We start from the raw sequence: 55,734 nt of genomic DNA, 5'->3' as shown, positions 1-55,734 counted from the left end.
GGCGGAACCACCGACCCCGCCGAGATGCCTGCAGCGGACTACTGGTGGGCGCATGCGCCGTCGACCACAGGCCTGGTCCGCTGGGCCACGGCGCTGGGTTTTGGAGAACCCGGCGGCGGCAGCTTCACGGCAGCTGAACGCCAACAAATGCGTCAGATAACGAGCTGGAACTTCGGCAACCCGGCAGTCACTGACGAAACACTCCGAATGGGCGAGAATGCCGCCAAGCTCCAGGATCTCCGCTACCCCGACGCACTTCCGGTGCTCTACTTCCTGTCACAGGACACGATGAACCAGCAGCCGGACTGGTACGGCGCGCACGAACGGCAGCTGGCCAACGTAAGGCGCCACCAGCTGGTGGTCCTTGGGGGCGAGCACTACCTGCACTGGACGCAGTCCAAGGCCATGGCAACGAGGATCACCGAGTTCCTGCGCCACGGCGGCACCAAGTAGGTCTAGTGCAGAAACTTATCGGTCGGCGTGTCTGGCGGGACCAGGAGGGCCCGGATCGTTGACGGAAGGATCTTTGCCGCCGCGACCTCATCCAGTCGTTGCGCCCGGATTTCGGCCGCCGCGCTGTGGAGGATGGCGTAGAAGCAGGCGGCCTGCCACGCGACGGAATGATCGGTACGGAAGATCCCCTCACTCCTGCCCTTTTCAAGCACCGACATCACCCGGGCCAGCGGCTTGTCGTGGTGAGCCCTGATTTGGTCGGCTGAGAGATACGGTTCGGCCGCCGCCAAAAGCGCACTGAATTGGTGGAGGACCCGCCAGGATGACTGGACGAGCTCCTGCAGGGAGTTCCAGGTGTCTTGCTCGATGTCGACAGCGGCGAGTTCGGCCTCGGCGCGGTCCATGGCCCTCTCGAACACGGCGCCAACCAGGTCCTTCCGGTCTGCGAAGTGGCCGTAGAGGGTCACCCTGCCCACCCCCGCAACCCGGGCAATCTCAGCCATGCTTGCCCCGGGATTATCACTGAGGCGTGTCAACGCGGCGTCAATGATGGCATCTTTGTTCCGGACGGCGTCCGCCCGCTTGGCGCGTTCTTTCTGCACTTCCGGCACCGGCCCTCCCAGCCCATTCAACTACTCAAACAATGATGTTCAGGTTACCAGCGAGGACAGTTCTGCGACCCCGGACCATCCGGTTCGGGTGAGGTGCCGGCCGGCAAAGCGGCCCTATGGTCGGGACATGGGACTATTACGGCACCGCCATGACGAGTCCGCGGTCCAGCGGTTTCAGATGCGCGAGAAACTGCTGTCCATCGGGGATGATTACTGGATCGAAGACGATCAGGGCAGACCCGCCTACAAGGTCAACGGCAAGGCGGTCCGGCTCCGGGACACTTTCGTTCTGGAGGACACCTCTGCAAACGAGGTGGCGCGCATCCAGGAGCGCAAGCTTTCGATCCGGGACAAAGTCGACGTCGAGCGCGGCGGCGACACCGCCGCGACGGTCCACAAGGCGCTGGTCGGGCTCCGGGATCGCTTCGCCATCGATGTGAAGGGCGGCGCCGATATGAAGGCGCACGGGAACATCGTCGACCACGAGTACCAGATCGAGCGCGACGGCCGCACGGTGGCCACGATCTCCAAGAAATGGTTCCGCGTGCGTGAGTCCTACGGCGTTGAAATCGCGGAAGGCGAGGACGTCCCGCTCCTCCTGGCGATCACCGTCGCCATCGACTCGTTGACCTAGCCTGTTCAGGCACCATGGCGCCCAGGAAACGCACCCGATCCCTAATAGCCTCGACCCTTTGGCGGCTATTCTGGTTCTTGACCGCGAGCGCGGTCTGCGGCGTCCTGGCCGCCAGCCTCCTGGTCCCCACCGTGGCCGCGACGGGCGTTGCCGTCAGCGACTCGATTAAATTGTTTAACAGCCTCCCGTCGGAACTGACGGTGGATCCGCCGTCGGAGTCCACCAAGGTGCTCAGCGCTGACGGGAAGGCGATCGCCACCTTCTACGCGGAAAACCGCGTGAAGGTCAGGCTCGACCAGATGTCCCCGTACATCAAGGACGCGATCGTCGCGATCGAGGACCGCCGCTTCTACGAACATGCCGGCATCGACCCCCAGGGGATTCTCCGGGCGCTGGTGTCCAACCTGACCGGCGGCGGCAGGCAGGGCGCCTCCACCCTGACCCAGCAGTACGTCACCAACGTGCTCAATGAATCCCTGGTGTCGGCAGACAGAGGCGATCAAATTGTCCTCAACGGGCAGAAGAGCATGGCCGACAAGATTCGCGAGATGAGGCTCGCAGTCGAATTGGAGAAGAAATACACCAAGGACCAAATCCTCGAGGGGTACCTGAACATCGTGTTCTTCGCCCGGGACGCCTACGGCATTGAAGCCGCGTCCCGCTACTTCTTCAACACCACCGCCAAGGACCTCACCCTGCCGCAAGCTGCCCTACTGGCCGGCCTCGTGAACAGCCCCAGCTACTACAATCCTGACGTCCATCCGGAAAACGCCGTCCATCGACGCAACCAGGTTCTCGCCAGCATGCTCAGCCACGGCGTCATCACGCAAGCGCAGCACGATGCGGCCGTCGCCGCCGCGGTGGATCTCAAGATCACTCCCGGAAGGCAGGGATGCGCCGGCGCGGAAATGGCAACGTACTTCTGCGACTACGTTTCCCACCTCATCCTCAACAACCCGGCCTACGGCGCCGATATTGCCGAGCGTGAGCGGAAGCTGTACCGCGGCGGCCTGACCATCAGCACCACCCTGGACAGCCGGCTCCAACTGGCCGCCCAGGCGCAGGTCGATGCCACGGCCGGGGCCAATCCGGACAAATGGGGCGCCGCGATGGTCTCCATCGCACCCGGCACGGGCAAGATCCTGGCGATGGCGCAAAACACTGTCTTCCTCCCGGCGCCCGGGAAATTCGATACGCAACTGAACTTCAACGTCGATTCCAGGGATGCCAACGGCAACGATCTCAACGGCGCCGGTGGGTTCCAGCCGGGCTCCACCATGAAGCCGTTCACGTTTGCCGAATGGCTCAACGAGGGCAAATCCCTCGCCGCCATGGTGGACGCCTCCCGGCGGTCCTATCCCCTCGGGTTTCCGTGGAGATCCAGCTGCGGCAGGGTGCTTGGCGCCTTCAGCACCAGCCAGAAGCACCTCGGCGCGGCGGACGATCTCCAGAACAACGATCTCGGATACTACCGCCGCATGCGCGTGGATTACGGGCTGTACAACTCCATCAACACCGCCACCTTCGCCGAGGCCGCCCAACTCGACTTCTGCGGCATCCAGAAAATGGTGGACGCCGCAGGGATCCACAGTGGCGTGGACAACGCTCAGGTGAACATGCACCAGCTGGGCAACCTGCTGGGTGCTATTGGCGTGGCGCCGCTCCATCTGGCCAATGCGTTTGCCACCTTCGCCAACGACGGCACATACTGCGCGCCGATTGCCATTTCAGCAGTAACCGACGCGGCCGGACAGAAGCTGCCGGCCGAGACCAGCGCCTGTCACAGGGCGATCAAGCCCGAGGTCGCCCGCGGCGTGAACGCCGTGCTGCAGGACGTGTTGAAACGCGGATCCGGCGTTTACATCAAGCCCAAGGTCCAAGAGCGGTTTCCGGCCGCGGCCAAGACGGGCACTTCCAACACCAACGGCGCCACATGGGTGGTGGGCTACACGAGCGGCCTCGCGACGGCTTCCTTCTTCGGCGACGCCCTGGAAGGCCAGAAGCGGCCCGGGCAGAACATCACCGTGAACGGCAAGTTCTACAAGGCCATTGACGGATACATGCTCGCGGGCCCGCAGTGGGCGAACTACATGCTGGAGGTCGCTCGGTACTACCCCACGGCTACCTTCCCGAAGCCGCCGGAGTCCATGACCCGGACGCCCTCCACGAGCGGCACGCCCACTACGACCCGCCCGCCGTGTTTCCCAGGTTTTGATAGGGCGTTGTGCCGCTGATACTGGCCCGAAATCCTCTGGATCCAAAGCCGCACTCTATGCCTCCGGGCCCGGAGCCTCTATCCTCTTGCCATGGGAGACGGGGTCAAAATCCGGCGAGAGGAATCGCGCCAGCGCGCGCGAGTGGCTCGTGAATCCCGATAGCACCCAGCCCCACGACAATTACGACGCCTTCCTGTCGAGGCTGGACGACGCCACCACCAGCCTGAGCACCCGGGCCGCGTCGCTGGACAAAGCACTGGCAGCCGTTTCGCTCCTCTTGGGACCATCTGAGTCCGCGGTCCGGAAATGGGAACGACGGCGCCATTACGTCAGTGCGCAGCTCGCCGCGCACTCCGGGTCGCCGCAGTCCTACACCGCGCTGTGCGAACTCCACGTCGTGGCAGGAAAGATGGAATCGATGCTCCGCGGCCGTGTCCAGCGTGTCACCGAAAAGCTGGCGGTCATGGAAGGCCGTCGTGAGGCCATCGACAAGTCACTGCTGGAGCTTGAGCTGAGCAAAATTAAGCTGACGTCGTCCCGGATGCTGTCACAGGACCGCGAAAAGTTGAGCGGCATCTTTTCCGAACTCGCCGGCTCCACAGTGGCCACCGGAGCCATTCCCGATATGGGGTTGCTGAGCGATCTCAAGGAAGCACGCGAGGCAATCATCCTGGCCGAAGCGCTCATGGAAGTGAAGGGGTACTAATCATGGAAATTTCACGGCGCGATCAGCCCCGAAAGGACATCGTCGCCCTTGTTCGCTGGTCAAAGAAACCGGGCGAAAGCCCCGTTATCAAGTTCATCATGTCGAGTATTTTGGGATTGATCCTGTGCCTGTTCCTGATGATCTTTCTGTCCATCCTCAGAAGTTTCGGTGCCCTGGTTTTGTTCACTCTCTTGTTCGCCGCGCTTCTCACGGTGCGCACGGTCATGGCCCAGCGGCGCTTCATGCGGGGGCTGACCAAGAGGATCAATGACACCCTCGCCGAGGTCACGAGCAGCCCTGGCGACCAACTGTCGGTAAGGCAATTCCGGCACATGGCCAAGAGCGGCGAACAGGTTCCGCTCCTTGTCAGCGGCGTACCGGGATTGAACCTGCATGTGGCCCGGGCTTCAACGCTGGAGAAACATGCCGCCGGGAAGTGGGTGGCGGTGGTCACGGTTGTCCCTCCGGAGAACGGGACCGCGAGTTTCGACCGTCTGGTGGCGGCGGCAATCAACGCCGGCCCCGGCACCACCAGCGCTAAAGCCTCCTAGCGGCGGGAGCCGGCAGTCGTCGTCACTCCCAGCCGCCGTCGTCACTCCCAGCCCAAGGCGGGGCGGAGGTCGCGCGAAACCGCCTCGAGCAGCCGGAGGTTGAAGTCCACACCGAGCTGGTTGGGGACGGTGACCAGCACGGTGTCCGCCGCGGCCACGGCCGCATCCCGGGCGAGCTCCTCAACGAGGCGGCCGGGTTCACCGATGTAGCTGCGCCCGAAGCGGGCCAGCCCGCCGTCGAGGTAGCCCACCTGGTCCCGGGCGTCTGCCTGCGCGCGCAGCCCGAAATATCGCCGCGATTCATCATCGATCAGCGGAATGATGCTGCGCGATACGGACACCCGCGGCGTGTGCGCATGCCCTGCCGCTGCCCAGGCCTCCCGGAACCCGGCGATCTGCTCGGCCTGCAGCTGGTCGAAGGGAACTCCGGTGTCCTCCGTCAACAGGGTCGAGGACATGAGGTTCATGCCCTGCTCCCCCGCCCACCGGGCGCTGGCACGGTTGCCCGCACCCCACCAGATCCGCTCCGGGAGCGTTGCTGACAGCGGCTGAACCGGGACCAGCCCGCTGTGCCCGCTGACCTGCGGATTGGCCACGGCAATGCCTGCTCCGGCGATGGCATCCCGGAAACGCTCCGTGTACCGGCGGGCCATGTCGGCGGCGGACTCGCCCTCCGCCGGAAGATGCCCGAAGGCCTCGTAGCCGGCCAGGACCGACTCGGGCGAACCCCGGCTGACCCCCAGCTGCAGGCGCCCTCCGCTGATGAGGTCGACGGCGGCGGCCTCCTCTGCCATGTAGAGCGGATTCTCGTACCGCATGTCAATGACGCCGGTGCCCATCTCGATGCGGGACGTACCGGCGGCAATCGCGGCGAGCAGCGGGAATGGCGAGGCCTGCTGCTCGGCGAAGTGGTGGACCCGGAAGAACGCGCCGTCGACGCCGATTTCCTCCGCGGCCACCGCCAACTCGATCGCCTGCAGGAGGGCGTCCCGGGCGGAACGCACACGGGAACCGGGGACGTCGCCCCAGTGGCCGAAGGACAGAAACCCGATCTTTTTCATAAGAATTCACACCCTCTCATGGGAAGCCGGACTTTGGAATGGGGGCCGTGGCTTGGCGGCCGCGCTCCGCCAGAGTGGTGGCACCTTCCATGGCGGGATCTGTCGCGCGGAAGCGAACGGGCCGGACCCCGCATAGGGCGTCCGACCCGTCCGCTCCTGGTTTGAGCGGCCGGCAGTAGCCGGCTAGGAGAGGGCTCCGTCCGCCTTCACGGCAAGGACAGGCCGGTCCGCCTGCATGAGGATGCGCTGGGCGTGGCTGCCCAGGATGAATTTGCCGACCTGTGAGCGGTGCCGCAGGCCAATGACAATCAGGGATGCGTTGACCTCGCGGGCGACGTCAAGGAATTCATCGGCGAGGTCGTCACGGTACGGCGGCTGGATCACTGTTGCCCGGATGCCGGCCTCCGTAGCCCGGCGGCCGGCCTGCTCCAGGACGGCGGAGGCTGCAACGGACTTGTCTACCAGCGCGCCTTCGCGTGCTGAGTTGACGATAATCAAGTCTTCATTCCTGAGCATGGCCTCGGCAATCCCGGCGGTCAGAGCGGCCTCCCCTGCCGGTGTGGGGACGAAACCGACGATGATGCTCATACCTTCTCCTTGATTTTCGTGGTGATGGGCTGTTCGTTTGGCGCCCGCTTCCACTTCGCCAGCATGGACCGGATGCCTGGGAGCACCGCTACGAGGACGAGCACGATGAGCAGGGTCGCGGAGATGGGGCGGGTGAAGAAGCCCGTGGRATCGCCGCCGAACACGAGCAGTGAACGGCGCAGTGAGCTCTCCAGCAGGGATCCGAGGACGAAGGCCAGGACCAGTGGACCGGGTTCAAAGCCGAACTTCTTCATCAGGTATCCGACGATCCCGAACACTACGACGAGCGTTACATCGAACATGCTGTTGTTAATGGTGTAGGCGCCGAGCAGTGTAATGAGAGCGGTGACCGGGGCCAGGATCGCGGCCCGGACGCGGAGGATTTTTACGAAGATTCCGACGAGGGGCAGGCTCATGATCAGCAGCAGGATGTTGCCGATGTACATGGAGTTGACCACGCCCCAGAACAGCTCGGGGTCCTGCTCCACCAGTTGCGGGCCCGGCGTCACCCCCTGGATCAGCAGGGCACCGAACATCAGGGCCATGGTGGCGTTGGCCGGGATTCCGAGGGTCAGCAGCGGGATGAATGACGACGTTGCTGCGGCGTTGTTGGCGGTTTCCGGTCCAGCGACGCCCTCGGGCGCCCCCTTGCCGAATCGCTCCGGCTGCTTGGCGCGCTTCTTCTCCATCGCATAGGAGGCCATCGATGCGATGGTGGCGCCGCCGCCGGGCAGAATGCCGAGGAAGAACCCGAGGACCGAACCGCGGGCTATCGCGCCGGAGGCCTGCTTGAGATCCGTCCGCGATGGCCAGACGTTCGTGACCTTGGACGGTGCCTTGGCGGCGCGGTGCCGCTCTTCGAGGTTGTAGAGAATTTCGCCCAGGCCGAAGATGCCCATGGCGATCGGCACGAAGTCGATTCCGTCGGCCAGCTCCAGGTTGCCGAAGGTGAAGCGGCTTTCGCCGGTGAAGATGTCCCGGCCGACCGTTGCCAGCAGCAAGCCGACTGCGGCGGCGATGAGTGCCTTGGTCTTGGCACCGTTGCTGATGGTGGCCACCAACAGGATCCCGAGCAGTGCGAGTGCCGAGTATTCTGCCGGGCCGAAGTCGAGCGCAAAGCTCGCCACGACGGGGGCCAGGAAGGTCAGGCCGATGATCGAGGCGGTTCCGCCGATGAACGAGCCAATGGAAGCCAGACCGAGTGCGGTGCCGGCCTTCCCCTGTTTGGCCATCTGGTAGCCGTCGAAGACGGTGACCACAGACGATGCTTCGCCGGGAAGCCGGAGGAGCACCGAGGTGATGGTGCCGCCGTACTGTGCGCCGTAGAAGATTCCCGCGAGCATGATGATGGCGGTGACGGGTTCGACGTTGTAGGTCAGCGGCAACAGGATGGCGATGGTTGCCGCGGGCCCCAGACCGGGCAGGACACCGATCAACATGCCGATGACGACGCCGATCAGGCAGTACAGGAGGTTGCTCGGCTCCAGGACAACGGCGAATCCGTTGATCACGGGATTTAGAAAATCCACGGGGTTCTCCTAGAAGAGGTGGGGAATGGAGGTGTTGAGCGCAAGGACGAAGATTCCGTAGAACGCCGTCACGACGATCGCGCTTACGAGCAGGGTGGAGCGCCACGTTTCGCCGCCGAGGAAGCGCATCCAGATGACGCACAGGACGAGGGCGGGCAGTTCAAAACCGATGGCCGGCATCAGCGCGACCATGGCGGCGAGGGTGACGAGCCCTGTGAGGGGCGCGGAGGACATCCGGGTGAACTTCTCCGCGTCCCGGTTGTGCCGCCCGCTGATCAACTGGAAGAGTCCCAGGACCACCATGACGCAGCTGATCATGAACGGCCACAGCCCAGGTTCCGGCGCCGCCGGGGTGCCGAGGCCCATCGCAACCGACAGGACCAGTGCGCCGGTACCGACGCCGAGAACCACCAAGGAGGATGCCGCATTTGCCAGCGCTCCAGCGGCAGGAGGCTTCTCGTCCTCCCACTGCGCGGCGAGTTGCTCCGGCGTGAGGTCCTCCAGAAGGTCGTCGTCAGGAGCTTCGGGGGCGTCCCCGCCGGAGGGGGCGGCCAGGCGGCTTCCCCCTCCGGCGGGCACTGAAGGTGTTGCCGTCACTGGGATCACTTCGTTCCGCTGAGGCTGATGTCGTACTTCTCCACCAGCGACTTGTACTTGGCGGCGTAGTCCTTCCACTGGGTGACGACTTCCTCGCCGGAGATTTCCTTCGGGGTCAGCATGTTCTTCTTGTTGAATTCCTTGTAGGAATCGGACTTGAAGGTCTCCTGGATGGCGGCGAGCAGCTTGTCCTTCACGTCCTTGGGGGTTCCCTTGGGAGCGGCGACGGCACGGTACTGCGCCACGGGAACGTCGTAACCGGATTCCTTGGCCGTAGGCACATCCGGGAGGAAGGAGTTCCGCTCCTCCGAGAAGACGAGCAGCGGTGCGACCTTTCCGGCTTTGATCTGCGGCATGGCTTCGCCGAGCTGGATGGTGGACACTTCGACCTGGTTGCCGAGGACCGCGGTGAGGGCAGGTTTGCCGCTGTCGAACGGAACATCGGTGCCCTTGACGCCGGCCTGCTTGAAGAGGACGGTCTGTGCCAGCTGGCTGCCGGTACCCACGCCGGTGGTGCCGAAGGTGATATTGCGTCCGGCTCCGGTCAGGTCCTTGATGCTGTTGAAGCCGGAGGCCTTGCTGGCCACCAGCACGTAGTCGTCCTGGGACAGGCCGGCGATGATGTCCAGGTCGTCGATGTTGACGGCCTCATCCGCAGTGACCGCCAACGGGGTGATCGTGATCAGGGACGCGGTGACCAGCAGGAGGTTCTGGCCGTCGGCGGGCTTGCCGGCAACTTCCTTCGTGGCCAGGGCGCCGTTCGCGCCCGGCTTGTTTACCACAGGCATCGGGGCGCCTAGGGTCTTGGACGCACCCTCGGAGATGGCGCGGGCGATCAAGTCGGTGCTGCCGCCTGCGGCCTGGCCCACGGTGAGGCTTATGGGCCCGCTCGGATACTTGGAAGAATCGCTACTGCCGCCGGCAACATTGCCGCAAGCCGTCAGCGCCAAGAGCGTGACGGCGGATGCCGCTCCAATTACGGTGCGGCGCGAAGGGAAGTGCATCATTGAAACTCCTCATGGATGGTCAGGGCCCAAGTGCCCCGGAAGCATGTGAACCGCGTCACCGCCGGTTCGCTGTGTCGAGTGTAGGGAGCCGCTATGATGCATGTCTAAGCCCAAATATGCATCGAGTGATACCGGGAAGGCATCATGTTCACTTTTGACCAGCTGGCCGGATTCATCGCGGTGGCAGAAGAGCTTCACTTCGGCCGCGCGGCGGAACGCCGGAATATGACCCAGCCTCCGCTGAGCCGGCAGATCCAAAAGCTGGAGAAGGCCGTTGGCGCCGAGCTGCTTGAACGGGACAACCGAAAGGTCCAGCTCACCCCGGCCGGAACCGCCTTCCTGGAGGAAGCCAGGCGGTTATTGGCCCTCGCGGAACGCGCCCCTGTCACCGCCCGCCGCATCGCGTCGGGCCGCTCCGGTCTCCTGCGAATCGGTTTCACCGCCGCCAGCGGGTTCAGTATCCTGGGGCCGCTCCTCGAGGAGATTTCGGCAATTCTCCCCGACGTCGACGTCGACCTGCAGGAACTGGTGACCGGTGAACAGATCCAGGCCCTTGAAACGGGAGAACTGGATCTGGGGCTGGCACGCCCGCCCTTCGATAAGGAAGTCTTCGACTCACGGCTTCTGTACCGCGAATCCATGATGGTGGCGGTTCCGGCCGGTCACCCACTGGCCCGCCGCGGCGGCATTGTCGGGGACGAGGACCTCAAGGACGAGGCCCTCATCATGCATTCGCCGCTGCAGGCCCGGTACTTCTACGACCTCGTGATCCGCACGCTGCCGGTGCAGCACGGCAACGTGGTCCACACCGTAAGCCAGATCCTCACCATGGTCTCGCTGGTGGCGGCCAAACGCGGAGTCGCCTTTGTGCCCCGGTCCGCCACAGTGCTGGGCATCCAAGGGGTCGAATTCCTCCCGCTGGCCAGCAGCCACGGCGAACCCGTGGAGCTCCATGCCATCTGGAGCCGGAAAGTGAGTAATCCCGCCCTGTCGCGGCTTCTCGGCAGCTTGGATTTCCAGCTGGACTAAGGCCGTGGCAATGCACTGAAGGTATCAATGCATTCAATAATGCACTTGGACAGGCATGAGGCGCCAAACCTAGTCTGAAGGGGAACCGCACTTCCCCGCCGACTCGGCGCATACCCGGAGGACCACACCGTGGCAAAATACACACCCCAGGAACTGGCGAACGTCCTGAAGGACGGCCTGCTCTCCTTCCCCGTCACCTCGTTCGACGCACAGCTGCAGTTCGACGAAGAGAACTACCGCAAGCACCTCGCCTGGCAGGCCAGCTTTCCGGTGGCCGGACTCTTCGCGGCCGGCGGAACCGGAGAAGGCTTCTCGCTGACCCCGGCCGAGTCTGAGCGCGTTGTCCGCGCCGCCGTCGAGGAAGTCGGCGGCATCGTCCCCGTTCTGGCCTCCGCCGGCGGCTCCACCGCCCAGGCCATCGAAAACGCGCGCGCCGCGGAAGCCGCCGGCGCCGAAGGCATCCTGCTGCTGCCGCCCTACCTCACCGAAGCAGACCAGGGCGGCCTGATCGAACACGTCAGCGCCATCTGCCGGTCCACCTCCCTCGGCGTCATCATCTACAACCGTGCGAACGCGATCTACAAGGACACCACGGTTGCCACCCTGGCGGACCGCCACGAGAACCTGATCGGCTTCAAGGACGGCGTCGGCGATCTCGAACACGACGCCCGCGTCTATGCCAAGCTCGGCGACCGCCTGTTCTACCTCGGCGGCCTCCCCACCGCCGAGACGTTCGCCCTCCCGCTGCTGCAGCTGGGCATGAGCACCTACTCCAGCGCCATGTACAACTTCGTGCCCCAGTTTGCCCTGGACTTCTACCAGGATGTCCGCAATCAAGACCGGGTCGCCGTCAACAAGAAGCTCAACGAGTTCGTGATCCCTTACCTCGACATCCGTGACCGGGTAAAGGGCTACTCCGTCTCGATCGTCAAAGGCGGCCTCGACGCGATCGGCCGCTCCGCCGGCGGAGTCCGTCCGCCGCTGCAGAACCTGGCGCCCCAGGACCTCGCAGACCTCAAGTCTCTCATCGCCACCGTTTCCTAGGAGAACGCACCGTGACACTCACCGGACGCTCACTCATTGCAGGCCAGGCCGTCGCCGGCCATGGCAACACGGCCTACGCCTTCAATCCCGCCACCAATCTCCAGCTCGAGCCCGGCTACACGCTGCTCACCGAGGAGCAGCTGAAGGACGCCACCGCAGCGGCCGCGGCGGCCTACCCCTCCTTCAGTACGCTCGACCCGGAAACCCACGCCCGGTTCCTCGAGGCCATTGCCGAGAACATCGAGTCCATCGGTGAGGAACTCGTCACCCGCGCGGGCATCGAGACCGGGCTGCCGGCCGCGAGGCTCCAGGGCGAGCGGGCGCGCACCACCGGCCAGCTCCGGCTCTTCGCCGGCGTCGTCCGCCAGGGTGACTTCCGCGGCGTCCGGATCGATCCGGCGTTGCCGGACCGTGCTCCCCTGCCGCGTGCGGACATCCGCCAGCGGCAGATCCCGTTGGGTCCCGTCGCCGTTTTTGGTGCCAGTAACTTCCCGCTGGCCTTCTCGACGGCTGGCGGTGACACCGCCTCCGCCCTCGCCGCCGGCTGCCCCGTGGTCTTCAAGGCCCACAATGCGCACCCGGGCACCGGTGAACTCGTCGGCCAGGCCATCGCCAAGGCTGTCCGCGACACGGGGCTGCACCCCGGCGTGTTCTCGCTGATCTACGGTCCGGGCAGCAGCATCGGCCAGGCCCTCGTCGCCGATCCGGCCATCAAGGCAGTCGGCTTCACGGGTTCGCAGTCCGCCGGCATCGCTCTGATGCGCACCGCAGCCGCCCGGCCGGAGCCCATTCCGGTCTATGCGGAAATGTCTTCGCTCAACCCGGTCTTCGTCTTCCCCGGCGCCATTGTCGGCAACGCCGAAGAAATCGACGCCCTGGCCCAGCAGTACGTCACCGCCGTCACCGGAAGCTCCGGGCAGCTCTGCACCTCCCCCGGCCTGCTGTTCGCCCCCGCCGGTGAGGCAGGCGACAAACTGGCCGCCGCCGTCGGCCGCGCCGTTTCCGCGTGTGCCGGCCAGACCATGCTGACCGAAGGCATTGCCGCCTCCTGGAACTCTGGAGCAGCGGCGCTCGGCGGCGCCAACAACGTCAGCGTCGTCGGGCAAGGCACCGAAGGGGCGACGAGGAACGCCCCGGCTCCCGCCATCTTCGGCACCAGCGTCGCAGAGTTCGTGTCCAACGCCGTGCTCCACCAGGAAATCTTCGGCGCCGCCAGCCTGGTGATCCGTTACTCCACCACCGAGGAACTCCTTGACGTCGCCAACCGGCTCGAAGGCCAGCTCACGGCATCCCTGCAACTGACCGAGGCGGACTACCTGGCGGCGGCACCGCTCATCCCCGTACTGGAGCAGAAAGTCGGTCGGATTATTGTCAACGGCTGGCCGACCGGCGTCGAAGTAGGCCACGCCATGGTGCATGGCGGCCCGTTCCCCGCCACATCGGACACTCGGACCACCTCCGTGGGCACGTTGGCGATCAACCGGTTCCTGCGGCCCGTCGCCTACCAGAACCTGCCCCAGGAACTGCTCCCGGTACCGCTGCAGGATCCGAACCCCTGGCGGCTGAACCGCCGGATCGACGGCGTCGTTCAAGCCGCCGCAGCAGCAGAGGCAACAACAGAGAAAGCAGAGGTCAACGCGTGAGCACGCAGCCCACCATTGCCCACGTTGACGTAGTCCCGGTCGCCGGGCACGACAGCATGCTGATGAACCTCAGCGGCGCCCACGGCCCGTTCTTCACCCGCAACATCGTGATCATCACCGATTCGGACGGCCGCACCGGCCTCGGCGAAGTGCCGGGCGGGGAAAAGATCCGCGCCACCATCGAGGAGGCCGGCACTTTCCTGGCCGGCCAGCCGGTGGCCCGCTACCGCTCCCTGCTCCGCGACGTCGCGGCGAAGTTCGCCGATCGTGACGCCGGCGGCCGCGGCCTGCAGACCTTTGACCTGCGCACCACCGTCCATGCCGTCACCGCCGTCGAATCCGCCCTCCTTGACCTGCACGGACAGTTCCTCGGAGTTCCGGTCGCGGAATTGCTCGGCGACGGCCAGCAGCGCAGCTCGGTGCCCATGCTCGGCTATCTGTTCTTCATCGGCGACCCCGGCCGGACGGACTTGCCCTACCTGGTGGAGGACGCACCGGCGGACCGGTGGGAAAAGCTCCGCCGGCAGGAAGCCATGACGCCCGAAGCCGTGGTTGCGCTGGCCGAAGCGGCCCAGGATCGGTACGGATTCAGCGACTTCAAGCTTAAGGGCGGCGTGCTCTCCGGCGACGCCGAGGTGGACGTGGTGACCGCCCTGGCCAAGCGATTCCCGGGGGCCCGGATCACCCTGGATCCCAACGGCGCCTGGCTCCTGGACGAAGCCATCCGCCTGGGCAAACGCATGCAGGGCGTTGTGGCCTATGCCGAAGACCCCTGCGGCGCGGAAGGCCGCTTCTCCGGACGCGAGGTGATGGCAGAATTCCGCCGTGCCACCGGGCTGAAGACCGCCACGAACATGATCGCCACGGACTGGCGCGAAATGTCCCATGCCATCCGCAGCAACGCCGTCGACATTCCTTTGGCGGACCCGCATTTCTGGACCATGCACGGCTCCGTCCGGGTGGCGCAGATGTGCGCCGAATTCGGCCTGACCTGGGGATCGCACTCGAACAACCACTTCGACATCTCGCTCGCCATGTTCACCCACACCGGGGCAGCGGCCCCGGGCAAGATCACGGCGCTGGACACGCACTGGATCTGGCAGGACGGCCAGGGACTCACCAAGGACCCGCTGCAGATCAAGGACGGTGCGATCAAGGTTCCGGACGCGCCCGGCCTCGGAATCGAGCTGGACCGCGCCGCCCTGGACAAGGCACACCAGCTGTATCTGGAACACGGCCTCGACGCCCGCGACGACAGCATCGGCATGCAGTACTACGTTGACGGCTGGTCCTTTGACCCCAAGCGGCCCTGCCTCGTTCGCTAGGGGTTGTTCGATAGTGATTGTTCGCTAGCAGCTTCCGCACGGCCGGCTCCCCTGGCGCAACGAGGAGACGGCCGTGCGGACTCCCGCCGCCGGCTCCCCTGGCGGCGGGCACATGACACGAAGGACCACACTTGGGCGGCGTTCTCACCGGCATACTGATTGTCGCCTCCGTCATCGCCGTCGGATATCTCGCGGCCCGGCTGCGGATCCTCGGACCGGAAGTCCAGGGCGCCCTGACCCGCACCGCCTATTACGTCACCAACCCGGCACTGCTGTTCACGGTGGTGGCCGGAAGCGATATCCGGGCCGCGCTCGGAACTGATGCCCCGCTGGCGCTGCTCTCCGCGGCGGCAGTGGGGCTGCTCTATTCGCTGCTGAGTTTCCTGTTCTTCCGCCGGCCGGTGGCCGAGACAGCCGTGGGCGCGATGGCCAGCAGCTACGCGAACGCCAACAACATCGGGATCCCCGTCTCCCTCTACGCCGTGGGAACGGCCCAGCACGTGGCCCCCGTCCTGTTGGCGCAGATCCTCGTCCTGGCACCGGTCTATTTGACCGTGCTGGGCCTCGCCTCAGGATCCAAGATCTCCTGGCAAAAACTGCTGCTCCAGCCGTTCGCCAACCCCATGATCATCGCCTCCGGCCTGGGCGCAGCCATCGCAGTGACCGACTTGAATGTTCCAGAGCTGCTGCTGAAACCCATCGACATGCTCGCCGGCGGCGCCGTCCCCATGGTCCTGCTGGCCTTCGGACTGTCCCTGGCAGGCAAAGCCCCGCTACAAAAGGGCGACGGGCGCACAGAATCGCTCGTCGCCACCTTCCTGAAAATCGCCGGCATGCCCGTGATCGTCTGGGCCCTGGGCCGCTTCGTCTTCGGCCTCGAGGGGCAGCATCTGCTGGCTATCGTCATCATGGGGGCGCTGCCCACAGCCCAGAATGTTTTCCTCTTCGCGTCCCCATACCGCCGTGGCGTGATCGTGGCCCGGGACGTCATCCTGTGCACCACCCTGCTCTGCGCCGGCTCCTTGCTGGTCATCGCCTGGCTGCTTGGCTGATTGCGGCGAACCGCGATGCAGACACTTGTTATACAAGTAAGTAACTTGTAACCTAAGTTGAGCGGGGCGGAGTTGCCTCGCAGGAACTTCAGGGAGACCCATGACCAGCGTTGATCTCATCCGCCACGTAAAGCTGTCTACGGCCAGGCTTCCACTCGCCGTTCCGATCAGCGACGCGAAAGTGTTCACCGGACGCCAGAAGCCCATGACCGAGGTCGTTTTCCTTTTCGCCGAAATCACCACCGAGCAGGGACACAGCGGAATCGGCTTCAGCTACTCCAAGCGCGCCGGCGGCCCGGCCCAGTACGCGCACGCCAAGGAAGTCGCCGAAGGCATCATCGGCGAGGACCCCAACGACATCGGCAAGCTCTACACCAAGCTGCTGTGGGCCGGCGCCTCAGTCGGCCGCTCCGGAGTGGCCACCCAGGCGCTGGCCGCCATCGACATCGCGCTCTACGACCTCAAGGCCAAGCGTGCCGGCCTCCCGCTGGCCAAGTTCCTGGGCTCCTACAGGGACTCCGTCCAGACGTACAACACCTCGGGCGGATTCCTGAACGCCTCCCTGGACGAGGTCAAGGCCCGCGCGACCGTCCTCCTGGACGAAGGCATCGGCGGCATCAAGATCAAGGTCGGCCTGCCGGACACCGCCGAGGACCTGCGTCGCGTCGCCGGCATCCGCGAGCACATCGGCTGGGACGTTCCCCTGATGGTCGACGCCAACCAGCAGTGGGACCGCGCCACCGCCCTGCGGATGGGCCGCCGGCTGGAGGAATTCAACCTCGTCTGGATCGAGGAACCGCTCGACGCCTACGACTTCGAAGGCCACGCGGACCTCGCCCGCGCCCTGGACACCCCCATCGCGACGGGCGAAATGCTGGCCTCGGTCGCGGAGCACAAGGGACTGATCAACGCCAACGGCTGTGACATCATCCAGCCCGATGCGCCGCGCGTCGGAGGCATCACCCAGTTCCTGCGCCTCGCCGCCCTGGCCGACGAGCGCGGCCTCGGACTTGCCCCGCACTTCGCCATGGAAATCCACCTCCACCTCGCCGCCGCCTACCCGCGCGAACCATGGGTGGAGCACTTCGACTGGCTCGATCCGCTCTTCAACGAGCGCCTCGAGACCAAGAACGGCCGCATGCTGGTCCCGGACCGCCCAGGGCTCGGCATCTCCCTCAGCGAGCAGGCACGGGCCTGGACCGCCGAGTCTGTGGAATTCGGCAAGTAACCTTGAAGCCATGAGCCGGAACCTGACCGCGGACCTCGCCAGCGATCTTCGCCGCCGCATCGTCGACGGCGTCATTCAGCCGGGTGCGAAGCTGCCCAGCGAAAACACCTTGATCAGCGAATTCGGCGTCAGCCGGACCGTGGTCCGCTCCGCCCTGACCCGGCTGCAGGCGGAGGGTCTGGTGGAAACCGAACGTGGGCGGGGCAGCTTTGCGCTGACCCCGCCTCCGGACGGGCAGCAGCAGTCTGCCGGGAACCGCCCCGTGGCCAGCCTGGAGGACCGCCTGTGGCAGCTGGAGTTCCGCATCGCGGTGGAGTCCGAGGCCGCCGCCCTCGCCGCCCGGAATCATACGGACCGACAGCTGAAGGCTGTGCAGAAGGCTTTTGAAGACTTCATGGACAGCGCCGCGCACCCGGCACACGCCATGAAAGCCGACTACGAGTTCCACCGGGCCATTGCCGCAGCCTCCGGAAACCCCTTCTACTCCGACTGCCTCGCATCCCTGGGGCAGACCATGATCGCGATGCCCCGCGCCAGGCTCGTGGGCAGCGGCGAGCACTATGCGCGCGACCATTTCGATCAGGTGGTGCAGGAACACCAATCAATCGTCTCCGCCATCGCGGAGGGCGACGGACCGTCGTCGGCGGCGGCAATGCGGAGCCACTTGGCAAACTCCCGACGCCGGCTGCGCGCCGCCGCACCGGACAACGGCTGATGTCTTGGCTCTGTCCTCTGGGCTCTGGCCTCCAACGGAGGTCCAGTCCCTCAAGGTATCCAGCGATGCAAATTATGTGTTGGACGGGCATTACCGCCGCCGAATAAAGTGAAGAATCGCTGTGGCGAGGGCCACATTCAATTGCCCGCCCGGCCAGCCAGCTTCGCCAATTCAAAGGAAATCTCCATGCAGTCTGTAGACAACGCTGTCACGGACGTGGTCTTTGCCACGAAAAAGTTCTTCAAGCGGGTACTGCCCATCATGCTCGTCATGTTGGTGTGCAACCAGCTCAACCGGTCCAACATCGGCTACGCCCAGGAGCATCTGCAGGCGGATGTCGGCATCGGCGCTGCCGCGTATGGGTTCGGGGCCGGGCTGTTCTTCATCGCGTACGCAATCTTCGAACTGCCCAGCAACGTGATGATGGAGAAGTACGGCGCCAAGGTCTGGCTGGCCCGGATCATGGTCAGCTGGGGCATCGTCTCCTTCCTGATGGTGTTCGTGCAGAACGAGACAATGTTCTATGCCCTGCGGTTCCTGCTGGGCGCCGCGGAAGCCGGGTTCTTCCCTGCCGTCATCTTCTACTTCGCCCGCTGGGTGCCAGCGGGGCAGCGGGGCAAGGCAACAGCGATCTTCATCGCCGGCTCCTCGGTTGCCGCCGCGCTCTCCGGCCCGATCGCCGGAATGCTGCTCAGCCTCCACGACGTCCTCGGGCTCCGCGGCTGGCAGTGGCTCTTCGGCTTCGAAGGTTTGCTCTCCGTGGTCGTCGGCGTCGCCGTGTTCTTCGTCCTTGACGCCAAAATCGAGGACGCCAAATGGCTGACCACGGGCGAAAAGTTGGCCCTCACCGCAGCGATTGCGGCGGAGGACGCCCAGCACGCCACCGCCACGAACGGGAAGATCAACCGCTGGAAGATGCTCCTGAACCCGCAGATTCTCCTTCTCTGCGGCATCTACTTCTCGGTGCAGCTCTCCATCTACGCCAACACCTTCTGGCTGCCCAGCATCGTCAAGCAGATCCCCGGGACCACGGACCTGAGCGTCGGGTTCCTCTCCGCCATCCCCTGGGTCTGCGCCGTGATCGCCATGTACTTCGCCGCCAAGTGGCAGGACAACGCCAAATCCAAGCGGCCCCTGCTCGTGGTTGCGCTCCTGGTCGCCGCCGTCGGCACCCTGGCAGCCGCCGTAGCCACCCCTGTACTGGCCCTCGTGTTCCTGGCCATCGCCGCCATGGGATTCAAGAGCGCGTCACCGTTGTTCTGGACCATCCCCCAAGCGGGCCTGCACCCCATCATCCTCGCGCCCGCCATCGCCATCATCAACTCCCTGGGCAACCTGGGTGGCTTCGTGGCCCCGTTTGGATTCGGGATAATCAAGGAGCAGACCGGCAGCGTCATATCCGGGCTCTTCGCCCTCGCCGCGGCATCAACAATCGCCGCCGCTCTCGTCTACTTCCTCAAGGAGCACAAGGCAGAAGTCCCGGCGGAGCCCGTGGCTGCGCCTGAGGAGGCGTCGCCGCACCTCGTGGCCGCCAAATAGTTCCGGACGCGCAAAGGAAAGGCAGGCACCCAAAGGGCGCCTGCCTTTCCGTCGCCCATGCCGCGCTCAGTGGTTCTTGCGTACGTCCTGAAGGTGCCGGTCGAGCTTTTCTTCGGCTTCGCGGCGCCGCTGACCGATAATGCGCAGCTGTTGCGTGATCGGATTTCCATAGCCATCAACGTCGCGGTGATGCGTGCCCTTCAGTCGCTCGGGGCTGGAGGGCAAGGTCGCCCGCGGTTCAGTATTTTCGCCCATACCGGGATGATCCCACAGTGCGCGCCGGCTGAAAAGGACTGCTTTTCCCTCGAAAAACTGGCAATCACGCCGGGATTATTCCGGGCTCGTGTCCCGGTGCAGGTCGGTGTCGAGGGCGTGGGCGCTGGCCAAGGTGGCCAGCAGGCTCCCCAGCTGCGCAGACTGTTCGCTTGTGAGTGGAGCCAGGAGTTCCGCTTCATGCCGTTCGGCGATTCCCCGCAGTGTCCCCAGCACCTTCGTGCCCTCCACCGTCAGCCGGAGCTCGTAGTTCCGCCGGTCGGCGCTGCTGCGCTCGCGCGCCACCAGGCCTCGCGTTTCCAGCGAGTCGATGAGTGGAACAACTCGGCTCGGCACCGCCCCCAGGCGGTCGGCCAGGGAACGCTGGCTGAGACCGGGGCTGCGGCCCAGCAGGCGGAGGACGCCCGCGTCGCTGGGGGTCAGGCCGAGCTCGCGTGTGCGCTCGGCGAAGCGGGCCGATGCCAGCGCCCCGAGTTGGGACAGCAGGAAAACGGTTCGCTTCGACCGCGAGGGATCCGGTGAGTCCATGCCCCAATATTACGCTATTGACAGAATCATTCAAGAGATGAATCATTTTAGGTGTGACGTAATTATCGGAAAGAAGCGATCATGACTGACCTGTCCTCCCACCACACCGCTCCAACGACGCGATCCGGCGGCCCCAACCCGGGCATCCTGGCGGCCGTGAGTCTGGGCCTCACGATCGGCGCCCTGCTCAGCAGCGCGATCCTCACCGGCGGCCAGACGTACGTCTCGCCGTTCTCCGCCGCACCCCAGGTCGCGGCATATTTTCACGGGAACCCCGACGCCGTGCGGCTCGCCAGCTTGTTCCAATTCGGTTCAGCCGTACCGCTGGGGATCTTTGCGGCCACCGTTTACGCCCGGCAGCTCCGGCTTGGCGTGCGCGTCCCCGGGCCCGCTATCGGATTCTTTGGCGGCATCACCGCCTCGGTGTTCCTCATGCTCTCGGCCGCCGTGGGGTGGGTCCTGAGCCGCCCGGAAGTCACCACCGACGTGACGCTGACCCACGCACTGTCGTTTCTCGCGTTCATCACCGGCGGCGTCGCCTATGTCGTCGGCTTGGGGCTCCTCGTCGCCGGAATCGCCGTCCCGGCCCTCATCCTGCGCTTCGTGCCGCGCTGGCTGGCCTGGTCCGGCCTCGTGATCGCCGCCCTGTCCGAGCTGAGCTTTCTCTCCATGGTGATCGAGCCGCTCCAGTTCCTGCTGCCCATCGGGCGGTTCGGCGGACTTCTCTGGCTTGTCGCGGTCGGATTCCTGCTGCCGCGGAGCCGGGCTGCCGCGAATCGACGGGAACCCTGAGCCTCACGCGTGCCGGACGTGCGGCCGGCAGTAAGCGGCAGACAGCCAGCTTGTTCGTTCTGCAGTTCAGAAAAGTATTAGGCCCGTGAGTTCGGCGAGTTTCTCGGTGAGCCTGTCCTGAAAGTCCGTGTCGAGGACTTTCGGGTCAGGTCGCCGCTGCCGGCGGTGGTGCCAGTACTTTCCTGAAGCCAGGGCGTCCGGGTCGTTGCTGACGGCAAGCCAGCTCTGGGTGTCATGGCCCATGGCCAGGTCATCCGGGGCGCCGGCGCCGCCCATCCTGGTGGGAACCCAGCCGGGGTCAACGGAGTTGCTGAGCACGTCGGGCCAGTGCCGGGCGATCGAGGCGGAGAGCGCGGAAACGTGGAGCTTGCTCTCGGAGTAGGCGGCGCTGGCATTCCAGCGCCGTCCGGTCCAATCGATGTCCTGGAGGTTGCCGCCGGCCCCATGGTGCATGCCGCTGCTGACGTAGATCAGCCGGCCGGGCCGTTCGATCAGCCCAGTGAGGATATAGGGAGCAAGAACGTTGACGGCCAGGGTGCGGGAGTGACCCTCCGCAGTCGCGACGCGCCCCGGCGCGAGGTAGACGCCGGCGTTATGGATGACGGCGTCCATCCGCCCCAGCGCGTTAACCTGTTCGGCGAGGTCCCGGGTTTCGGCGGCGCTGCCGAGGTCACCAACGACGACGCCGGCCGCCTGAGGAGCAAGGTCATCGAGGGCGGCCACGCGTGCCCTGGTGCGGGCGTGCAGCAGAACCTCGTGGCCTTGGTTCAACAGCGTCCGGGCGGCGGCCAGGCCGAGTCCGTCGGTCGAGCCGGTGATGAAAATGCGAGCCAATCGTCACACGGTCCCTTGAATGGATTCGCTATTTCCGTCCCCGGAGAGGCCGCCGGGCCCGCCTCCGTCCGCGCGGCCATAGCGCACGCGTTCAGTGGGGCGGTGATGCAGGAGGGGTTGGCGGGCACCTGGGCGGTGCCCGGGCGGCCGTCCGGCGCCTGGTTTCGAGGGCTGTGCGGGCGTTTCCGGCGCCGCGTCCCCCTGGACGAGTGTCAGGTCGGGTCGGCGGCCCCGGGCAGCTTCCTCCCGGAGAGCGATCAGGTGTGCCGCCAGCGCAACTTCAGGTCGGCCCGGGTTGGCATTCAGCAAACGATAAAGCTGCTCCCGGGCACGGGTCTGTCCCAGCGTGGAATCAGACAGCACTTCGGCGATGATCTCGGCGGCCTGCAGGCGTACCCCCCGCGCCCAACTGACCTCCGGCTCGCTGACCCACGGATCCGCGGGCAGGTGTCCGTGTGAGGGATCCGCACGGGACGACAACTCAATGGACATTGGCTATTCCTTTGTTCCCGTTCCGGCAGAGCCCGGAACCGGCCACGGTCCCTTGAGCCCCGCATACGTTCTTGGAGCAAGTGGGGCGGAAGACCGTGAAGACACTTTACATCCGGAAAGACCGGTCTGTCTCGGGTGGAGGGCGAATTTCATTGCGATGCCATGCCCTGTGGCCCTTCCTAATCGCTGCCCTTAATGATTTGTTTCAGCCATGCGATTGCGGCGGTCCTGGATGTGAAGAACTCGTGCGGGTATTTGGTCTCCCGGCTCGTGGCGGACGCGATGACCCGGTCAACTGTGCTGGATCCGAGGACCGCGATAGCCACCACGCCCGTGCTCTGTGCGAACTGGTATCTGGCCGCCGCGCTGAACACGACGTCGGTCATCTCAGAGAGCATCGGCATCGGCGCCCCGCCACTGATCCGGTCGACAGCAAGCATGGCGTCCCTGGCGTCGTCGGCGTCCACAAGGGAACCCGGGCGCCAGACGCTCTCGAGTATCCCTGCATCAACGCTGAGCGAGTTCTTACCGTCAGCGGCGTCGATTCGTCCCTGCTTCATGCCGTTGATCCTAGGCCCGAACTGCGGCGACGCCCTGCACCGCGCCCATGGCGTGAGCGGCCAACGCCGCATGGCGTTGACTCTGTCCACGACGGCGGAACAACCGCGGGGTGCCGTACGTTGCACTTAGCCTAGTCAACACTCGAGAAATGAGAAACAAGCCAAGTGGCAACCGACTACGACGAGGTCCGCTCGGACGTCAAGGAAACCCAGGACAACTCCCTGGAGGCACTGCAGTCCGCTAACGCACCGGACGCCCGCAGCGTCGTTCAGGAACTCGACGAGGCCGACGGGCTGGACGGGGCCGGAGTCCCCGGCGGCGAGTTCATCGCCGAAGAGCTGACTGTCCAAGTCATCCCGCAGGCCGACGACGAGTTCACCTGCAGCTCCTGTTTCCTGGTCCGGCACCGCTCCCAGATCGCCCGGCAGGCTGGCACCCATGTCTACTGCACGGACTGCGAAGGCTGAACCGGGGAGAGTTCAAAGCAGGTAAGGGTGTCACTCGAATCGAGTGGCCGTTATCCCCGTGTTGGGGCGGATGAGACCGAATGTGGCCGCTACGGCGGCTAGGGCGAGCAGGAGACTGAGAGAGAGCGCGGCATAGTATTCGGTGCTCGGCCAGGTGACGGTCCTGCCGCCACCGAATGAAGTGATCATGAGCCAGGCGGCGAAGAACCCGAGCCCGGCGGACAACAGCAGAACTGCAAGGAGCGGGACAGCGGCCTCCTGAACGATGACCTTACGCAGGACGGACACGGGCATGCCCATCAGCCGCATCAGGCCCAGCACGCGTTTGCGGTCAAGAATCGCGCCTGCGGTGGACACGGCCAGCGAGATTCCGGCGATGACGACAGCCACGAAAACGCCAATGTAAGCAAGTGCGGCCAATCCCTGAATCAGTCGCGTGTTGCTCATCGTCGCGAGGTCCGCACGGGAGGTGGCAGGCGTGGCAGTCACCCCGGATGTGTTCAGGGCAGTGCGCGCCCGGTCGATCGCCTCAGGCGTCCCATCGGTACTGACCACCATCACGACCGGAACCAGTCCTTCCAGGCTGCTGACCGGTGCGGCCGTGAGCGGGGCCGGCGTGGAGGTCCAGGCATTCAAGAATGTCGCGTCGAAGGACACGATTTTTTCGGTCCTACGCTCTTCGAAGCCGAGCGACGGCGCATCGGGGACAGCCACATAGATGTCCATGGTGTCCCCCTGTCCAAGTGAGGTTTTGGCGTATCCGATGGTGGTGTCGCGGATTCCAGCAAGTTCCTTGGTGCTACGGGCAACGGCCGAGACCTGGCCAGTGGTGTAGGCCGGCGCCACCAAAGCGTAGACGCTGGTGGGCAGCAGCAGTCCGGGACGTGCCTCGGGTGTCTCCACCGATCCGATGGCGCTGATGCCTCCGGCGAAGACGGAGACCATGAACACGGCAATGACGAGCCCGGACACTGAACGGAAAACAGCCACGGGCGTTCGGCGGATGCGACTGGCGGCAATGACGGATGCGGCGCTGCGCGCCCGGTGCAGGCCGATGGTGCTGACCATCCGGGTCAGCCACGGACCAATGGTCACGATGCCGACCGAGGTCAGCGCGAATCCGCCGATCAGCAGCGGAGAAGTCCACGGGTTGCCATCGGCATCGATCTTGGTCAGTGCGGTTCCGGTGGCCATGCAGGTCAGTCCGGCCAGCAAAGGGACGGCCCGCCACAAGGTGGGGGTTTTCTCGGGCATGGCCCGGGTGACTCCCAGCGGGCTGACGCCGGTCCTGGCGGTGCGGCGTGCTGCCACTAGTGCGGAAGCAGCGACGACCAGCAGGATGACAATCACGGCGAATTCCGCCTCGAAGGTGAAATCTGCGAGGAACATCCTCCCGCCGTTGACGGGTATTTCAGCTGCGGCCGGCTTGAAGAGGCCAGCCAGGATGACGCCGAACAGGGCCCCGGCCAAGCTAGGGACGGCTGTCTCGACGGCCGCCATTCCGGCGACCAGCCGCGGCGACGCGCCAATCAGGCGCAGGGTGGCAAAGCGTTCCCGGCGCTGGGCCGAGCCCAGTCCGGTCGCAATGCTGACCAACAGCAGCACCGGGAAGAGTACCGCGATTCCGCCGACCAGCAGAGCCGTGCGGTACAAACTGGCGCTCTCACCGTAAGGATTGGTGGTGAACTCCGTGACGAGCATTGCCGCCGGGCCTTGGCGGAGCTGGGCCTCAGTGACGCCGGTGATGACCACCAACGCGTCGGGCCCCGGCAGGGCCGAGTCATCGATGACGCCCGCGAACTGGCCGTACCGGTTCCCCAGCTCCTCAGCCGGCGTCGATTCGATCAGTCGCTGCAGGGCGGGCGAGGCGTAGTACTGTCCCGGAGCCGGCGCGGCCCCGATGCCCGGAATCTTCACGGTGGTTGTTGGGAGCGCGGCGATGTCGCGGTGACTGATGAGCTGGTCGCGGAAGATGTCCACCGGGAATCCCAGCAGAATCTTGTCCGGTGCCAGGGGTATCGGTTCCGGACGTCCGTTGGCGGTGAGTCCGTCGGCTGCCAGTGGAACGGTGACTGAGGATTGGCCCATCTCGCGGAGCCAGGCGCCCCGCGCGTCGCGCTGGGCCAGACCATTCGCGGCACTCCACAGCAAGAGCACCAGGCACACGCCGAGCGCCACTCCGCCACCTATGCCGGCCATCCGGCCCCACGAGGACCTGCTGCCCAGCAGCGCGATTTTCAGGACCGCCGGTTTCATGCCAGCACCCGGTGGCCTGCAGCGACGCTTCCGTCACGCACGATCACTTCCCGGTCGGCGTAGGCTGCGGTCCGCGCGTCGTGGGTGATCATCACCACGGTGGTGCCCGCTTCCCGGACCAGGTCCAGCATCAGCGTCAGGACGTTCTCGGCTGCCAGGGAATCCAGGGACCCGGTGGGTTCATCGGCGAACAACACCGCGGGAGAGGTCACCAGGGCACGGGCGATGGCCACGCGCTGGGCCTGGCCCCCGGAGAGCTCCCCCGGCAGCTTGGCAGTAAATCCGTCCAGGCCGAGCCGTTCGAGGAATTCCTGCGAGCGCCGGCGGGCTTCTGCCCGTTTGGTCCCGCCCAGCAGCAAGGGAAGGCTCACATTGTCCAGCGCCGTGAGTTCGGGCAGCAACTGGCCAAATTGGAAAACGAAGCCGAAATCGGTCAGCCGCAGCCGGGACCGTTCAGCCTCACTCAATCCGCTGATGTGGACGGGATCCTGACCCCCGGGCGCATAGGCCACTGTGCCGCCGTCCGGTGCAAGGATGCCGGCAAGGCAGTGCAGCAGGGTGGACTTGCCCGATCCCGACGGCCCCATGACGGCGAGCACTTCACCGGCATGGACGTCGACGTCGATACCGCGCAACGCCTCGGTCTGCCCGAACGAGTGAAGCACGCCGCGGGCGCTGAGGATGGGTGCAGTAGTGTCGATCGTGCTCATGCGCTCTGGAGTTCCTTTTTCAGTTGGTTCAGCCGGGCGCTGGTCAGCTCCATCCAGCGCAGGTCCGCCTCGATGTGGAAGAGGCCGTGGTCGCACATCAGCACCTGCAGCAGATCGGCGTCGCGCTTGAGGCGTGTCAGCTCGCGCATCCGGGCCATATGCTCGGCGCGCTGCGCGTCCAACAACCGGTCGGCGTCGTCGTCGAGCAGCAATGCCACAACGGTCTTGGCGAACAGCTCGCTCTGCAGGGACTCGGAGGGCACATCGGGGGTGAAGAGCCACTGCCGCACCTTGTCCCTGCCGGCAACCGTGGCCTCATACTTCTTGCGGTCCGGGCCGCCGCCGCTCTCTTCACCCAAAGCGATGATCAGCTCGTCACGGAACATCCGGGCCAGCGTGGAATACACCTGCCCGAACGCCAATGGTTTCTGGGCGCCGAAATAGCGGTCATATGAATGCTTCAGGTCATAGCCATAGCTGGGTTCCTGGCTCAGCAACCCCAGAAGGGCAAGAGAGTTGTTCACGCCCCAATCTATACACTCAGTGCATAGTCGCCGTCCAGCCCTTGCCGACTCGGGCGGGCGCCCCCTCAAGGCTTCAGCACCGAACCGACTCTATTTTCTGGTTCGGTTTCCTCCAATTGTTCAGGGGTCAGATTTTTGGAATATCGCGCCAACGTAGTGATCGCATAAATTCCGCGTAGTAACTGCGTGAAGCCAAGTAGCATTCTTGCTGGTTCGAGTAATTCGCCGCCGATAACTACGAATCAAAGAGTTGCTAAATTGTGCCGGAACTTCAACAGAGACCTCCGGCAAGGCAATCAAACGCAAATAGCGACATTGAAATCCTTGACAATTAATTGACGCTATATGAGAGTGAGCTCTACCGAAAAAATCCTGGCACCGATTGGAGCTCGCAGCAATGAAAATACGCCAAAGGGGTATCGGTATCACTGCTGCGCTCGTGCTTTGCGGAGCTCTTGCTGCGGGGCCCACATCGGCGGCGGAGCCGATCGTCCCAGGCCACCTGCCCTACCCGGCGGGCGGAACATCGGTGCTGGGAGACGGTATTAATGCGGGCAACCAAAATGCGCAGCTGGCGGAGACCATTCCTGCCCAGATCAACCGGTCGTGGCGCGCCGAGCCGCCGCTTTGCCCGTCCTCCGGCGGCAGTAGTGCGGTGTCAATCAGCGTGTCGGGAATCCGGACGGTTGTGGTGGACACGCAGTATCAGTGCTCGTGGTTATCGGCCTACGAAACAGGCACCGGGAAGCTGCTGTGGCGCCATCAATACCATTTCGCGCATATGGCAAAGATCGACGGATCAAGGGTCTATCTCGCCCACGACAACCCCGAAACCAGTCAGATGGTCCTGGACGCATTCAACCTGAACACCGGCGCATTGTTGTGGACTAGCCCTTACGTGAGCGAATATCGAACCGTTTTCGGCTCCGGAGTGGTCATGGGCGGTTACTACGCTGTGGATGCAACCACGGGTACTAATCGGTTCGTAGCAGGCCCTAGCGCAACCAGTGAACCCTCGCATATCGAAGCGGGTCGGGTCATTTACAACGGAGAAGGTTTGGTAGAGGCTTTCTCCGCCACCACAGGAAAGTCGATCTGGAAATACGTAAAACCGGGAGGCAGCTTCGGTCCGGGCGCAGGAACCGCCGCAACGTCTGTGCATAACGGTAGGCTCTACGTCCCCAGCCCTAACTACACGGAGCGGACCCTGGTGCTGGACGCCGCAACGGGCAAATACATCCGTACGCTGCCCAACAGCAAGAAGGCCATCGCCTTTGATGGTCGCACCGGAATCTTCACCACGTACGGCAACTCTGCGTCCGCGCCCGTCACCGGCGGTGAGCCAGATGTCATCACCGCAGTAGACCTGGAGACCGGGGCGGTTCAGTGGACACACCGGCTGGGCATGAAGGACCAAAACTACGGCTATGAGGTCGTGTCCTCGGCCCCTATCATCGCCAACGGGCTGGTGTGGATCCTCGCCGGCGTCGATACCGGCACCCCGGGACAGCTCATGGCCCTGGACGAAATCACGGGCCGCGTCCGGAGCGGGACGGAGATACCGTGTCCGCCTGCGTTCGGCGGCAACCTCGCCATCGCCCAGCACCGCATTTTCGCCCCTACGGCATGCGGAGTCCAGACTTACTCTCCCGGAGCGGCCGATACAGCGGCACCGTCAGTGACGGGCCGGACACCCGCAGCATCAGCTACGAATGTGAGCCAGACCGGAGACATCACGGCGGCGTTCAGCGAAGTCGTTTCCGGCGTAAGCGCGTCTACGTTCACTCTCAAGAACCCGGCCGGAACGGTAATCCCCGCAACCGTGACCTACAACGCGACCATCCGGGTCGCCACACTGAACCCGACGACGACGCTGGCCCCGGATACGAAGTACACCGCTACCCTCACCGGCTCCGGTACCGCCATCCGGGATGCGTCAAACAACCCGCTGGCCACCACTAAATGGACCCTCACCACCGGGCCCGCGCCGACCGTGACGAACCGCAGTCCAGCCTGGTTCGCCACCGGCGTGAGCCAGACGGCAAACGTGACAGCGACATTCAGTGAAGCCGTGTCCGGCGTCAGTGCGACGACATTCACGGTGAAGAACCCGGCCGGAACTGCGGTTCCGGCGACAGTGACTTACAACGCCACCACGAGGGTCGCCACCCTGAACCCAACGGCAGCCCTGGCCGCGGACACTACCTACACTGCGGCCCTTACCGGCGGCGCCACGGCCATCCGGGACATGGCGAACAACCCGCTAACGAACAACCCCTCGGAGAAGGAACCGCTTGCCACGACCAACTGGTACTTCACCACCGGTCCGATCCCAACGGTGGTCTCCCGCAGCCCCGCCGCGAACGCCACAGGGGTCAGTCGGACTGCGAATATCACGGCAACCTTCAGCGAAGCCGTCACCGGCACCAGCTTCGGCAACCACTTTGACTTGCACAACGCCACCACGAACGCCATGATCCCGGTTGAGGCGTTCTCCTACGACGCCGCTACACGAGTAGCGACGCTGAACCCGAACGGTACGCTGGCCGCCAACACCAAGTACACCGTCACGCTGTCCAACGGTTTGTATGGCGGTATCCTTGACGTCGGCGGCAACCCCATTCAGACCACTCGCTGGAGTTTCATCACCGGACCCTGATGAAGCACCGGACCAGCACGCCCACGAGCCGACTCTGGCTGCGGGTAGTGGCGGGTCATTGCGACACCGCACCGGGCACACTGACGGGCTCTCCGCCTCGACGTTCAGCCCCGACGGGGGCACATCCTGCGCGGGAGGTCAGCGGCGGCCTACGCCCTCGTGGTCGGATGACCCTGGCTACAGGTTGCTTCCCCGGGCAGGATGTCGTGGCTTCACCCGGGCCAGCGCCGTTCTGATCTCGGGTTCCCGCGCCTGCAACCCGAGGTCGGCAAGATTCTGCAGTCCGTATTCCAGCCATATCTGCGCGAACTGTCTGCGTTCGGCGGACAGATTCCGGCGGTGCGAGAGTCTGATCCCCCGCTTGACGCGTTGTTTGGGCGTGGGCCGCCAGCCGGACCGGGGCACGTCCAGCACTGTGCTGAGGACGTCAAGGATCAAATCCAGCATGGGCTCTCCGCGACGGTGAATTGAATTCTTCGGTGGGTGACCGGGGAAAGTCTGCCATACATCGTGTTCGGGAAGCTGCCGAAATGACACCGATCAGTATTGCGCCGTCTGGCGTCACGAATCCACTGCACCTCGCTTCAGAACTGAACGAAATGTGGCGACCGGGTCCATAGCGCTCCGACTGCGGGAACGGGCATTGCGCCACGGAGAACTCTTGGTGACAGCGTGGTTAACTGCCCGATGAACCGCCGGTCGGTGACAGAATCATCCGGATACTGGAACGCATGACAACCTTTACTCGTCGTCAAGTACTGCGTTCAGCAGGGGTCGCCGCCGTGGCCGGAGCCATGGCCAGCAGCACCTCCGCGAGCGCGTTTTCAGCCTCCCAAACCGGCCTCTTTGGCCATGGAATCGCCTCAGGAGATCCCCTGCCGGGGAGCGTGCTGCTGTGGACCCGCGTCACGCCCACTCCGGAATCACTACCCGGCAGCGGTGCCGGCCCGGACGTTTCCGTCCGATGGGAAATATCCACCGATGAAGCGTTCACCACAGTGGTGGCCCGCGGTTCTGCCTCCACCGGGCCGGCCCGCGACCACACCGTCAAGGTCGTTGCAGGCCGGCTGCTGCCCGCCACGAGCTACTGGTACCGGTTCACGCTTGGGGAGGAGATCTCACCCGCAGGCCGCACCCGGACTGCACCGGCCGCGGGAGCGGCGGTGGACCGGCTGAAATTCGGGGTGGTGTCCTGCGCCAACTGGCAGGCAGGCTACTTCTCCTCCTACCGCCATCTGGCCGCACGGGGCGATCTCGACGCCGTCCTCCACCTGGGCGACTACATCTACGAATACGCGCCCGGCGACTACCAGGCCCGCGACGTCGTGGTCCGCCCGCACGAACCGGCGTTCGAGATGACCCAGCTGGAGCACTACCGCCGACGCCACGCCCAGTACAAAACCGACCCGGACCTCCAGGCCCTGCACGCCGTGGCACCGTTCATCGTGACCTGGGACGACCACGAATCGGCCAACGATGCCTGGAAGGGCGGCGCCGAAAACCACACCGCGGGCGTCGAAGGCGCTTGGAGCGAGCGTTTCGCGGCCGCCCACCAGGCCTATGCCGAGTGGATGCCCGTCCGCTACGAGCCGGGCGGCCAAATCTATCGCCGCCTCGACTTCGGCTCCCTGGCCAGCCTGTCCATGCTGGACCTCCGGTCCTACCGTGACCAGCAGGCCGCCAACGGTGCGGATTCCTCGATCGGCAGCCCCGCCCGCACTATCACCGGCGCCGCACAGATGGACTGGCTGCTTGGCAACCTCAAGTCCACGGGCCCGCAGTGGAAGCTCGTGGGCAATCCTGTCATGATTGCGCCCGTCCGTGTCCCCTCGACCCTGAGCACGGCAGAGCTGGCCGGTGTGCAAAAGCTGATGGGCGGGACGAACATCAACGGCGTGCCCTACAACGTGGACCAGTGGGACGGCTACGAGGCGGACCGCAACCACGTGGTCCGCCACCTCCGGGACAACGCCGTCAAGGACACTGTGTTCCTCACCGGCGACATCCATTCCGGCTGGGCCTGCGACATCCCCGCGGATCCGGCCAGCTACCCGGCCACCGGCGATTCCGTGGCTGCAGAACTGGTCTGCACCTCCGTCACGAGCGACAACCTCGACGACATCCTCAACGTTCCGCCCCGGACCGGATCCGTCGGCGTCGAGAACGCCATCAAGGCAGCCAACCCGCACGTGAAGTACCTCGACTTCGACTCGCACGGCTACTCCGTCCTCAACGTGACGCCGGCCGGTGTCCGGATGGACTGGTACGTCCTCTCCGAACGCACCTCCGCCAGCTCGGGATCGACCCTGTCCACGTCCTTCAACGTTCAATCCAATACCGGCAAGGTCACGCCGGCCCAGGGAGGTCTCTCATGAGCCGTTCAGCCAGCAACCGTCCGACGCCGGGACGCCGGCAGTTCCTGCAAATCGCCGCTGCCGGCGGGGCCGCCGTCGTCCTATCAGCGGCGCAGGGCACCGCCTGGGCTGCCCCGGCCGCGGGACGGACCCGAAGCTATGTGCTGGTGGTGGACGGCTGCCGGCCGGACGAGATCACGCCCGCCCTGACGCCGAGGCTGGCTGCGCTGCGCGATGCCGGCACCAACTTCCCCACGGCACGCTCCCTGCCGGTGATGGAGACTATTCCCAACCACGTCATGATGATGACGGGGGTGCGTCCGGACCGATCGGGCGTGCCGGCCAACGCGATCTTCGACCGGGCCGGCGGCGTGGTCCGCGACCTGGACCGGTCCACGGACCTGCATTTCCCGACTCTCCTGGAGCGGCTGCAGGAAATTGGGCTCACCACCGGTTCCGTGCTGAGCAAGAAGTATCTGTACGGCATCTTCGGTGCCCGCGCCAGCTACCGGTGGGAACCCCAGCCGTTGCTGCCCGTCACCGGGCACGCGCCCGACGCCGCCACCATGGACGCGCTGCTGGCAATGGTCAGCGGGCCGGACCCGGACTTTGTGTTCACCAATCTGGGCGACATCGACCGTGTGGGCCACTCGGATCTTTCCGGAACCACGCTCCGGGCGGCGCGTGAGGCTGCCCTGGCGGACACGGACACGCAGGTGGGCCGTTTCATCGACCACCTCAAGAGCGCCGGCAAATGGGACTCCAGTGTGGTGATGGTGCTGGCCGACCACTCCATGGACTGGTCCATCCCGAGCAACGTCATCTCGATCAATCTCATCCTCCAGTCCCGTCCGGAGCTGCAGTCGAACATTACGGTCGCCCAGAACGGCGGCGCGGACCTGCTCTACTGGACCGGACCGGAGCCGGACCGTGCGGCCGGGCTGGCCGCCGTCGAACAGTTGGTCAAAGCGCATGAGGGCGTGCTGTCGGTTAACAAGCCGGCGGACCTCCGGCTGGGCGTCGAGGCTGGAGACCTGGTGGCGTACTGCCGCGCGGGCTGGCGCTTTTCCGACCCGTCGGTGGCGTCCAATCCGATCCCGGGCAACCACGGGCACCCGGCCACGGAGCCCATTCCGTTCTTCGTCTCCGGCGGCCACCCGCTGGTGGTGAAAGGATCGGTGTCCTCCGAAGCTGCCCGGACCGTCGACGTCGCGCCGACCATCGGCGGAATATACGACCTGTTGCCCCCGGCCGGCGGCTACGACGGCACCGCCCGGGCTCTGCACTAACGGACTAAGACCGTTAGAGTCTGCTCAAGACACCGCAACCGGATCGAGGGATGACCAATGACAGTTAAAGGCTGGAACCCGCTGGTGCTTTTGCCCGTCGCGTTCTTCGTCGTGCGCGCAGGACACGGACCTTCACGGGCTAACGACCCGCTGCGCCGCTAGTCGTTCCCGACGGCGTTGAGCCGGGCGGCCAGCATACCGAACTGCCGAGCGGTAGTGAAAGGCAGACGAAAATCCACTGGGTCTGAATGTGTTGCTGATGCCGACGCAGATGGCCCCGTGCCGGTCACCGGTACGGGGCCATCCTGTGCGAACGGTCAGGCGCTGCGCGTTTCCCGGGACAACCCGATGCCCATGACGACCAGAACCGGGACTGACAGCAGGAAGTTGAAGAAGAACATGCCGGGGCCGGCTCGGCCGGCAAGGTGCAAGAAGCCCACGAAGAGTGCAAGCCCAGCGAAGCTCAGCACCGTGACGGCCACTCCTCTCCCCCGGCTCCGCTGCTTGGCCAGCAGGACAATGCCCGACACGACAGTCCCGCCGGCGGCGACAAGCGACAGGAAGGCTAGGACGCCGAGTCCCAGGGAAACCCCGACAAGGAATTGGATATACAGCCAGGACCCCAGCACGATCGACGTGATGCCAGCCCCCACCCGGTACCCGGAAGACTTCGGAGCATTCGAAACCCACGCGTAGGTCCACTGGCCGTCCGGTGAATACAGCGGCGGTGGTGCCTGCTGGTACGCCGGATAGGGCTGGTAAGGCTGCTGGCCGTACGGCGGGGCGTAGGCCCGGGGCGCACCGTAGGACGGCGCGTTGTCCGCGAAGGGGGCATGTTGCCCCTGCGGCGGATACGGCGGCGTCTGGGGATACGGCGGCACCGGCGGGACGGCCGGGATGTTCTCAGTCAATGTTCCCCCATGATGTTGTGAGCGGTTCGAAGTCAGATTACAACTACCGAACTCCCAGAACAGTTGACGCACCGGGGCCGACTCGACGGCATTGCAGGAGGCTCCGGCTACCCCGCCGTCGCCTTCCAGAAGCGCCGGCCACGGTCTGCCCGGTGAGTTACGACACGCCCGCCGGGCGCGTGGGCCGCATGGCATGACCGACGAACTGAAAGAATTAACCCATGAGCAATGCCCCCGTCATCACCGCCGAGTGGGTGCTGACTATCTTAGAGGGCATGGCCTCATCCTTCAGCAGCCTCCTATATGTGCCCTTGAACCGACGTCGAGGAGCACGCCTCCGACCTTCCGATCCCCCGGCCAAGGCATTCTTGTAGCTGCCCGCCGGCACCACCCTGCCCGATGACGATGAGGAGGACGAGTTCGATGACCACCCTGCTGACGACGACATCTAACCCCGCCACCCTGACCACGACAGCCACCACCGGCCGGTTCCGTGAATGGACCGTCAACCTGGCGCCGACCCACAAGGTACGCGACACGGCCAAGGACCGCCCGTTCACCGCCGACCTGGCGATCATCAGAATCAGCGCCACCACCGAAGACGCCCCCTTCACTGTCCTGCGCGTGGACCTCCTCGGTATCGGCAAGAAGAAACGCCTGTCCCGCCAATACCGCAACGATGTGGCCAACCCCAACTTCAGCATCCTGGCCGCACCCGCCTGGGTCCGTGACCTGTTCGTGAACGTTACCGGCGCCCCCGAGCTAGTCAACGCCTATGCGGGCCCGGCCCTGGGCGCCGGCGTCTACGCCGAGCACACCAGCCCGGATGTCCGCTTCCCGGCCCCGGCAGAACAGCGGGCGGCCGCATGATTCGCTCGCAACAAACAGGCGCGTGACGGTCCTGGATGGCTGAAGCCTCAACGTTCGCCAAGGTTCTGCCAAGCATCGGTGCTTCTGATTGAACAGCGCTCTGCTTCCACTTTAGGCTGACGGCAACCGGCGAGCCGGATCCCCGCCCGCACTGCCGGGCCACACATCATTGGAGCACTACGCATGTCGATTGCAAAGAAGCTGGGCGCTGTCGTCCTGACCGCCGCCGTTCTCACCGGAGCTGGTGCCGGTGTCGCCAACGCGGCCCCGACCACGGCCGCACACCCGGTCTCCGCGAAGGCCACCGAGGCGAAGGCCAAGGCGGAGTTGAAGAAGCAGGCGGCCGCCGCGAAGCTTGCGGCAGTGAAGGCCAAGGTCACCGCCCTGAAGGCTGCCGGCGTCGCGAAGAAGGCTGCCGCCGTCGCGGATGCCGCGCAGAAGCGCGCCGCCCAGGAAGCCAAGAAGTTCACCAAGAAGGCCACCCAGGCCCAGAAGCGTGAAGCCGCGGCAGCGAAAGCGGCAGCCGCAAAGGCAGCCGCTGAGGCGAAGGCTGCAGAGGAAGCCGCCGCCGAAGCTGCGGAGGCCGCCGCGGAAGCTGCCGAAAAGGCCGCAGAAGCCACCGCAGAAACCTCTGTGGAGCCGGCGGAGGAGTCCGCCGCCGCCTGATCCGAACACCACTGGCAACACCCCCTTCGGATGCACCGGCCGCCATCAGGTGGCCTTCGGGAAGGGGGTGTTGCCGCGTCCGACACTTTCGCCACATCGCCGCACAGCCTGCCGCCCGCAGACCGTGTCCGTCACACCGCGCAGGACTACGATTTTGCCTGTTGAGCAAGCACGCGGCGACCAGCACAGGCGGGGGGCAGACGCAGAGTGGGGAAAACGCTGTGACCGGAGAATCGAGGCTGGGCGGACCGCACTGGCGGCGCGTGCTGGCAGCCCTCGCCAACAACGACGTGCGGACCGCCTACGCGCAAATCGTGCTTGGCGCCCAGCTCCCGGACGTGGTTGCGGATCCGAATGACCGCCGGCGAAACCGGGCCATCGCCGCCCTGCTGGAGTCCGGGCTTGTCGAAGGGAATGCCGCCAACGAGCTCGAGGCGTCTGAGACGATCTTCCGCGATCTGCTCACGCAGCAACCCCGGCGACAGGCGCAGACAGGATTGGCCGCTTCAGCAGCTTGACGCGTTCTTCGACGACTGGCTGCGTGAGGGCGGCCACCCGGCGACACCGTAGATTCAGTAGTTGTGTGGGACCTGGAACGGCCCTGGCTGCTGGCGTCAGAATCCGGACGGAATATTGAACGGGGTAATGACGTCAATCTTGGAGGGGTCTCCGGCGTCAGCGTCGGCCAGGGCGCCGTGGGCGTGCATGATGATGCGGCAACATCTCTGGATGTCCTGCCTGAGATCGTGGTGGAGGACGGCGCTCATTCTTCCCTCGCGCAGCAAAGAGACGTTGTCCGGGACGAGATCGTGGCCGATGAACACGTCCGGCTTTCGGCCGGCTGCCACGAATGCGTCGTTGATGCCGGCGTTACCGCCGCCGATCGAGTAAACGGCGCGGAGGTCATCATGTGCCGCCAAGGCATCGCCCATCAGGACCCGCGTGGTCTGGTCCAGCCCGTCACTTCCGGGCAGATACCGGACCGCCCGCCCAGGGTCCATGGCCCGGATGGCGGCGCGGAAACCCATTTCCCGTTCCTCCTCGCCCCGGAAGAAATCGTTGCTGACGGTCACGGCAACTGTTCCGGGCACGGTGCCCAGCCACTGATGGATCAAATAGGCGGCCGTCGCCCCGGCCGACCTGTTGTCCATGCCCACGTACGCGGCCCGGTGGCTGGCGGGCAGATCGGTCACCAGGGTAACAACCGGGATCCCGGCCCCGGCGAGCCGGTTGACGGCGGCCGCGATTGAGGGCACGTCGGGCGCCTTGAGGATGACGCCGTGGCTCCCCCGTTTGGCGATCCTGTCCAGTTCCGCCACGCAGCCCTCAGCGTTCCACTGCTCGTGCAGGTGGAAACGGGCCCGGAAGACTGCCGGCTGCATCAGGGGCAGGACAGATTCCAGTGCCCGTTTCACCGACGATGTGAACCGTGCGGGAGCGTCGGCGACGACGTCGATCATGAACCGGCGCCCGGTCAGCTCCAGCTGGAGACGCTGGGCCTCAAGGTCCTTGATGGCTTGGCGCACCTGGCCCACAGTGCTCCGCCGTACGCCGGGGCGGTCATGGAGGACACGATCAACTGTCGCGTCGCTGACGCCGGCCTGGCGTGCGATTTCCCGCACTGAATACGGGTGGGCCATGACGGCTCCTTTTGAGTGTTTTTTGAGGTCTTATTGATGGAGATTGGCGTAGCAATTACCTTTCCACGAGTTCATGCTGGAAGGCAAGGGACCAAGTTGAAAGGAAACTCCGATGATTGAGACCACCGCAGAAGCCCTGGGCTCCTGTACTGCGTGCCGCCGTTGCAAATGGGCGCGCGGGCTGCCTGTCCTGACGATCAGCAGGCTCCCGCAGTCTGAGGGATCCACGGACACGACTGGGCAAGACCGTTTTGGGCAATGATGGCTTTTTGATGGATTTAGCCATTGTGCCGGCCGGATCCGATGCAGCAGGCTGGGAACCACGAGCACGAACATCTTCGCAAGATTCGACGTTTCAAGGAGGAAACACCATGACCACCACCGCCAATTCACACAAGCTGGGCGCGAACGGCCCGCAGTGGTTCAATGAGGGCAACTGCAAGCTCGAGGACTTCATTGCGCTCGTCTCCCAGGAAACCAGACTCGAAGACTACGCATACGCCGACGCCGTCGAACAGAACGTTCTGATCTATGGAAACCGCCTCCGCGATTTCCTCGACGCCCCGGAAGAACGGGCCGATGTGCAGGCCGAGCTCATCCGTGCGCTGAGCACCGGACCGGGCATCGTTGTCTTCAAAGGCGCCTTCGGTGACACCACCGTCGTCGACCGTGCCACCGAAGCATTCAATACGATCATCGCGGAGCAGAAGGCGTCCGGTGCTGCGACGGGAGACCACTTCGCCAAGCCCGGCGCCAACGACCGCGTCTGGGGCGCACTGGACAAGTTCGCCGTCCGGGAGCCCGGAGTCTTCGCCGACTACTATTCCAACGACATCCTTGCCCTCATTTCCGAGGCCTGGCTGGGCCCCAACTACCAGGTCACGTCCCAGGTCAACGTCGTCAACCCCGGCGGCGCGGCCCAGACCGCCCACCGCGACTACCACCTTGGCTTCATGTCCGCCGCACAGGCCGCTCGCTACCCGGCCCACATCCACATGCTCTCCCCCGCGCTCACCCTGCAGGGAGCGGTGGCGCACTGCGACATGCCCGTGGAATCCGGACCTACCCTCTACCTTCCGCACTCCCACAAGTACGACGCCGGGTACCTCGCCTTCCACAACCCGGAATTCACCCGCTACTTCGAGGAAAACCACGTTCAGCTGCCGCTGGAAAAGGGCGATGCGGTCTTCTTCAACCCGGCACTGTTCCACGGTGCCGGCCACAACAAGTCCTCGGACATCCGCCGCATGGCCAACCTGCTGCAGGTCTCGTCCGCATTCGGCCGCGCCATGGAGTCGGTGGACCGGACTGCCATGTCAAAGGCCCTCTACCCGACGCTGCGACAGCTCATGGCCGGCGGCGCCAGCGAACGATTCCTGCGCAATGTCATCGCCGCGTCCGCCGAGGGCTACGGCTTCCCCACGAACCTGGACCGGGACCAGCCGGTCGGAGGAATCGCGCCCGAATCACAAGCCGAACTGATCTGGCGCAGCCTGCAGGAAGACGCCTCGGACGACGCCGTCGCCCGCGATCTCGAAGCGGCCAGCCGACGCCGCTTCACCGACGGTAAGTAGGCGACCGTGACCGCACGGAAAAAACTGAACATCGCGTTGTGTGGATCCGGCCGCATCGGCCGGGTCCACGCCGCGAACATTGCCGCGCATCCCGGCGTGAACCTGGCCTGGGTCGCCGATCCCATGCTCGACAGCGCCCGCGACGTCGCCACACTATATGGCGCCCGGCCCACCGGGTCCACGGACGATGTCTTCGCCGACGCGTCCCTGGACGCCGTCGTGGTCTGTTCGCCGACGCCGACACACATCGACCTCATCCGGGCCGCCGTCGGCCGGGGCGTTGCGGTGCTGTGCGAAAAGCCGATCGATCTGGACCTTGACCGGGTGCGGAGCTGCCTGGCGGACCTCGGCGGAAACACCACCGCGGTGATGATGGGGTTCAACCGGCGCTTCGATCCCGCCTTCGCCGCTGTCCGCAGGCGGGTCGAGGCAGGGGAAATCGGACGGCTCGAGCAGCTGACCATCACCAGCCGGGACCCGGCACCCGCACCGGCCGCCTATATCGCCGCCTCCGGCGGAATCTTCAGGGACATGAGCATCCATGACCTGGACATGGCCCGGTACTTCATTCCCGGCATCGTTGAGGTCACCGCGCACGGCGCGAACGTCTTCAGCGACGACATCGCCGAGGCCGTCGATTTCGACTCCGCCGTGATTGTCCTGCGCGGCCGGAACGGGGAACTGGTCAGCATCACGAATTCCCGGCACAGCGCCTACGGCTACGACCAGCGGCTGGAAGCCTTCGGCAGCCAGGGCATGCTGCGTGCAGACAACATTTCACCCACCACGGTCCGTAGCTTCGGCACGTTAGCCGTGGAGGGGGCAGACCCGTACGAGCCGTTCTTTCTCGAACGCTACGCCGCGGCCTACCGGCGTGAACTGGACGCCTTCGTCGACGCCATCCGCACCGGCGTCCCCTGTTCGCCGGGGTTCAAGGACGGCATGGCCGCCCTCATCCTTGCCGACGCCGCAGCCGAGTCGGCCGCAACAGGAAAAACCATCACTGTCGAAGAAATCATCACTGGAGAAGGAGCCCTACAACAGTGACGGGACTACTTAAGGACAGCGTCGTGCTGATCAGCGGGGGCACGCATGGCCTCGGGGCCGGCATCGCACGGCAAGCCGCTGCCGAGGGTGCCGCCGGCATCGCTGTCACGGGACGGTCCGTCGACGCCGGGAGGAGGGTCGCCGAGGAGCTTTCTGACCTCGGCGTCCCCACCGTCTTCCTCCAGGCGGATCTTGCCGACACGTCGCAGGCGAGCAGCACCGTGACCAGGACGATCGAGCGCTTTGGCCAGCTCGACGCCGTCGTCAACGCCGCCGGCGTCACCACCCGCGGAAGCATGACGGACACGACCCCGGAGCTTTTCGACCAGCACATCGCGGTGAACCTCAAGGCGCCCTTCTTCATCATGTCCGAAGCCATCAAGCACCTGAAGGAACGCGGCACCGGCGGCAATATCGTCAACATCATCACGATGTCCGAGCACGCAGGCCAGCCCTACCTTGCGCCCTATGTGGCGTCCAAAGCCGGCCTCGCCGGGCTGACCCGCAACGCCGCGCATGCCCACCGCTGGGACAAGATCAGGATCAACGGCGTCAATATCGGCTGGACCGCAACCGACGGCGAAGACGCGATCCAGCGCCAATTTCACGGCGCCGGTGATGACTGGCTCGACAAGGCAAATGCGTCGGTCCCCATGGGCAAACTCGGTCAGGTTGACGAAATCGCCGAATTCGTGGTTTTCCTCCTCTCCTCACGGAGTGGGGTGGTGACCGGGTCCGTGATCGACTGGGACCAGAACGTCATCGGCGGCTCGGACTGACTTGTGGCCGCGTCTATCCCATCCCAGGGCGGGGTCCTGGACCGCGCGGCCTACCTCGGCGACGCCTTGAGTGCCATCGCCGACCCGCCGCCGCGTCTTACGGGCTCGGCGGCTGCAACCATGCCGCCGTCGGGCAGGAACTCGATGGCGGTCGCGGCGCCGATCTCCGCTGCCGAGGTGAACGCATCCCCCGACGGCGTGAACTGATGGCCGAAGGGCGTCAATTGGCTGCCGTACGCGGCGATGAACTCCGGCTCGGCGGTGACCTTGGCCGTGTTGCGTTGCGAGGCACGCGGTGCGGCGATCGCCTCGGAGATGGTCATGCCCAGGTCCACCCGGTTCAGGATCGTCTGCAGGACGGTTGTGATGATGGTCGATCCGCCCGGCGAGCCGAGTGCGAGGAACGGTTTGCCCTCCTTGAGGATGATGGTCGGCGACATGGACGAGCGCGGGCGCTTCCCCGGCTCGATCCGGTTCGGGTCGGTCGGGTTGTAGACGGTCGAGAAGTCGGTCAGTTCGTTGTTGAGCAGGAAACCGCGGCCGGGAACTACCATGCCGGACCCGCCAGTCTGCTCGATCGTGAGCGTGTAGTCGACCACGTTCCCCCACTTGTCCGCGACCGTCAGGTTGGTCGTCGAGATGTTCTCCGTGTCCTTCTCGTCGGCGGACGCCACCGCGGCGGCCGGGCACGCGCCGTCGTACGACGACGTGTCCCCCGGCGCAACGGGCTTCGCCGCCGCGTGCAGCGGGTCGATCTGGCAGGCGCGCTCCTTGCCAAACATCGGGTCAGTGAGCGCGGAGGTGGGGACGTCGACAAACGCGGGGTCCCCCACGTATTTGCCCCGGTCCGCGAAGGCAAGCGCGCTGGCCTCGAGGTAGTGATGCAGGGCGCCGGGCCTGGACATCTCGGACAGGTTGGACGGCGCCAGGATGTTCAGTGCCTCGCCGACCGTGGTGCCGCCGCTGCTGGACGGCGCCATGCCGTAGACGTCCAGGTCGCGGTAGTCCACGTGCGTGGGCGCCTGATCCAGGGCGCGGTAGGCGGCGAGATCCGACGTCGTCAGGTGGCCTGCCGGAACGGGTAGCTTTGTGCCGGCCGTCTTGGGTGGGGCCTGGACCGTGGCTGCGATCTCAGCCGCGAGCGGGCCGCCGTAGAAGCTTCCCGTGCCCTTTTTGGCGAGGAGCCGGTAGACCTCGGCGAGGTCGTGGTTCTGGAAGACGCTGCCGACGGCGGGGGCGTCACCGCCCGGGAGGAAGAGGCTGCTGGTCGAGGTGAACGCCTCGAACCGGGCCTTGTTGTCGAGGGTCTGCTGGTGGAACGTCTTGTCGACCACGAACCCACGGGTCGCCACGTTGATGGCAGGCTTGAGGGCATCGGCAAGGCTGACAGTGCCCCACCGGTCGAGGACACGCTCCCACGTGGCCGGGGTGCCGGGAACGCCAACGGAGACGCCGCTCGTAACGAGCTCGGGCGTGAAATTGTAGGGCTTGCCGGTCGCCGGGTCGATGAACGCGTCGTGCGGCATTCCTGCCGGTGCGGTCTCCCGGCCGTCGATCGTGCCCACCTTACCGGTCTTCGCGTCGTAGAACACGAAGTAACCTCCGCCGCCGATTCCGGCGCTGTACGGTTCGGTGACGCCAAGGGTCGCGGCTGCGGCGACGGCGGCGTCCGCCGCGTTGCCGCCCTTGCGGAGGACCTCGATCGCCGCTGCGGATGCCTCCGGGTCCACGGTGCTCACCGCGCCGCCGTACCCCGTGGCGGTTGCTGTCTTTGCAGTTTCCCGCGGATCGGCGAACGCTGGGCCGGCGACGGCGCCGCCCGTCACGCTCAATGCCAGGGCCGCCGTGACGGCCACCAGCCCACGTGTCATATATGCCATGATCGCTCCCGAGTCCGTGTTATGCGTGTTGACAGTGGTTGTCACGGTACTACGGCGGCCTGCGACACTCAACAGTTGCGCCAACGATGGTGGGTGCCATTTCGGAAGACCTCAGGCGAGGTCCGCCAGGTTCTCGCTGACTTCGTCCAGGTCCACGGGCAGTATCCCTCCGGGCGTAAGTCAGTGCCGTATTCCTGCAACCGCACGACCAGTTTCATCAATACTGTCGGTGCCTCCTGCTTTGCTTGGGGTATGGAAAGCAACGCAGCTTGGAGCGCGGAAAGCAGGGCGGCCGTGGAGGCCGTCGCCGCGTCCGCTGCTGAGCTTGTTGCCTTCGTCGGCGCCTGCGAGGACCGCTCGGATCAGCCCGGGGCCGATCCGCTGCGGGACCTGGCGGACGGCTGCCTGGACGGGCTCGCCGAGGTGGCCCGGATCGAGGCCCGGACCGCGGCGCTGAAGGTGCGGCTGACCACCGAATACGTGCAGGCAGCCGGGGCCCTCGCGCCGCCGGCCGCGTCACCGCAGGAACGCACCGGCCGGGAGATGGCCCTGACCGCCGAGGTCGCCTGTGTCCTGACCGTCAGCGAACGGACCGCCGCAGCCCTCCTGTCCGAATCCCTGTCGCTGACGACGGCCCTGCCGCTGACCCTGACGGCCCTGCAGGCCGGGACGATCTCCTGGCAGCACGCCCGGATCATCGTCGACGAAACCACCGGCCTGGACCCGGCCGGAGCGGCCGCGCTGGAAGCGCACTTCCTGGACCCCGACGCGCCGGACCCGGCCCGCGGCTGCCGGGCCGGGGACCTCGTGGCGTCCCGGTTCCGGGCCAAGGCACGTGCCTGGCGCGAACGCCACCACCCGGTCAGCATCGAAAAACGCCACACCGCCAGCGCCGCGGACCGGCGCGTCGACTACCTCCCGGACCGGGACGGCATGGCCTGGCTCTCCGCCTATCTCCCGGCCGACACCGCTGCGGGGATCTGGGACCGGACCACCGCCGCCGCCCGCGCCCTCCAAAGCCCGGACGAGCCCCGGACCCTCAGCCAGCTCCGCGCCGACGTCACCGCCACCTGGCTCCTCACCAGCGGACCCGGGGGCACCGGGACCACCGGCACGGCCGGTGGAAACGCCGACGGCGGCATCGGAACGGGTGGGGGTGCGCGTGTCCCGTCCCCCAGGGCGCAGGTCCTGATCACGGTCCCGGTCCTGTCCCTGCTGGGCACAAGTGACGAGCCGGCCACCCTCGACGGGTACGGGCCGATCCCGCCGTCCATGGCCCGCCGCCTGATCACCGACGGCGCCGACTCCTTCCACCGCGTCCTGACCGACCCCCGCGACGGCGCCCCGCTGGAAATCGGACGGACCAGCTACCGTCTCACGAAGGCCCAGCGGCAATGGCTCCGGCTCCGCGACGGCAGGTGCCCCTTCCCCGGCTGCAACAACCACTCCCTGGACAACGAGGCCGACCACCTCCTGGCCTGGGCCGACGGAGGCACCACCGGCATCACCAACCTGGGACAACCCTGCCCGAAACACCACCGCCTCAAACACGGCTCCGCCTGGACACCCACCGGAGCCAGCAAGGACCACCCGCCGGGCTGGACCTCACCCTCCGGGCGGCACTACCCCAGCGAACACCAGGACTGGGAACCACCCCACTGGCCACACCATTTGGTGGACACGGACGCGGACCCCGGCCAAGATCCCGAACTTGGACTGCCCCCGGATCCAGGGCACCATGCGGACCCGGCGCTCACCGGGCACCTGGACCAGGACCCCGAACCGGACCTTCCCCGGGACCCCTTCCCGGACTGGTACCAATTCACGGCCGCGCATCTAATGCCCGACCCCACTCCGGACTGCATCCTGCTCCAATCCGTTTGAACGGCCGACCCTCAAGATCCGGGATATCAGCCTGCCGTCTGCAGCCCCTGTCCGTCACACCCGCGCAAGACTACGATTTTGCCTATTGACCAAGTACACGGTGACAAGCACAAGTGGGGGCAGATGCAAAGTGAGGAAAACGCTGTGACCGGCGCGACGAGGCTGAGCGGACCGCACTGGCGGCGAGTAGTGGCAGCCCTCGCCAACAACGACGCTCGGACCGCCTACGCGCAAATAGTGCTCGGCGCCAAGCTCCCCGATGTGGTAGCTGATCTGAATGATCAACGGCGAAACCGGGCAATCGCCACCCTGCTTGAGTCTGGGCTCGTCGAACGGAATGCTGCCAACGAACTGGACGCGCCCGAGGCGATCTTCCGCGACCTTCTCACACAGCAACCCCGGCGCCAGGCGCAGACCGGCTTGGCTCGCTTCATGCGCCTGGGCAGGATCGAAAGGTATCCAGCCAACATGGCCGAACGGCGGGAGCTCCTGGCCTGGATTGTCAGCGAAGCCATCGAACCGGGCGAACACCTAACGGAAAAGCAGGTAAATGAACGGCTCCTCAGCTATACCGATGATGTCGTAATGCTGCGCCGCTACCTGATCGACTTCGGACTATTGGAACGGACGCCCTCCGGCTCCTCATACTCCCGGCACGACGAAACATAGTCTTGAAACTTTGCGTTCCCATGGCGTCCAAACCGCTCTGAGCGCTCCATGCAGCGACCACACCCCTAGAGAGGCAACAAGCATGAACGTTTTCGGAGCCGAAGACCTGCTGCGGCTGGACTCCCAGCATCGCGCCGAGCTGGCCGCCTGGCGACCATCGGGCTCACCGGCATGTCCACGGTGTGGCCAGCTCAGCGTTCGTGGCCATACACAAGGTGCCGGCACACAAGGCCCCGGCCGCCGCCAACAACGCTCACGAGCCCAATGGAACCGAAAACGGAAGGAATCGGTCCCGTTGAACCGCGCCCTCCTCGTCAGCGATGCACAGAGCTTAAGGACTTCAATCTTCGGGAGGAACTGCCGATGACCACGGTGAGCGAGGCTGCTCCAGAGGTCCTCCAGCGCTACTACCGGATCCTGGCCGCCGGCATAGATGCATACGACGCCGACGGCGAGCTTCGCACTTTGCTCGTCGACGACCTCGAATTTGAAGGTCCGATCGCAGGGAAGCGCACAGGGGCAGCCGGATTCTGCCAAGGCGTAAAGGGCTTCATCGCCACTGTGTCGGACATCGAGGTCATCGAAGAGGTCCACGGAGAAGACGGTTCCGCGATGCTCTACGACGCCCACATGCCGGGCGGAATCGTCCGGCTCGCAGAGTTCTTCCGCCTCGACAAACGGCAAGATCTCGACACTCCGGATCCATTACGACCCTGCCGAATACATGCAAAAAGGCGGCCGCTGATCTTCCTCCCCAACTCTCAGTCCCCCGGGCCATAGGCGGAACACTCACGCTGGCAGAAAGATGCCAAAGACCGCCATCGTCTACGCGGAACCTGGCGGGTCCTCGTAATTAGCCATCTCTTCGACCCAGTCGACGATCTCGTCCGAGTAGAAGAATCCGGATTGGGGACCGTCGTCGCCGGTGACTTCTTCTGCTACAGGACCTCCTGCAGTGGCGACTTCAGTTGCAACGTGTTCGGGGACGACATCGCCGTTGTTATTGATCAACCACTCTCGGGTTGCGGGTCTTAGTCTCGACCACCACTGTTCGTTGATCATGATCAAAGTGTGCGCGGCCGTGGCGCCAATCGGAAGTCCGGGGCCATGTCTGTGGCGATTGCGTTCAGTGCCTGGACCGCGTCGGCCGGCAGCCCGAGGGCGGCAGCCGAAACGTTGTCTCTGAGGTGCTCGAGTGAGGACGTTCCGGGGATGAGCAGGATATTCGGTGAGCGCTGCAATAGCCAGGCCAGGGCGACACCCATCGGGGTTGCCTGCAGGCGTTCGGCGACATCCCTGAGGGTGGCGGACTGAAGGGACGTGAAACCGCCTATGGGGAAGTACGGCACTTAGGCGATGCCCTGCCCCGCGAGTGCATCCACGAGCTGATCGTCCTGCCGGTTGGCGATGTTGTAGAAGTTCTGGACTGAGACGATAGAGGCGATCTGCTGTGCCTCGGCGATCTGCTCGGCGTTGACGGTGCTGAGGCCGAGATGTTTGATCAGCCCTTCCTGCTGGAGCTCGGCCAGGACGGTGAAGGGTTCGGCGAGTGAACCGGGGGTGGGACTGTCGAACCCGCCGACCCGCAGATGGACCAAGTCGAGGACGTCGAGGCCGAGGTTCGTGAGGTTGAGGTGAACGGCTTGGTGGAGCTCGTCGCGTGCGAGCGCCTGCGGCCAGTTCCCATCCGCATCGCGACGCGCACCGACCTTCGTCACAATGTGGAGGTCCTCGGGGTAGGGGTGGAGGGCCTCCTTGATGATTTCGTTGGTGATGTGGGACCAGTAGTAGTCGGCCGTATCAATGTGGTTGATGCCCAGGCCCACGGCCTCGTTCAAGACGGCGAGGGCGCCGACGCGGTCAGCGGGCGGCCCGAACACGTGCCGGCCAGCGAGCTGCATCGCCCCGTATCCCATTCGGGTCAGCGTGAGATCATCCGCGAGTGACAAGGTGCCCCCGGGAAGCGGTCCGGATGCCATGTCGGTCCTTTCGACGGCGTGCAGCGCAGGCGTCGTTCCCGGGCTGTTCAACTCTGCTTCGGTGCCCGGTCGAAGCAGCGGTGATGCTGGCGCGCCCGGCCGCCATCCGCACGGCCGGCGGGGCTAGCATACGCCCCGCCCACCGGCTGCAGATCGCAGGTATGAGCGGCTCAACGCCTCAAAGACCCGCCAACACTACGTCCCTGGGTCAGGTGCTGGGCTCGGGTTCGACCAGCGTCAGAATCGTGTCCGGGCGTACGCCGTCGAATTGCATGGCGTCGGCCGCGGCCTCGGACTCCATCATTCGCTGGAACGTGTCCATGTCCGGGACTTCGACGATCAGTCCGACGCGGTTGGATTTCTCCGGGTCGACAAAGGTTCGCACAGTCATGCCCATGGGTCCGAAGAGTTCCTGGCGTCGCGGCGAGCTGAGCCAGTGGTCAACGTCGTCGACCTCATGGAAGATCAATAGAGTTGCCATCGTTGCCTCTGCTTTCAAAAGCGGTATCAGGAGCCGGATTGGAAGGAATCGCAGGAGGAACTCCTAATCCAAGCAGAAGTTACCACGGGCGCCATATCTTCGATAGGTAGCCAGAAAAAGGGGACGGCTTGGTCCGATTGCGAGGGACAGCGCGGGGCGCCGTCGACATGGACGTGTTCGTACTCATGCAGAAGCTTGACGCCTACGGAACGCCCCTTCAGGCGTTCACGGTCCCGAACCAGAGTGCGATGGCACACGAGCTGACCGGTCACGGTGCCCCATCCTTCGTTACACTTATGCCGAATCCGACAGTCATGGAATCCTCTCAACCCCCGGCGCTTTTGACCCGGTCGGTGACATTAGTCAGCACAGTCGCTACTTTGAAGACCGGACACTAGCGGCCTGGCGTCGGGCCCCGAAAGAAGGACTGAGTGGACATTGATGCTGGTGCGTGGTTTCTGAGCCGCGCTGAGCGGGGGAACTTAGCCACAGACGTACACGCGGGCGGTGCCGGATCGCCGCCGTGGTCGGAGGGCAACCTGGTGCGGCCCCTGATTCATGGAGCGACCTACTTCGCCCGGCTGCATGAGGAGTTGACGGCTCTGAAGGCGGGAGACCGCGTGTGGTTCACCGACTGGCGTGGCGACGCCGACGAGCGGCTGTTGGCGGACGGACCGTCGATCGGCGACGTGCTCGCGGGGCTGGCCGGCGCGGGTGTGGAAGTGCGGGGCCTTGTCTGGAGATCCCACGGAGAGCGCGTATCGGCCCCGATCAGCGGCCGATCCAACGAGCTGCTAAGTCGTCAGGTCAACGACGCCGGCGGCGAGGTGCTCCTGGACCAGCGTGTACGCCTGTTCGGCTCCCATCACCAAAAACTCTTCGTCATCCGCCATCGTGACGACCCGTCGCGAGACGTCGCGTTCGTTGGCGGGATCGACCTTTCCCACACCCGTCGAGACGATGCCGACCACGCGGGAGACCCGCAAGCGGTGGACATGGATTCCCGGTACGGGAAACGACCCCCGTGGCACGATGCGACCCTCGAACTGCGTGGTCCCGTGGTGGCAGATGTCCTGGCAGTGTTTGCTGAACGGTGGAACGACCCCCATCCCCTGGACCGGCGCACCCCCTACCGGATGTTGCTGCAACGTCTGGCCCGAATGCCCCGGCACCCCGAACCGCTCCCGGCCGCTGCGCCGCCGCCACCACCGGCGGGCCCTCATGCCGTGCAGCTGCTGCGCACCTACGGGGTGAAACGTCCTCCGTTCCCTTTCGCGCCCGAGGGGGAACGCAGCATTGCCCGCGGCTATGCGAAAGCCTTCGCCCGCGCCCGCTCGCTGATCTACATCGAGGACCAGTACCTGTGGTCAACAGAGGTAGCAACTGGAATTGCGGAGGCCCTCGAACGGAACCCCGAATTGAAAGTGATCGTAGTCGTGCCCCGCTACCCCGACTCCGACGGTCCTGTCGCGGGGCCGGCTATACGGATCGGGCAACTGCGTGCCACCAGGATGCTGCACCGGGTCGCGCCCGACAGGGTCGGCGTGTTCGACCTGGAGAACAGCGCCGGGACTCCGATCTACGTCCACGCCAAGATATGCATCATCGATGACACCTGGATGACCTGCGGCTCAGACAATTTCAACCGCCGATCCTGGACCAACGACAGTGAGCTCACCTGCGCTGTTCTCGACGCCACTGCTGACAACGGGGAAATTCCCGGCATGGACAACAGCCACGACGCTTCCCGGCCGTTGGCCCACGGGCTCCGGCTCCAACTCTGGGCCGAACACCTGGGCCTGGACCGGGACGATCCCCGACTTCTCGACCCGGCGGCTGGGCTCAAGCTTTGGAACACCACCGCCGACGCTCTCGACCAATGGCACGAAACCGGGCACCGCTCGCCCCGGCCCTCTGGACACGTGCGCCACCACACCCCAGAGCCCGTGTCGTCCCTCCAACGTCTCTGGGCTGTTCCGATGAGCCGCCTCGTCGTGGACCCGGACGGCCGCCCCCGCCGGCTGCGCGGCTCTACCCAGTTCTAGGCAAGCAAGTCTGGTGCGAAGGCCGCGCGGACCTCCGGCTGCCATACCGTTTTCTGGGTCGCTTCGGGATGTCAGCGACCTTCCGTCGCTCGTTCCCGACGTATTCGAAGATCTATGGCGCCGCGCTCAAAGCCTTCCGCTGAGAAATCGCGGCCAAGTCCAAACTGGTTGCGGCCTCGCCCTAGCGGGATTCCACCTCGGAGAATAGTCCCGTGAAGGTGCCGCCGGCCTTAGCGAGCGCTTCGAAAAACGCGCCCGCAGAAGCTGTTCCCACGGCCTGTGAGGCAGAGACGTAGTCTTCGAAGTAGAGGTCCAGTGTGCGATACGCAGGCGTCGCTGTGCCGTCTTCCTTTGGCCACACTTTGGCGGACTCGAACCGGACGAGGCCGTCCAGCGCTGCGACGCGGTCAAGAATTGTGGGCATTTCCTGTTCGAGGAGTTCCGGCGCGGACGGGTTATCGATGATCAGCGTGATTTTCGTTTGCATTGCTTCGTCCTTACTCGTGGAGATGGTGGGTGAAGCACTCATGGATGTGAGGTGTGAAGCGGAAACATGCGGGCACTTTCACATTAGGAGTCCGCACACACGACGTCCATGGCCCAACGAGCATCACTCCGTCTCTGCGCGCATATGCAAAAAACGTCAACGACAACCACACGCAGTCCGACCAGTTGGAGTTGTACCGCGGCCGACACTACGGACTGGCCCTCGCCATCGGCCTCATGGAACACGACCACGGCGACGTTGAAGGCGACCGCCAGAAGATTAGTGAGGCCTTCAAGAAAGCCCACGACTAGGGCGCTGAGGCACTGCGCGGGCCGCTGGATGGTCACCGACCTAGTTGGCGAATCATGTCGCCGGGTCCCCGAGCAGAGGCGACGTCAGTGATCGTCCGCCCCGTCCTCGCATCCAGCGGGCCGTCCACGGATAGGCATCAGCGGACAGGTAGATACAGATCTTGTTGACCTGTCGGTGGCTGCGCAACGCGAACTACTCCTCGGGGCAACCGCCATATCGCGCGAAAGTGCTTCCATAAGAACGGCCCCGCACGCGTCTGCGTGCGGGGCCGTTCCAGGGACATACGAGCTCAGGGATGGTGTGAGGTCGGAACCTTGTTGGCGCAAACCCCCAGAAACGAATCCTCTCGGTTCCGCCAGTTCCTTGAGCGACTGCCATTGCCTAGCGGCCGAGCTAGTTGGCGAATTCGCTCCACGACTAGATTGCGCAGGCCACTATGCACCATCGGACTGGGAGCCAGAAAGCCAGCCCCGGCTGCCGCAAACCAGGCCCGTGGTCCGAGCCGCTCCTCGCAGGTCAGAAGCTTTCTTATAGCTGGAGCGCCGATGATTCTACGACCGCCAAGCGTAGGGCATCAGGGGTTTTCCCATTTCACGATTGCACGCCGTGCCTGATCCCATGTCAGTAGGCGAGAAAGTTAACGACGGTGGGTGACTCATTCGTCCCAGTGACATAGCACTCAACGTTCATGAGTGCCGTTGCATTGGAGGCATTGGTGACGTCCGCTTCCACCTTCAGGAACCACTGGTCATCTTGAATACGCTCCGCCAGGACGCCGAAGACCCAATGCGGCTTGTATCCGTATCGGAACTCTCGATCGCCCCGTTCGTTGCACGCTGCCATCGCAAAAGTAACCGTCAGACCCGTGCTGAGTGCGGCTTCCTTCTCGGCCGGCGCCTTCTCGCTCTCTTTTGCATCTGCCGACTTAGCGGCGCTCTCTGCTGCGTCTTTTTTGGTCACCGTCAGGTTGATTGTCTCGCCCGTGGTAACGGACATTCCGGCAGACGGCGTGTGCTTGACTACCGTCCAGTTCGAATCAAGAATGACAGTCTTTCCGCTGTCGGACGTGACCTCAGCTAAGAGGCCAGCCTTCTTCAGTTCGGCGTTCACTTCCTGGAGGTTCCGGCCGGAGTAGTCCGCCAGGACAATAACGGCGGCAGGCGGGGTAGAAGCGGGAGCGGAAGCTGCGGTTACGACCTGTGCAGAAGCCGTAGTCGCTGCGGGCGCGGAGCCACCACGAGCGGAGTTGATGGCCATGCCGCCGATGATCGCGACGGCGGTGACTATGAGTGCGACCCGTTTGTGCTGGTCGTATCCTTCAAGGCCTCGACCCTGGCTGTCGCTCCGCTTGTTCGCGAGCGTCAAGATCAAATCGACGAATGACCAGATGCCCAGACCGCCAAGAGTGACGAGCTTCAGGACGCCGGACCGGTTCCTGCCGAGGTAGAAATGGTCAGCGCCGAAGACACCGAGGAGCAGTGCCAGCAGCCAGGTGACAAGGAACGATTTATGCCCCGGCTTAAGCTGACCTGGGGAGAACACCGGGTACGGTGCAGTGCTGGGGGTTTGTGTCATGAAAGTCCTTTCGCGGACACCCGATTGAGGCACGCCTGCGGAGGCGCGGAGACGGTGCGATGATTGGCGTCCACGGAAGGAACCCCAGCACCCGCGCAAACGACAGTGGCGTCGATGCGCAGGCAGACTAGGACGATCGCTTCCCCCGTAAGCGTCAAGGGCGTGTTGCCCATGTTTCGGATGTTACACACGGTGTAAGACATCACAACAATCCGTGCATGGATTACGCAAACGGAGGCTCAAGGAGTCTGGGCAGTCTCCACGCAGATCGTCTCGGCTATCTGTATTTCGGCGACGGGCTCGTGGGCCAGGTAGAGGCTGAGGTCCACTGGCACCGTGCGACGTGGGATGAGCCGGCGGACCGCATTGGGGCAGCTGTCCTGGCCATTGGGCGAGGCGCTCGTTCGAGCGCTCCGGCTGGTGACGGGGCAGGCCGCTCAGGCGCTTGTTTTCGCCGCGGCCTTGTCCATCTGGGTTCCGCCTACGGCCAGGATCACGGCGGCGGCCATATCCCAAGGCGCCCAGGCCGCTCTCGTCATCAGGTACACGGGGGCGATCGGATTGAACAGGATGGCCACCGGTACCAAGAGGAACAGCCAACCCGCTTTGCCGTTCTGCGGGGCCAAGACGGCAATCCAAACGGCGGCGATGCAGACAGCCCATCTGAGCGGTGTGTAGTAACCGATGGGCAGCGGTCCGAGTCCGATAAGGATGAGGGCGGCTGCGGCCGCGCCGATGATGGTGGCCGTCTTTGCCATGGTTGGATGCTCTCGGTTGGAAGTGCAGTTGTCAGAGTGAGTCCGGGCGAGGCTGCGCTGCCCTATCCCTCCGCCGCTGTCGAGGCGGTTGGCGTCTCGGTCTTCGGTGAGCCGGCGCACCCCGCGACCAGCACTGCCGTCAGGGTTGAGAGCGACACGGCGGCAAAGATCTTCTTCATGGTTCCCCCAGTAGTGTTCAGTGTGCCCCGGACAAACACGGGGCCTCTCAGAGGTTAGCCGACCTCCGCGGCCGGAAGCCTTGTTGCACCGATTGCTACGACAGTTCGGATGCTCACAGTGGGCGTTACGATGAGCGCAGGTTTCGAGCATCGAGGAGTGGGGCATGGCGCTGCCGCGGTCAGGAAGACCAGCGCCATACGCCTTTCAGAATCGCCTGATGAGCCCGGCTCGCGAGCTCTCGAAGTTAGAAGTAGCGGAGATAGCGCTCCGGTGACTCGAGGAATGACCGCATGTTCGTCACCATGTCCAGGTCCTCCCACGCCCGAGGCCGCAGACCCCACGGCCCGGCTTCCAGAATCTGCGCCCCAGGCAGGGCAGCCAATACGGGCGAGTGCGTAGACATGATGACTTGCGAATTGCCCGCGGCCAGCAGGTCCTTCAAGACGACGAGGAGGGTAAGGCATCCCTGGAAGGACAACGCGGATTCGGGTTCGTCGAGCACCCACAATCCGGGCCCCCGAAAGCGGTCCACGGCCAACTCCAGGAAAGACTCGCCATGGGACATGTCATGGAACGGAATGTCACCGGTCCTGCTTGGGTTTTCCTCGAGATAGGTGAAAAAGCCGTGCATGGTTTCGGCGCGCAGAAAGTAGCCCCGTCTGGTGGTGCCGGCGTTCCGGAGAAGGTGGAGGTGGTAGGAGAGCTTGGATTCAGTGGACCGGGTGGTGTGCCGCGCTCCAGTTGATCCTCCCTCCGGTGACAAGCCGTAGGCCAAGGCGATGGCCTCGACAAGCGTGGATTTACCGGAACCGTTTTCGCCGACCAGGATGGTGGCGGATGTCAGATCGAGTCCTTGGTCGAGGACCTGGGCGACGGGAGCCAGGGACGCCGGCCAGGTCCGGCGGTCCAGAACGTTGTTCGGATCCTCCGTCAACCGTCGAATCGGATAGTCATGCAGGGGCATGCGCCTATTCTTGCAGGCACCTCATTCCTTCCCGTCGTCAAAGAGGACCGGGGCACTTCAGGCCACCAGGAACTCGCACCAGAGCGGGTAGTGGTCCGAGATCCGCCAGGACACCTCGCTGCGGGTCAGGCCCTGGAAGACGTGCGGGATGAAGTCGAAGGTGCCGGCGCGCTGCCCGTAGGTGAGGCCCTTCAGCAGGGAGGTGCCGTCGGGCTTGGAGAACCAGGCCAGCTGGTCGTAGAAGTGCTTGGTCTTGTCGTCGTCGAAGATCGTCCGCGGGACCGCGTTCAGCTCGGTTGGCGGCCACAGGCCCGTGGAGATGAACGCTTCGTAGAGCGGGTCGCCGATCCGGTCCAGGTTGAAGTCGCCGAGCACGATGAGGTTTGAGTTTCCAGTCGTTGGGCCGGACCGCCCAGTCGTGCATCCACTGGGCGAACTCGGTGATCTCCGGCAGCCGTTCCGCGGGGTTCTTTCCCCAGAGGATGTGCACGGAGGCGAGGGTGAACTCCACCCCGGCCCTGGCGAAGCTGGCGGTGTACGGGGTGCGGGCGAACTGGCGGGCCGGGTCCTCCCCGATCGGAGGCAGCACGATCTCCTCGACCAGGCCCGAGGGCTGGACCCGGGTGTTGTCGTACAGGAACGCCAGGCGTTCCCCGTTGCCGGCTGATCCTTCGGTCGCGTCCGAGACGATGACCTGCCAGTCCGGGCCGAGGCTGGCCAGGAGCCGCCTGAGGGCTACAGGGTTGCGGCGGGACTCCTGGACGGCGACGACGTCGAACCGGGGGATCACCTCGGCCAGACAGGCGATGGCGTGCCAGTCCCGCTTGGGCGAGTCTTTGGGCCCGGCCAGCCATTTGGCGGTCAGGTCACCCCGTGCGCGGATGGTCCAGGTCCCGACCAGGAGGTTGGATTCCGTCCTGGCCGGTATGACAGCGGCCAGGGCTGCCCGCAGCCGGCCCAGGTCTTCGGTTACCGCCGCGGGCGGCTGTTCAGTCATGGCTCCATGCAAGCAGACCGGCGGCGGGAAGCAAACGGGCGCACCGGGGCCTGTCCCCCAAAGCCTGGGCCGGGGCTACAGCTGCCGGCCCCGCTGATCCCAGTCCGCCCGGCGGGCTTCCTCCTCGTCCCAGAATGGTGCCTCGTTTCTCCGGACGCGGAGCAGATACAGGAATTGCGCCTCGCTAACCGCGAACCACGCCGTGTAGATCCAGAAGGATACGGCGTCGAATCCCTTTTCGGACCAGAGCTTGTTCAGGGCAAGCAATGCACTGACCACGATCTGTCCACCGGCGGAGCAGGCTCCGAACTTCCAGGAGCCGCGAGTCATCCGCGGCTCCATGCGCTTGCGCCCCTCACCGGACGGCACGGCGCGCCTCTAGAACCGCTCATTCGCTCGCACCTACGTCGACCATTTGGCGGCCGAAGCGGATGACGAGGACGCGCTCCGTGATGCTCACGTGCGTGTAGCGGGGCTGGCAATGCTGCCGCAGACGCGGCCGGCGCTGGACGCTGCAGCCAATTCGCTCTCCGAGGAGTGGCGAGGCAAGCACCGTGTCGCAATCAAGACTCTCTCCGAGTCACGTCAGAGCCTGTACGCCGAAATCACCGCCATGAGCACTGACCCGCAGCTTGTTCCCCGCCGGGGCCAGTCGCAGGAGTAGATCTGCCGTCTCAAGCCTTGATGGTGCCGACAACATCCGGTCGGTGAGATTCTCGGCTTTCGTTCCCTTCTCTGAACTAGGGCGTGTCTGACAGTTGGGTGGGTC

57 protein-coding genes and 1 pseudogene (2 of these 58 cut by a window edge) are annotated in these 55,734 nt (G+C 65.0%); 30 read left to right on the top strand and 28 right to left on the bottom strand.

The features are described 5' to 3' along the window. On the top strand, positions 1-453 hold the 3' end of the coding sequence (locus AC1DZQ_RS06615) for an alpha/beta fold hydrolase (RefSeq protein ID WP_476962756.1). Its footprint begins 573 nt before the window's first position; only the last 453 of its 1,026 coding nucleotides appear in the window; its start codon lies off the left edge, out of view; the stop codon is at positions 451-453. A gap of 2 nt (positions 454-455) precedes the next feature. Here the strand turns inward: AC1DZQ_RS06615 and AC1DZQ_RS06610 are convergent, their stop codons facing one another. Further along, positions 456-956 (bottom strand): TetR/AcrR family transcriptional regulator, encoded by a 501-nt coding sequence (locus AC1DZQ_RS06610; protein ID WP_476962755.1) that lies wholly within the window; start codon positions 954-956, stop codon positions 456-458. Between the two features lie 235 nt (positions 957-1,191). Here AC1DZQ_RS06610 and AC1DZQ_RS06605 point away from each other — a divergent pair, with 235 nt between their 5' ends. The 4 genes from AC1DZQ_RS06605 (at position 1,192) to AC1DZQ_RS06590 (ending at position 5,171) form a co-directional block, all read left to right on the top strand. Further along, the gene (locus AC1DZQ_RS06605) at positions 1,192-1,698 is read left to right on the top strand and encodes an LURP-one-related/scramblase family protein (protein ID WP_476962754.1); all 507 of its coding nucleotides are present in this window, start codon (positions 1,192-1,194) and stop codon (positions 1,696-1,698) included. 14 nt (positions 1,699-1,712) lie between these two features. Continuing rightward, positions 1,713-3,932: a transglycosylase domain-containing protein gene (locus AC1DZQ_RS06600; protein WP_476962753.1), complete on the top strand. Its 2,220-nt coding sequence runs from the start codon at positions 1,713-1,715 to the stop codon at positions 3,930-3,932. A 130-nt stretch (positions 3,933-4,062) separates the two neighbouring features. After that, complete coding sequence (locus AC1DZQ_RS06595) at positions 4,063-4,620, top strand: hypothetical protein (RefSeq protein WP_476962752.1); 558 nt, start codon at positions 4,063-4,065, stop codon at positions 4,618-4,620. A gap of 2 nt (positions 4,621-4,622) precedes the next feature. Next, the gene (locus tag AC1DZQ_RS06590) at positions 4,623-5,171 is read left to right on the top strand and encodes a hypothetical protein (protein ID WP_476962751.1); all 549 of its coding nucleotides are present in this window, start codon (positions 4,623-4,625) and stop codon (positions 5,169-5,171) included. 41 nt (positions 5,172-5,212) lie between these two features. On the opposite strand, the gene AC1DZQ_RS06585 is transcribed toward AC1DZQ_RS06590, so the two are convergent. The 5 genes from AC1DZQ_RS06585 to AC1DZQ_RS06565 form a co-directional block, all read right to left on the bottom strand. After that, positions 5,213-6,232, bottom strand: coding sequence for an LLM class flavin-dependent oxidoreductase (locus AC1DZQ_RS06585; RefSeq protein WP_476962750.1), 1,020 nt, complete (start codon positions 6,230-6,232; stop codon positions 5,213-5,215). 183 nt (positions 6,233-6,415) lie between these two features. Continuing rightward, positions 6,416-6,820, bottom strand: a complete 405-nt coding sequence (locus AC1DZQ_RS06580; protein WP_476962749.1) for a universal stress protein — start codon at positions 6,818-6,820, stop codon at positions 6,416-6,418. Then, positions 6,817-8,349 carry a tripartite tricarboxylate transporter permease gene (locus AC1DZQ_RS06575; RefSeq protein WP_476962748.1) on the bottom strand — a complete coding sequence of 511 codons (1,533 nt, stop codon included), beginning with the start codon at positions 8,347-8,349 and terminating at the stop codon, positions 6,817-6,819. Before AC1DZQ_RS06575 ends, AC1DZQ_RS06580 begins: the two co-directional genes overlap by 4 nt. A 9-nt stretch (positions 8,350-8,358) precedes the next feature. Beyond that, positions 8,359-8,946, bottom strand: coding sequence for a tripartite tricarboxylate transporter TctB family protein (locus AC1DZQ_RS06570; RefSeq protein ID WP_476962747.1), 588 nt, complete (start codon positions 8,944-8,946; stop codon positions 8,359-8,361). 5 nt (positions 8,947-8,951) lie between these two features. Then, a complete protein-coding gene (locus AC1DZQ_RS06565; RefSeq protein WP_476962746.1) occupies positions 8,952-9,953 on the bottom strand; it encodes a Bug family tripartite tricarboxylate transporter substrate binding protein in 1,002 nt (333 codons plus the stop codon). Positions 9,954-10,097: 144 nt separating this feature from the next. Between AC1DZQ_RS06565 and AC1DZQ_RS06560 the strand changes: the two genes are divergently transcribed. From AC1DZQ_RS06560 to AC1DZQ_RS06525, 8 genes are all read left to right on the top strand, one after another. Next, on the top strand, positions 10,098-10,982 hold the full coding sequence (locus tag AC1DZQ_RS06560) for a LysR family transcriptional regulator (RefSeq protein ID WP_476962745.1): 885 nt from the start codon (positions 10,098-10,100) through the stop codon (positions 10,980-10,982). A 129-nt stretch (positions 10,983-11,111) separates the two neighbouring features. Further along, positions 11,112-12,026, top strand: a complete 915-nt coding sequence (gene kdgD / locus AC1DZQ_RS06555; protein WP_476962744.1) for a 5-dehydro-4-deoxyglucarate dehydratase — start codon at positions 11,112-11,114, stop codon at positions 12,024-12,026. Between the two features lie 11 nt (positions 12,027-12,037). After that, entirely contained in the window at positions 12,038-13,669 is a 1,632-nt protein-coding gene (locus tag AC1DZQ_RS06550) for an aldehyde dehydrogenase (NADP(+)) (protein ID WP_476962743.1), read from the top strand. After that, positions 13,666-14,994, top strand: a complete 1,329-nt coding sequence (locus tag AC1DZQ_RS06545; RefSeq protein WP_476962742.1) for an enolase C-terminal domain-like protein — start codon at positions 13,666-13,668, stop codon at positions 14,992-14,994. The genes AC1DZQ_RS06550 and AC1DZQ_RS06545 overlap by 4 nt, the downstream gene beginning before the upstream one ends. A 131-nt stretch (positions 14,995-15,125) precedes the next feature. Beyond that, positions 15,126-16,046 carry an AEC family transporter gene (locus AC1DZQ_RS06540; protein WP_476962741.1) on the top strand — a complete coding sequence of 307 codons (921 nt, stop codon included), beginning with the start codon at positions 15,126-15,128 and terminating at the stop codon, positions 16,044-16,046. A 100-nt stretch (positions 16,047-16,146) separates the two neighbouring features. Then, positions 16,147-17,274, top strand: a complete 1,128-nt coding sequence (locus AC1DZQ_RS06535) for an L-talarate/galactarate dehydratase (protein WP_476962740.1) — start codon at positions 16,147-16,149, stop codon at positions 17,272-17,274. Positions 17,275-17,284: 10 nt separating this feature from the next. Then, positions 17,285-17,989 (top strand): FadR/GntR family transcriptional regulator, encoded by a 705-nt coding sequence (locus tag AC1DZQ_RS06530; protein WP_476962739.1) that lies wholly within the window; start codon positions 17,285-17,287, stop codon positions 17,987-17,989. 186 nt (positions 17,990-18,175) lie between these two features. Beyond that, entirely contained in the window at positions 18,176-19,528 is a 1,353-nt protein-coding gene (locus AC1DZQ_RS06525) for an MFS transporter (protein WP_476962738.1), read from the top strand. A 66-nt stretch (positions 19,529-19,594) separates the two neighbouring features. On the opposite strand, the gene AC1DZQ_RS06520 is transcribed toward AC1DZQ_RS06525, so the two are convergent. Together AC1DZQ_RS06520 and AC1DZQ_RS06515 are read right to left on the bottom strand one after the other, a co-directional pair. Then, positions 19,595-19,783 (bottom strand): hypothetical protein, encoded by a 189-nt coding sequence (locus AC1DZQ_RS06520; protein WP_476962737.1) that lies wholly within the window; start codon positions 19,781-19,783, stop codon positions 19,595-19,597. 75 nt (positions 19,784-19,858) lie between these two features. Continuing rightward, positions 19,859-20,329: a MarR family winged helix-turn-helix transcriptional regulator gene (locus tag AC1DZQ_RS06515; protein ID WP_476962736.1), complete on the bottom strand. Its 471-nt coding sequence runs from the start codon at positions 20,327-20,329 to the stop codon at positions 19,859-19,861. Positions 20,330-20,410: 81 nt separating this feature from the next. Between AC1DZQ_RS06515 and AC1DZQ_RS06510 the strand changes: the two genes are divergently transcribed. Next, positions 20,411-21,121 (top strand): hypothetical protein, encoded by a 711-nt coding sequence (locus tag AC1DZQ_RS06510; protein WP_476962735.1) that lies wholly within the window; start codon positions 20,411-20,413, stop codon positions 21,119-21,121. A gap of 66 nt (positions 21,122-21,187) precedes the next feature. Here AC1DZQ_RS06510 and AC1DZQ_RS06505 read toward each other — a convergent pair whose 3' ends face one another. From AC1DZQ_RS06505 to AC1DZQ_RS06495, 3 genes are all read right to left on the bottom strand, one after another. After that, positions 21,188-21,955 carry an SDR family NAD(P)-dependent oxidoreductase gene (locus tag AC1DZQ_RS06505; RefSeq protein ID WP_476962734.1) on the bottom strand — a complete coding sequence of 256 codons (768 nt, stop codon included), beginning with the start codon at positions 21,953-21,955 and terminating at the stop codon, positions 21,188-21,190. A 3-nt stretch (positions 21,956-21,958) separates the two neighbouring features. After that, on the bottom strand, positions 21,959-22,447 hold the full coding sequence (locus AC1DZQ_RS06500; RefSeq protein WP_476962733.1) for a hypothetical protein: 489 nt from the start codon (positions 22,445-22,447) through the stop codon (positions 21,959-21,961). Positions 22,448-22,626: 179 nt separating this feature from the next. Further along, complete coding sequence (locus tag AC1DZQ_RS06495) at positions 22,627-23,007, bottom strand: DUF7793 family protein (protein WP_476962732.1); 381 nt, start codon at positions 23,005-23,007, stop codon at positions 22,627-22,629. Positions 23,008-23,172: 165 nt separating this feature from the next. On the opposite strand from AC1DZQ_RS06495, the gene AC1DZQ_RS06490 reads away from it, so the two are divergent. Continuing rightward, a complete protein-coding gene (locus AC1DZQ_RS06490; protein ID WP_476962731.1) occupies positions 23,173-23,475 on the top strand; it encodes a DUF4193 domain-containing protein in 303 nt (100 codons plus the stop codon). A gap of 30 nt (positions 23,476-23,505) precedes the next feature. On the opposite strand, the gene AC1DZQ_RS06485 is transcribed toward AC1DZQ_RS06490, so the two are convergent. The 3 genes from AC1DZQ_RS06485 to AC1DZQ_RS06475 are packed head-to-tail and all read right to left on the bottom strand — an operon-like array spanning position 23,506 to position 26,965. Then, the gene (locus AC1DZQ_RS06485; protein ID WP_476962730.1) at positions 23,506-25,731 is read right to left on the bottom strand and encodes an FtsX-like permease family protein; all 2,226 of its coding nucleotides are present in this window, start codon (positions 25,729-25,731) and stop codon (positions 23,506-23,508) included. Then, the gene (locus tag AC1DZQ_RS06480) at positions 25,728-26,441 is read right to left on the bottom strand and encodes an ABC transporter ATP-binding protein (protein ID WP_476962729.1); all 714 of its coding nucleotides are present in this window, start codon (positions 26,439-26,441) and stop codon (positions 25,728-25,730) included. The genes AC1DZQ_RS06485 and AC1DZQ_RS06480 overlap by 4 nt, the downstream gene beginning before the upstream one ends. Then, complete coding sequence (locus AC1DZQ_RS06475) at positions 26,438-26,965, bottom strand: PadR family transcriptional regulator (RefSeq protein ID WP_476962728.1); 528 nt, start codon at positions 26,963-26,965, stop codon at positions 26,438-26,440. Before AC1DZQ_RS06475 ends, AC1DZQ_RS06480 begins: the two co-directional genes overlap by 4 nt. Before the next feature lie 397 nt (positions 26,966-27,362). Between AC1DZQ_RS06475 and AC1DZQ_RS06470 the strand changes: the two genes are divergently transcribed. Beyond that, complete coding sequence (locus AC1DZQ_RS06470) at positions 27,363-29,624, top strand: Ig-like domain-containing protein (RefSeq protein WP_476962727.1); 2,262 nt, start codon at positions 27,363-27,365, stop codon at positions 29,622-29,624. Positions 29,625-29,801: 177 nt separating this feature from the next. On the opposite strand, the gene AC1DZQ_RS06465 is transcribed toward AC1DZQ_RS06470, so the two are convergent. Beyond that, entirely contained in the window at positions 29,802-30,071 is a 270-nt protein-coding gene (locus AC1DZQ_RS06465; protein WP_476962726.1) for a hypothetical protein, read from the bottom strand. 284 nt (positions 30,072-30,355) lie between these two features. On the opposite strand from AC1DZQ_RS06465, the gene AC1DZQ_RS06460 reads away from it, so the two are divergent. Both AC1DZQ_RS06460 and AC1DZQ_RS06455 read left to right on the top strand, forming a co-directional pair. Then, the gene (locus AC1DZQ_RS06460; RefSeq protein ID WP_476962725.1) at positions 30,356-31,999 is read left to right on the top strand and encodes an alkaline phosphatase D family protein; all 1,644 of its coding nucleotides are present in this window, start codon (positions 30,356-30,358) and stop codon (positions 31,997-31,999) included. Beyond that, positions 31,996-33,267: an alkaline phosphatase family protein gene (locus AC1DZQ_RS06455; RefSeq protein WP_476962724.1), complete on the top strand. Its 1,272-nt coding sequence runs from the start codon at positions 31,996-31,998 to the stop codon at positions 33,265-33,267. Before AC1DZQ_RS06460 ends, AC1DZQ_RS06455 begins: the two co-directional genes overlap by 4 nt. Positions 33,268-33,584: 317 nt before the next feature. Here AC1DZQ_RS06455 and AC1DZQ_RS06450 read toward each other — a convergent pair whose 3' ends face one another. Continuing rightward, positions 33,585-34,178 carry a hypothetical protein gene (locus AC1DZQ_RS06450; RefSeq protein ID WP_476962723.1) on the bottom strand — a complete coding sequence of 198 codons (594 nt, stop codon included), beginning with the start codon at positions 34,176-34,178 and terminating at the stop codon, positions 33,585-33,587. Between the two features lie 423 nt (positions 34,179-34,601). Here AC1DZQ_RS06450 and AC1DZQ_RS06445 point away from each other — a divergent pair, with 423 nt between their 5' ends. The 3 genes from AC1DZQ_RS06445 (at position 34,602) to AC1DZQ_RS06435 (ending at position 36,232) form a co-directional block, all read left to right on the top strand. Beyond that, on the top strand, positions 34,602-35,048 hold the full coding sequence (locus tag AC1DZQ_RS06445; RefSeq protein ID WP_476962722.1) for a hypothetical protein: 447 nt from the start codon (positions 34,602-34,604) through the stop codon (positions 35,046-35,048). Between the two features lie 183 nt (positions 35,049-35,231). Beyond that, positions 35,232-35,714, top strand: a complete 483-nt coding sequence (locus AC1DZQ_RS06440; RefSeq protein ID WP_476962721.1) for a hypothetical protein — start codon at positions 35,232-35,234, stop codon at positions 35,712-35,714. Between the two features lie 221 nt (positions 35,715-35,935). Continuing rightward, positions 35,936-36,232, top strand: coding sequence for a hypothetical protein (locus tag AC1DZQ_RS06435; protein ID WP_476962720.1), 297 nt, complete (start codon positions 35,936-35,938; stop codon positions 36,230-36,232). A gap of 96 nt (positions 36,233-36,328) precedes the next feature. On the opposite strand, the gene AC1DZQ_RS06430 is transcribed toward AC1DZQ_RS06435, so the two are convergent. Continuing rightward, positions 36,329-37,354, bottom strand: a complete 1,026-nt coding sequence (locus AC1DZQ_RS06430; protein ID WP_476962719.1) for a LacI family DNA-binding transcriptional regulator — start codon at positions 37,352-37,354, stop codon at positions 36,329-36,331. A gap of 371 nt (positions 37,355-37,725) precedes the next feature. On the opposite strand from AC1DZQ_RS06430, the gene AC1DZQ_RS06425 reads away from it, so the two are divergent. Genes AC1DZQ_RS06425 through AC1DZQ_RS06415 form a run of 3 tightly spaced genes read left to right on the top strand, consistent with a single transcriptional unit; the run spans position 37,726 to position 40,754 of the window. Further along, complete coding sequence (locus AC1DZQ_RS06425; RefSeq protein ID WP_476962718.1) at positions 37,726-38,928, top strand: phytanoyl-CoA dioxygenase family protein; 1,203 nt, start codon at positions 37,726-37,728, stop codon at positions 38,926-38,928. A 6-nt stretch (positions 38,929-38,934) separates the two neighbouring features. After that, positions 38,935-39,975: an inositol 2-dehydrogenase gene (gene iolG, locus AC1DZQ_RS06420; RefSeq protein ID WP_476962717.1), complete on the top strand. Its 1,041-nt coding sequence runs from the start codon at positions 38,935-38,937 to the stop codon at positions 39,973-39,975. Further along, on the top strand, positions 39,972-40,754 hold the full coding sequence (locus tag AC1DZQ_RS06415; RefSeq protein ID WP_476962716.1) for an SDR family oxidoreductase: 783 nt from the start codon (positions 39,972-39,974) through the stop codon (positions 40,752-40,754). The genes iolG and AC1DZQ_RS06415 overlap by 4 nt, the downstream gene beginning before the upstream one ends. 50 nt (positions 40,755-40,804) lie before the next feature. Here the strand turns inward: AC1DZQ_RS06415 and ggt are convergent, their stop codons facing one another. After that, positions 40,805-42,625, bottom strand: coding sequence for a gamma-glutamyltransferase (ggt, locus tag AC1DZQ_RS06410; RefSeq protein WP_476962833.1), 1,821 nt, complete (start codon positions 42,623-42,625; stop codon positions 40,805-40,807). Between the two features lie 261 nt (positions 42,626-42,886). Between ggt and AC1DZQ_RS06405 the strand changes: the two genes are divergently transcribed. The 3 genes from AC1DZQ_RS06405 (at position 42,887) to AC1DZQ_RS06395 (ending at position 45,967) form a co-directional block, all read left to right on the top strand. After that, entirely contained in the window at positions 42,887-44,518 is a 1,632-nt protein-coding gene (locus AC1DZQ_RS06405; RefSeq protein WP_476962715.1) for an HNH endonuclease signature motif containing protein, read from the top strand. 144 nt (positions 44,519-44,662) lie between these two features. Beyond that, positions 44,663-45,187, top strand: a complete 525-nt coding sequence (locus AC1DZQ_RS06400; protein WP_476962714.1) for a DUF2087 domain-containing protein — start codon at positions 44,663-44,665, stop codon at positions 45,185-45,187. A 363-nt stretch (positions 45,188-45,550) separates the two neighbouring features. Further along, positions 45,551-45,967: a hypothetical protein gene (locus tag AC1DZQ_RS06395; protein ID WP_476962713.1), complete on the top strand. Its 417-nt coding sequence runs from the start codon at positions 45,551-45,553 to the stop codon at positions 45,965-45,967. A 45-nt stretch (positions 45,968-46,012) separates the two neighbouring features. Here AC1DZQ_RS06395 and AC1DZQ_RS06390 read toward each other — a convergent pair whose 3' ends face one another. The 3 genes and pseudogenes from AC1DZQ_RS06390 to AC1DZQ_RS06380 form a co-directional block, all read right to left on the bottom strand. After that, on the bottom strand, positions 46,013-46,249 hold the full coding sequence (locus AC1DZQ_RS06390) for a hypothetical protein (protein ID WP_476962712.1): 237 nt from the start codon (positions 46,247-46,249) through the stop codon (positions 46,013-46,015). Between the two features lie 2 nt (positions 46,250-46,251). Further along, positions 46,252-47,166 (bottom strand): annotated as a pseudogene (locus AC1DZQ_RS06385) (oxidoreductase). Positions 47,167-47,374: 208 nt separating this feature from the next. After that, positions 47,375-47,647: a hypothetical protein gene (locus AC1DZQ_RS06380; protein ID WP_476962711.1), complete on the bottom strand. Its 273-nt coding sequence runs from the start codon at positions 47,645-47,647 to the stop codon at positions 47,375-47,377. Positions 47,648-48,189: 542 nt separating this feature from the next. On the opposite strand from AC1DZQ_RS06380, the gene AC1DZQ_RS06375 reads away from it, so the two are divergent. After that, entirely contained in the window at positions 48,190-49,692 is a 1,503-nt protein-coding gene (locus AC1DZQ_RS06375) for a phospholipase D family protein (RefSeq protein ID WP_476962710.1), read from the top strand. A gap of 181 nt (positions 49,693-49,873) precedes the next feature. On the opposite strand, the gene AC1DZQ_RS06370 is transcribed toward AC1DZQ_RS06375, so the two are convergent. Next, complete coding sequence (locus tag AC1DZQ_RS06370) at positions 49,874-50,179, bottom strand: EthD family reductase (RefSeq protein ID WP_476962709.1); 306 nt, start codon at positions 50,177-50,179, stop codon at positions 49,874-49,876. A gap of 53 nt (positions 50,180-50,232) precedes the next feature. Here AC1DZQ_RS06370 and AC1DZQ_RS06365 point away from each other — a divergent pair, with 53 nt between their 5' ends. Then, positions 50,233-50,490 carry a hypothetical protein gene (locus AC1DZQ_RS06365; RefSeq protein ID WP_476962708.1) on the top strand — a complete coding sequence of 86 codons (258 nt, stop codon included), beginning with the start codon at positions 50,233-50,235 and terminating at the stop codon, positions 50,488-50,490. 622 nt (positions 50,491-51,112) lie between these two features. Here AC1DZQ_RS06365 and AC1DZQ_RS06360 read toward each other — a convergent pair. The 5 genes from AC1DZQ_RS06360 to AC1DZQ_RS06340 all read right to left on the bottom strand — a co-directional run bounded on the left by AC1DZQ_RS06360 (position 51,113) and on the right by AC1DZQ_RS06340 (position 55,295). Continuing rightward, positions 51,113-52,066 carry a YPYG domain-containing protein gene (locus AC1DZQ_RS06360; RefSeq protein ID WP_476962707.1) on the bottom strand — a complete coding sequence of 318 codons (954 nt, stop codon included), beginning with the start codon at positions 52,064-52,066 and terminating at the stop codon, positions 51,113-51,115. 437 nt (positions 52,067-52,503) lie between these two features. Then, positions 52,504-52,824 (bottom strand): DUF6804 family protein, encoded by a 321-nt coding sequence (locus tag AC1DZQ_RS06355; protein WP_476962706.1) that lies wholly within the window; start codon positions 52,822-52,824, stop codon positions 52,504-52,506. 424 nt (positions 52,825-53,248) lie between these two features. Continuing rightward, on the bottom strand, positions 53,249-53,968 hold the full coding sequence (locus AC1DZQ_RS06350; RefSeq protein WP_476962705.1) for an AAA family ATPase: 720 nt from the start codon (positions 53,966-53,968) through the stop codon (positions 53,249-53,251). A gap of 57 nt (positions 53,969-54,025) precedes the next feature. Beyond that, positions 54,026-54,343 carry a hypothetical protein gene (locus tag AC1DZQ_RS06345; protein ID WP_476962704.1) on the bottom strand — a complete coding sequence of 106 codons (318 nt, stop codon included), beginning with the start codon at positions 54,341-54,343 and terminating at the stop codon, positions 54,026-54,028. Between the two features lie 697 nt (positions 54,344-55,040). Next, the gene (locus AC1DZQ_RS06340; RefSeq protein ID WP_476962703.1) at positions 55,041-55,295 is read right to left on the bottom strand and encodes a hypothetical protein; all 255 of its coding nucleotides are present in this window, start codon (positions 55,293-55,295) and stop codon (positions 55,041-55,043) included. Positions 55,296-55,446: 151 nt separating this feature from the next. On the opposite strand from AC1DZQ_RS06340, the gene AC1DZQ_RS06335 reads away from it, so the two are divergent. After that, positions 55,447-55,629, top strand: coding sequence for a hypothetical protein (locus AC1DZQ_RS06335; protein WP_476962702.1), 183 nt, complete (start codon positions 55,447-55,449; stop codon positions 55,627-55,629). 76 nt (positions 55,630-55,705) lie between these two features. Here AC1DZQ_RS06335 and AC1DZQ_RS06330 read toward each other — a convergent pair whose 3' ends face one another. Then, positions 55,706-55,734, bottom strand: the 3' portion of a protein-coding gene (locus AC1DZQ_RS06330) for an FUSC family protein (protein WP_476962701.1). Its footprint extends 988 nt past the window's final position; only the last 29 of its 1,017 coding nucleotides appear in the window; its start codon lies off the right edge, out of view — the gene reads right to left on this strand; its stop codon occupies positions 55,706-55,708.

It is taken from the genome of Arthrobacter sp. P1_C12_2, from assembly GCF_056406415.1.
The sequence above is the reverse complement of the archived record's forward strand: the minus strand, read 5'-3'. Positions and strand labels throughout refer to the sequence as shown.

What these genes read in the sequence shown, in the direction of transcription:
- AC1DZQ_RS06610 (WP_476962755.1), bottom strand. Translation starts at nt 956, where the DNA reads ATGGCTGAGATTGCCCGGGTTGCGGGGGTGGGCAGGGTGACCCTCTAC.
- AC1DZQ_RS06605 (WP_476962754.1), top strand. Translation starts at nt 1,192, where the DNA reads ATGGGACTATTACGGCACCGCCATGACGAGTCCGCGGTCCAGCGGTTT.
- AC1DZQ_RS06600 (WP_476962753.1), top strand. Translation starts at nt 1,713, where the DNA reads ATGGCGCCCAGGAAACGCACCCGATCCCTAATAGCCTCGACCCTTTGG.
- AC1DZQ_RS06590 (WP_476962751.1), top strand. Translation starts at nt 4,623, where the DNA reads ATGGAAATTTCACGGCGCGATCAGCCCCGAAAGGACATCGTCGCCCTT.
- AC1DZQ_RS06585 (WP_476962750.1), bottom strand. Translation starts at nt 6,232, where the DNA reads ATGAAAAAGATCGGGTTTCTGTCCTTCGGCCACTGGGGCGACGTCCCC.
- AC1DZQ_RS06580 (WP_476962749.1), bottom strand. Translation starts at nt 6,820, where the DNA reads ATGAGCATCATCGTCGGTTTCGTCCCCACACCGGCAGGGGAGGCCGCT.
- AC1DZQ_RS06565 (WP_476962746.1), bottom strand. Translation starts at nt 9,953, where the DNA reads ATGATGCACTTCCCTTCGCGCCGCACCGTAATTGGAGCGGCATCCGCC.
- AC1DZQ_RS06560 (WP_476962745.1), top strand. Translation starts at nt 10,098, where the DNA reads ATGTTCACTTTTGACCAGCTGGCCGGATTCATCGCGGTGGCAGAAGAG.
- AC1DZQ_RS06535 (WP_476962740.1), top strand. Translation starts at nt 16,147, where the DNA reads ATGACCAGCGTTGATCTCATCCGCCACGTAAAGCTGTCTACGGCCAGG.
- AC1DZQ_RS06530 (WP_476962739.1), top strand. Translation starts at nt 17,285, where the DNA reads ATGAGCCGGAACCTGACCGCGGACCTCGCCAGCGATCTTCGCCGCCGC.
- AC1DZQ_RS06525 (WP_476962738.1), top strand. Translation starts at nt 18,176, where the DNA reads ATGCAGTCTGTAGACAACGCTGTCACGGACGTGGTCTTTGCCACGAAA.
- AC1DZQ_RS06520 (WP_476962737.1), bottom strand. Translation starts at nt 19,783, where the DNA reads ATGGGCGAAAATACTGAACCGCGGGCGACCTTGCCCTCCAGCCCCGAG.
- AC1DZQ_RS06515 (WP_476962736.1), bottom strand. Translation starts at nt 20,329, where the DNA reads ATGGACTCACCGGATCCCTCGCGGTCGAAGCGAACCGTTTTCCTGCTG.
- AC1DZQ_RS06510 (WP_476962735.1), top strand. Translation starts at nt 20,411, where the DNA reads ATGACTGACCTGTCCTCCCACCACACCGCTCCAACGACGCGATCCGGC.
- AC1DZQ_RS06500 (WP_476962733.1), bottom strand. Translation starts at nt 22,447, where the DNA reads ATGTCCATTGAGTTGTCGTCCCGTGCGGATCCCTCACACGGACACCTG.
- AC1DZQ_RS06495 (WP_476962732.1), bottom strand. Translation starts at nt 23,007, where the DNA reads ATGAAGCAGGGACGAATCGACGCCGCTGACGGTAAGAACTCGCTCAGC.
- AC1DZQ_RS06485 (WP_476962730.1), bottom strand. Translation starts at nt 25,731, where the DNA reads ATGAAACCGGCGGTCCTGAAAATCGCGCTGCTGGGCAGCAGGTCCTCG.
- AC1DZQ_RS06480 (WP_476962729.1), bottom strand. Translation starts at nt 26,441, where the DNA reads ATGAGCACGATCGACACTACTGCACCCATCCTCAGCGCCCGCGGCGTG.
- AC1DZQ_RS06470 (WP_476962727.1), top strand. Translation starts at nt 27,363, where the DNA reads ATGAAAATACGCCAAAGGGGTATCGGTATCACTGCTGCGCTCGTGCTT.
- AC1DZQ_RS06465 (WP_476962726.1), bottom strand. Translation starts at nt 30,071, where the DNA reads ATGCTGGATTTGATCCTTGACGTCCTCAGCACAGTGCTGGACGTGCCC.
- AC1DZQ_RS06460 (WP_476962725.1), top strand. Translation starts at nt 30,356, where the DNA reads ATGACAACCTTTACTCGTCGTCAAGTACTGCGTTCAGCAGGGGTCGCC.
- AC1DZQ_RS06455 (WP_476962724.1), top strand. Translation starts at nt 31,996, where the DNA reads ATGAGCCGTTCAGCCAGCAACCGTCCGACGCCGGGACGCCGGCAGTTC.
- AC1DZQ_RS06445 (WP_476962722.1), top strand. Translation starts at nt 34,602, where the DNA reads ATGACCACCCTGCTGACGACGACATCTAACCCCGCCACCCTGACCACG.
- AC1DZQ_RS06440 (WP_476962721.1), top strand. Translation starts at nt 35,232, where the DNA reads ATGTCGATTGCAAAGAAGCTGGGCGCTGTCGTCCTGACCGCCGCCGTT.
- AC1DZQ_RS06430 (WP_476962719.1), bottom strand. Translation starts at nt 37,354, where the DNA reads ATGGCCCACCCGTATTCAGTGCGGGAAATCGCACGCCAGGCCGGCGTC.
- AC1DZQ_RS06425 (WP_476962718.1), top strand. Translation starts at nt 37,726, where the DNA reads ATGACCACCACCGCCAATTCACACAAGCTGGGCGCGAACGGCCCGCAG.
- ggt (WP_476962833.1), bottom strand. Translation starts at nt 42,625, where the DNA reads ATGACACGTGGGCTGGTGGCCGTCACGGCGGCCCTGGCATTGAGCGTG.
- AC1DZQ_RS06405 (WP_476962715.1), top strand. Translation starts at nt 42,887, where the DNA reads ATGGAAAGCAACGCAGCTTGGAGCGCGGAAAGCAGGGCGGCCGTGGAG.
- AC1DZQ_RS06395 (WP_476962713.1), top strand. Translation starts at nt 45,551, where the DNA reads ATGACCACGGTGAGCGAGGCTGCTCCAGAGGTCCTCCAGCGCTACTAC.
- AC1DZQ_RS06390 (WP_476962712.1), bottom strand. Translation starts at nt 46,249, where the DNA reads ATGATCAACGAACAGTGGTGGTCGAGACTAAGACCCGCAACCCGAGAG.
- AC1DZQ_RS06380 (WP_476962711.1), bottom strand. Translation starts at nt 47,647, where the DNA reads ATGGCAACTCTATTGATCTTCCATGAGGTCGACGACGTTGACCACTGG.
- AC1DZQ_RS06370 (WP_476962709.1), bottom strand. Translation starts at nt 50,179, where the DNA reads ATGCAAACGAAAATCACGCTGATCATCGATAACCCGTCCGCGCCGGAA.
- AC1DZQ_RS06360 (WP_476962707.1), bottom strand. Translation starts at nt 52,066, where the DNA reads ATGACACAAACCCCCAGCACTGCACCGTACCCGGTGTTCTCCCCAGGT.
- AC1DZQ_RS06355 (WP_476962706.1), bottom strand. Translation starts at nt 52,824, where the DNA reads ATGGCAAAGACGGCCACCATCATCGGCGCGGCCGCAGCCGCCCTCATC.
- AC1DZQ_RS06350 (WP_476962705.1), bottom strand. Translation starts at nt 53,968, where the DNA reads ATGCCCCTGCATGACTATCCGATTCGACGGTTGACGGAGGATCCGAAC.
- AC1DZQ_RS06340 (WP_476962703.1), bottom strand. Translation starts at nt 55,295, where the DNA reads ATGACTCGCGGCTCCTGGAAGTTCGGAGCCTGCTCCGCCGGTGGACAG.
- AC1DZQ_RS06335 (WP_476962702.1), top strand. Translation starts at nt 55,447, where the DNA reads ATGCTGCCGCAGACGCGGCCGGCGCTGGACGCTGCAGCCAATTCGCTC.